This is a genomic window from Cryobacterium sp. PAMC25264, assembly GCF_019443325.1.
Classification (GTDB): Bacteria; Actinomycetota; Actinomycetes; order Actinomycetales; family Microbacteriaceae; genus Cryobacterium.
In genome coordinates, this window is record NZ_CP080383.1 from 687,474 (window position 1) to 744,774 (window position 57,301).

A 57,301-nucleotide genomic window follows, 5' to 3' on the forward strand; every position below is an offset into this window, starting at 1 on the left:
ATCGCGTTCATCGGCCTGGTCGACTCCGGTTTCGTGCGCGCAAGCGGCGTCGCCTCCCCGCCCGTTCAGCTCGGTGAGGCCGGCTCGGTCGCCAGCCTGCCGACCGCCGTGTTCGTGATCGGGCTGCTGCTCATCGGCGTGCTCGTGGCCCGCAAAGTCAAGGGTGCCCTGCTGATCGGCATCGTCGGCACCACGGTTCTCGCGGTCATCCTCGAGGCCATCTTCAAGGTCGGCCCGTCGCTCGGCACCAACCCCGCCGGCTGGAACCTCAACGCTCCCGTCCTTCCGACGAGCATCGTCGCGCTGCCCGATCTCTCCCTCGTCGGCGAGGTGAGCTTCGGCGCCTTCGAGCGCATCGGCGTGCTCGCGGCCGTGATGCTCGTCTTCACGCTCGTGTTCACCAACTTCTTCGACGCCATGGGCACGATGACCGGGCTCTCCAACGAGGCCGGCCTGGCCGACACGAACGGCAACTTCCCGCGCCTCAAGTCCGCCCTGATCGTCGAGGGTGTCGGCGCGGTCGTCGGCGGGGCCACCTCGTCCTCGTCCAACACGGTCTTCATCGAATCCGGTGCCGGCATCGGCGAGGGCGCCCGCACGGGCTTCGCCAACATCGTCACGGGGCTTTTGTTCCTCGCGGCGATGTTCTTCACCCCGCTCACCCAGATCGTGCCGCTCGAGGTGGCCGCTGCCGCCCTCGTCATCGTGGGCGCCATGATGGTCTCGCAGATCCGGTTCATCGACTTCTCCGAGTTCTCCATCGTGTTACCGGTGTTCCTCACCATCATCGTGATGCCGCTGAGCTACTCGATCGCCAATGGCATCGGCGCCGGTTTCATCAGCTGGGTCATCGTGCGTTCGCTCTCGGGCAAGGCCCGCGAGATCAGCCCGCTGCTCTGGATCGTCGCTGTCGGCTTCCTGGTCTTCTTCGTGCGCGGCCCCATCGAGGTGTTCTTCGGCGTCTAGCCGCACCTCTGGATGTGCTGCGTTTTCTTGCAACGAGCCGGGCAGGAGCAGCGCTTCGCTGCGCCTGGCGGGCGAAATGTGCGGCTGGGGTGTGGGGTGGTTGTGCCGCGATAGAGTGAATCGGTTATGAGCCACAAGCTCGTCCCCGACGGCAATGGAGCCAGCGTGCACACCACCCCCAGCAACCTGTCCACGATCACCGATTCAACACTCAGCCCGACACCTACCCACCCCGCTCGCCCCTCGTCGGCAGTGCCGCCGGCCTCTGAGCAGGACGCAGCACCGGAAGGCACCCCCCTCATCGACTCGAACAGCCCCGCCCCCGCTGTGACCGACAGCGCCGAAGCCACCCCCGGCTTCCGGATCGAACGCGACTCGCTCGGCCGGGTCGAGGTGCCCGCCGAGGCTTACTGGGGAGTGCACACCAAGCGTGCGCTGGAGAACTTCCCCATCGCCAAGCGCCCGATCTCGGTGTACCCGGACTTCGTGGTGGCCCTCGCCTCCGTGAAGCAGGCCTGCGCCCGCGCCAACGCGGAGGTCGGCGCCCTCAGCCAGGAACGGGCCGACTGGATCGACGCCGCCTGCCAGGAGATCATCGAGGGCAAGCACCACGACCAGTTCGTCGTGGGCGTCATGCAGGGTGGAGCCGGGACCTCCACCAACATGAACGCCAACGAGGTCATCTGCAATCTCGCCCTCGAGAACGCCGGCTACGGCCGCGGCCGGTACGACATCCTCAGCCCCATCGACCATGTCAACCGCAGCCAGTCGACGAACGACACCTACCCCACAGCGATCAAGATCGCACTGGCCTTCTTCCTCAAGCACCTGCTGCGTGAACTCAAGGCTCTGCAGGGCTCCTTCTCGGTCAAGGCCGAGGAGTTCGGCCAGATCCTCAAGGTGGGCCGCACCCAGATGCAGGACGCCGTGCCGATGACCCTCGGCCAGGAGTTCCACGGCTTCGCCACCACCCTCGGCGAGGACTACGACAGGCTCACGGAGACCATCTGGCTGCTCGCCGAGATCAACCTGGGCGCCACCGCGATCGGCACCGGGATCACGGCCGATCCCGGCTACGCCGCGGCCGCCATCCGGCACCTCAACGTGATCACCGGGCTCAACCTGGAGGCCGCACCGGACCTCATCGAGTCGACCAGCGACGCCGGAAGCTTCATGTCGTTCAGCGGCAACCTCAAGCGCAGCGCCATCAAGCTCTCCAAGATCTGTAACGACCTTCGCCTGCTCTCCTCGGGCCCGCAGGCCGGTTTCGGAGAGATCAACCTGCCGCCCAGGCAGGCCGGATCGAGCATCATGCCCGGCAAGGTCAACCCGGTGATCCCCGAGGTCGTCAACCAGGTGGCGTTCGCCGTCGCCGGGGCGGATGTGACGGTGACGATGGCCGCGGAGGGCGGGCAGCTGCAACTGAACGCTTTCGAACCCGTCATCGCGCACTACCTGTTCCAGAGCCTCACCTGGATGACCCAGGCGATGTGGACCCTGCGGGTGAACTGCATCGACGGCATCACCGCCAACGAGGACCGCCTGGCGGCCATGGTCGGTTCCAGCGTGGGCGTGATCACCGCGCTCATCCCGCACATCGGCTACGCCGCGGCTGCGGCGCTCGCACAGACCGCGCTGTTGACCGGGCGCAACGTCGCCGACCTCGTGGTGGAGGCCAACCTGATGACCAGGGAAGACGTGATGCGGGAACTCGAACCGGCGCGGCTCTCCGGCATGGAGCCCGACACCGGCACGTCCTCCATCCCCATCATCGAGTAGGCGGCAGTACCAACACGCAGGGGCACAGGGCGCCACTCGGGGTTACTCTGGTGCCGTGTCCTTGCGTGTGAGGCCGAACAACCGCCGGCACGAGCCGATCCATCGTGATGGGCTCGCGGCGCTGGACGCCGCCCTGCCGGACCTGGACTGGAGGGTCCTGCCGCCGGGCGCCGAACGGTACAGTTTCTCCGCACCCAGCGGGCGCCTGGCCGCGACGGCGCTGGGCCGACCGGGCGATCCGCGGGTGGTCCTCGTGCCGGGAGCCACCGGGTCGAAGGAGGATTTCCTGCTGCTAGCCCCGCTCCTGGCCGGCGCCGGGTACCGGGTGGAGAGCTTCGACCTGGCCGGCCAGTACGAGTCGGCCACGGCGGGCCCGGTGCCAGGCGGGGCCTACGACTACGGGCTCTTCGTCGACGACCTCATCGCCGTCCTGGAGTCGGGCCGCACACCCGTGCACGTGCTCGGCTATTCCTTCGCCGGGCTCGTCGCCGAGCTCACCCTGGCCCGCCGGCCCGACCTGTTCGCCTCGCTGGTGCTGCTCACCACCCCGCCGGACCCCGGCCAGACCTTCCGCGGGGTGCGATGGCTCGGTCCGGTGAGCAGCCTGGTGCCGCCGCACACCATCGCCTCCCTCATGGTCTGGGGGATCGTCACCAACCGCAACCACACCAGTCCGGGCCGCCTCGCCCTCGCCCGGATGCGGTTCCGCTACACCAGCCGAGCGAGCCTGGACGCGATCATCCGCCTGATGAAGCACACCCCGGACGTGCGCCGGGAACTGGCCGGCAGTGCGGTGCCCACGCTCATCGCCGTCGGCAACCGCGACCTGTGGAGATTGCGCCTGCACCGCCGCTTCGCCCGGCGCATCGGCGCGGAGCTACGCGTCTACCCGGCGGGACACAGCCCCTGCGAGACCACACCGAACCAGCTGGCCCAGCACATGCTCACCCTCTACGCGCGGGCTTCGTGACCACGTCGGTGAGCGCGTGCGCGGCTATCCGCTGCGCGCCGACGGATGTGCCAGGGCGAGTACTCCGGCCAGCCGGAGAAGAGGGTGCGCCCGGCCCACGTCACCCGGCGGCCGAGGCCGCCGGCGGTTTCGAACGGGCGGGATGAGATAGCCACCCGCAGGGTTCGATCCAGGGTGACCGTGTCGTCGGGTCCGAGATGCATGCTGAAGTCGAGATCGTCGTGGACATCGTTGCTGCGGCGCCGGACCCTGCCACGGTTGGTGGCCCAGACCTCGCGACGCATCGCGAAGTTCGACCCGAACAGGGGGTAGTGACCGAGCCACAGGCCCATCCAGATGAAGTAGCCGCCGATATAGACGTGATCGCCGAGCCAGGCCGTCACCGGGCCACAGCCGTAGAACTCGCCGGGCCCCGTGTACACGGCGGTCGCCGGTTGCCGGGAGAAGGTGGCCTCGATCCGCTCGAGCCAGTCCACCGGAGGCACGGAGTCGGAGTCAAGCCGAGCGATCACGTCGCCGATGGCCGCGTCGTATCCCGCCGAGGTTGCCGGCCAGATGCCCCGCAACGGTTCGGTGACCACGCGCACGCCGTAGGAGTGGGCGATCGTGGCCGTGGCATCCGTGCTGGCATTGTCCACCACGATGATCTCGTCGGCCTGTCGGCGCTGCTGGCTCAGGGCTCGGAGGCAGGTGCGCAGGAATTCGGCGTCGTTGTAGACGGGGATGACGACGGAGATCGTGATCGCTTCCGCGCCCTCAGCCCGGTCAGATTTCACGGCAGTGAGTTGTGAGCAGCCCGATGCGGTCGATGGAGACCGTGACCGTCGACCCGTCCTTGAGGAATACCTGCGGCTTGCGGCTGTAGCCGGCACCGCCGGGGCTGCCGGTGGAGATGAGGGTGCCGGGCAGCAGCGTGGACGTGAGGGACAGGTACGCGATGATCTCGGCCACGGTGCGCACCATATCTCCGCTCGACGCGTCCTGCAGGATGCGCCCGTCGACGTGGGTGGTCAGCCAGAGATTCTGCGGGTCGGCGATCTCATCGGCCGTGACGACGAGCGGGCCGGTGGGGGTGAAACCGTCGAAGGACTTGCACCTGGACCATTGCGCCTCGGAGAACTGCAGGTCGCGGGCCGTGATGTCGTTGACGACGGTGTACCCGAAGACATAGTCCAGCGCGTCGCGCACCGAGACGTTGCGGGCCGGACGGCCGATGATGACGCCAAGCTCGGCCTCGTAGTCGACCTGGCTGGTGAGGTCCGCTGGCCAGGAGATGACGGCCTCGTGGCCGGTGAGAGAGTTCGGCCAGAGCGAGAACACGGTGGCCGCGGTCTCGCTACGCAGCTTGAGCTCGGAGGAGTGCGCGGCGTAGTTGGCGCCGATCGCGATGATCTGCGGCGGGCGCAGAACGGCGGAGGAATGCCGCAAGTCGTCGACCGGGGTGAGGCTGGCGCCGTGCTGCAGCGCGTGAGCGGTGAGGGCACGCACCCGGTCGAATTCGGGTGCGCCCTTTTCGATCAGGTCTTGCAGATCGCGCGGGGCGTCGTCGATCACCTCGTCGAGGAAGAGCGCCTCGTCTTCCACCACGATGGCGAGACGGGGAATGGACTGGCCTTCGACTCTGAGGTGCGCAAACTTCACTTTCTCAGCGTAACGGGGCCGCGCCCATCTCGCTGGGACCCGGGGAACCGGCCGGTCGCGGCACCGCCCCAGCCGCACGCCACAGGTGCATGCCCGCGTAGCTGCGCCACGGCGCCCAGCGACCGCCGTGGCCGGCCAGGTCGCCGGCCCGGGCGGGCAGGCCGAGCCGCTCGGCGCCCTGACGCAGTGCGAGATCGCTCGTGAGCAGGATGTCGGGGCTGCCGAGCACCCGCATGGCCACGTATCCGGCCGTCCACGGTCCGATGCCGGGAAGGGCTATTAGCCGGGCTTGGAGGTCGTTGCGGCTCTCGCCGACGTCGAGTCTGAGCTCTCCGGAGGCCAGCGCCTCGGCGACGTGCACGATCGTATCGATCCGGGCGGCCGGTCCGCGCAGCACCTCGCGGCCGTGCTCCGCGATGCGGTCTGCGGTGGGGAACAGCAGGGCCGGAGCAAGGGTGGGATCGACGGGCGCCGGGTGCTCACGGGCCGCGCCGTCGGCTGCCGTGCTGTCGGGGGCGGTGCCGCCGGGTGCGGGATCTGCCGGCTCGCCGCCGCCCGGCAGCGGGTCGCCGAGTGCCGCGGTGAGCCGGCCGAGCGCCGTGCGAGCCGACGCCACCGATACCTGCTGGCCGAGCAGAGCCCGGAACAGCGTCTCGTCGGCGTCGAGGCTGCCCGGCACCCGGATGCCCGGCGTGCGGCGCACCGTCCCGGTCAGGGCCGGATCGGTGGCCAGGGCTCGGTCGATGGCCTGGGCATCCGCGTCGAGGTCGAAGAGCCGGCGCACCCGGCTCACCAAGGGTGCGAGGTCGGCGAGGCTGCTCAACCGGGCCGTGCAGGAGATGGCGGGAGAGTCGACGGTGCCGGCCAGTGCGAGCTGCAGGGTCGCCCAGCCGTGCGGGAGGCGCAGGGTGCGCTCGTACCCGTCCGCCGTGCGGCGCTCGACCCCGGCCACGGCGCGCACGCCCAGGAAGTCCAACAGGCCCTGTCCGTCGAAGGGGGCGCGGGCGGGCAGCAGCAGACTGATCCGGGAGCCGGCGTCCGTCTGGCCGGTCGCTCTGCCCGCCCTCTCGCCGACCCGCTCGTCGGCTCCGGCGGTGGCCGTGCCGCCGACGCGGGCGTTGGCGCTTGCCGTGCTGGAACCGGAGCCGGCCCGCCCGCCGGACGACCGCGCGCCGGCTCGCAGGGCCGACGGGGTGCGTTCATAGACGGCGGCGATGGTCTCGTTGAACTGGCGGATGCTGCCGAAGCCCGCCGCGAACGCCACATCGGTGATGGGCAGGTGCGTGCTCGTGAGCAGCACCCGGGCGGTCTGGGCTCGGTGGGCGCGGGCCAGGGCGAGCGGCCCCGCGCCCACCTCGGCCACGAGCACCCGGGTGAGGTGGCGTGGGGTGTAGCCGAGCCGGCCGGCCAGCCCGGGCACGCCCTCCCGTTCCACTGTGCCGTCGCCGATCAGCCGCATGGCCCGGGCGGCAAGGTCGTCGCGGACGTTCCACTCCGGAGAACCGGGAACGGCGTCGGGAAGGCAGCGCTTGCACGCGCGCAGTCCCGCCTCATGGGCGGCCGCGGCGGTGAGGTAGAACGAGACATTGCCCGGCTTGGGCGTCATGGCCGGACAGCTCGGTCGGCAGTAAATGCCCGTGGAGTGCACTCCGGTGATGAACTGGCCGTCGAAGCGGGCATCCCGCGACGACATGGCGCGGTACCGTTCGGCGAACACGGGGTCGTCGCCGTGCTGTCCGGGGATGAAGGTGGGTTCGGTCACCCCTCCAGACTGGCAGTGTCCCGGCGCGCACGGTAGCGGGAATCGGACACCACCGTGACGGTCCGGCGTCTCGGCTGGAAGCCCGGCCGGATCCCCGGCAGGAGTGCACCGGTCATCGTAAGCTGGCGTCATGACCCTCGACCCGGCCGGGCAGCCCTTCCCGGTGCCCGCTCAGAGCCCCGTGCCCGCCCAGAATCCCGTGCCCGCCCAGAGCGCGCCCATCCAGAGCGCGGTCTGGAGTTCCCCGGTGCGCCGCACCAACGTCAGCACGATCGTGTGGGCGACCATCGGCATCGTCCTGGCCGCCCTTGCCCTGATACTGGTAATGGTCTACCTCTCCACCTTCCTGGGCCCCGGCGCCCTGCTGGTCTGCCTGGTGCTCGCTCTGGTCCCGCTCACCCTGGTGATCCTGGCTGTGCGCTGGATCGACCGCTGGGAGCCGGAGCCGCGGCCGGCGCTGTGGTTCGCGTTCCTCTGGGGAGCCGGTGTGTCCATCGTGACGGCGCTGGTGTTCGATCTCGGCGTGCAGATCGTGGTCGCCACCAGCGGGGTGGCCCGGCCGGAAGGTGACTTCGTTGCGGCCGTCATCCAGGCCCCGCTCGTGGAGGAAGCCGCGAAGGGCTTCGGCATCCTGCTGCTGTTCTGGGTGATCAGGGGGCAGTTCAACGGGCCCATCGACGGGGTCGTCTACGCGGCCATGATCGCCGCCGGATTCGCCTTCTCGGAGAATATCCAGTACTTCGGTGTGGCGATGCTCGACGGCGGCCTGACCGACCTGGGCGTCACGTTCCTGCTGCGCGGGGTGATCTCCCCGTTCGCTCATGTGCTCTTCACGGCGTGCACGGGACTGGCCATCGGGTTCGCCGCCCGCCGGGCGAGTGGGTCGCGTTATCTGGCCCTGGTCTTCCTCGGCCTTGCCGCGGCCGTGCTGCTGCACGCGATCTGGAACGGCGCGTTCTACTTCCTCACCGACGATGCCTCCCTGGTGGGCTACTACTTCCTGGTGCAGGTTCCGCTGTTCATCGGCGCGATCCTGGTGGTGGCCATGCTGCGCCGCCAGGAGGAACGGCTCACCCTCCGGCGGCTCGGGGACTATGCCGCGGTCGGGTGGTTCACCGCGGCTGAGGTGGAGATGCTGGCCACCCCGCGGGGCCGTCGGCAGGCGCGCGCCTGGGCGGCCGCGCAGCCGCAGGCCCGCCGTCTCGCGATGAACCGCTTCATCGTGGATGCAGCCCGGCTGGCCTCGGTGCGCCAGCGCCTGGTGAGCGCCGAGACGCATCCGTCTCGGCGGCCCGCCGCGCCGGCCACGCGCCAGCGACCCGACACCGACACCGCCGAGGAAGCCCGGCTTCTCGGCCTGCTGATGCGGGACCGTGCCGAGGTGATCGGCTGACCTGGCGGCCGACGGCGGGAACGAGAAAACTCGCCGCCCGGTGGTGTGGCACTGCCGACAACTCTCCCGGTGCGACGAGTTTCTATGGGATAAGCATGCGCCCCGACATCGCGTTCGCGCAAGGGGGAATTTCTCGGTGTGCGTCTGGGCCCGGAATCCGATTGGATGGACTCATGACTGATCTGAACTCCAAGCCCGAACTCGACTTCCCGGAGGGCCCCGCGCCCGAACAGCTCGACATCGTTGACATCGTCGTCGGTGACGGCGCCGAGGCCGCCCCCGGCGCGACCGTCGACGTGCACTACCTCGGTGTCGAGTACGACACCGGCGAAGAATTCGACTCCTCCTGGAACCGGGGCCAGTCGATCAACTTCCCGCTCGGTTCCCTCATCGCCGGCTGGCAGCAGGGGATCCCCGGCATGAAGGTCGGCGGCCGGCGCAAGCTCACCGTTCCTGCGCACCTGGCCTACGGCCCCGCCGGCTCCGGTCACCGCCTCTCCGGCAAGACCCTGATCTTCGTGATCGACCTGCTCGGCGTGAGCTAAGACCTTTCCACACGCACCTGCTTGATTCGTCAGTGGTGGCCCCGGAGAATGCCGACGGCGCTCCGGGGCACCCCGACGCGATGCCCGTCCACGTGCACCGTCTGCGCGGATACCGCCATGACCTGCCATTCTGACGGAGCTGGCTGACCGGTGTGAGTACCGGCTCAGACGCTCGCGTTCCACGGTGCCGCGCGCCGATAATGGGTCATGATCACAATCGACTGCGCCCGGGCCTTGCAGCAGGCAGGGCTGCGCTGGCACCCGGCATCCGGCGACTCCTTCCGCATCGAGCGGCCCGGCTTCGACTCCGAGGTCTTCACGGTCAGCGAGATGACCATCGAGGCCCACGAATTCGACACCGGAACCATCCTGGGCTTCAACGGCACCACTGAGTGGGCGCTCGATTCCCTCGCTCTCGAGGATGCGCTCTGGCTGCCCCGCGAAGATCAGCTTCGTTCCCTGCTGCGCGGGACCTTCCGTTCCCTGCACCGGCTCGACGACGAACGCTACCGGGTCAGCGTGCACGTGCGCGGCGCCGACGAGGTGTTCGAGGCGCCAACGCCGGCGGATGCCTACGGCGACGCGGTGCTCATGCTCATCGGGCTGTCGGGCGCAGAACAGGCCACCCCGGCCGTGGCCGACGAGCCCGGCGACTCGGGCGACTGAGCCGGCGCGGGGGCTGGCCCAGCCGGCCGGGCAGGAGAGTCGGTCAGTAGCGCTCGGGCTCGGGCTCCAGCGCGAAGCGGCGTCCGGTGACCTCGGTGGGCGTGACCTCCACCCAGATGTATTTGAGGGTGGGCACCAGAGGGTGCAGCGGCAACGCGTTCGCGGCGTCGATCTCGGCCTGGGTGTCGAGCACCCGGGCGATGCCCTTCACCACGACGCTCCAGGCATCCGATCGGCCGATCGCGTCGGTCTCCAGGACCACCTTGTTATTCACGGTGAGGGCGAGCAACTTGGTGCCCTCCGCGGTGCGGAACAGCAGACGCTGATCGGCCGCGACGAAGTTGAGCGGAAAGATCTCGATGTCGTCGGCGACGGCCGCCGCGAGCCGGCCGAAGCTCGAGGAGAGCAGCAGCTCCCAGCACTCGTCGTCGCTGAGAACCTGAACCGGATCAAGGTCGTTGTTGTCCATGCTTCATAGTCCCACTTTGCGGTCCACTCGGCGAGTGCCGCCGAGTGGACCGCGGCGTGTTGCCCTAGCCGAGGGGCGTGGGGCGCTCTGCGAGGGTGTTACGGCCGTCGGACCGGTCTGAACGGCGGCCGAGCAGCATGATCGCGAGCAGGATGCCGCCGATCAGCAGGGCTCCACCGGCAACCAGGAAGACCGGCACGGCATCCGTGCCGGTGGCGGCCAGTTCACCGCCGTTGCCCGTGCCGCCGCCCGGGGGAACCGGCAGCAGCGGGCTCACCGGGCTGGTCGGGGTGGGCGTGGGGGGCGTACTGGTGGGCGGTGTGGTGGTCGCCGGCGGTGTGGTGGCCGGAGGCGTGGTTCCCGGCGGCGTCGTGCCGGGGGGTGTGGTGGCCGGCGGGGTGGTCGGGCCGGGTGTCGGCGTCGGCGTGGGGGTAGGTGTGCCGACCGGGGGAACAACCGTGCCCGCCGGGTACACAGTGTGGGTCAGCGAGGCAGAGCAGGTGACGAACGCGCCGCCGCCGTTGGCCGAACCGATGCACTGGTTGATCGAGACCGGCAGGGCCGTGCTGGCGGTGGACGGGGCCACGGTGCACGTCACACGGCCGGGCGTTCCGCCGCCGCGTCCCGAGGAGTTGCACTGGGTGATGGTGGCGCTGGTGGTCAGCTGCACGGGGGCGCAGTTGAGGGCCGGGTCGCCACCGCCGTCGCCGGCGCTGTCGCCGCACTGGTTGACCGTGGCGGTCGCCAGCGTCGTGTCGCCGATGATGTTGTTGACCACCGTGACCCGGCAGACCACGGTGCCGCCACCGCCGTTGCCGGAGCCGTTGCACTGGTCGACCACCGTCGTGGCGGTGGGGAAGCTCGTGGGGAGCACCGTGCACAGGACGGCGTCGTTCGCGGCGCCGATGCAGGTGCGCACGACGATGGTCGAGCTCGAGACGCCGGTTGACACGTCCAGTGTGTTGGTCACCGTGACATCGCACTCGATACCCTGACCGCCGACATTTTGGATGCCGTTGCACTGGGTGACCGAGCCGGGCACGGGTTCCGCGGACGCGGGTGCCGGGGTGGTGCCGAGGATCGCGGTCGCGGCGAGCACCAGGCCGAAGGCGATGGTGAGGCCCCGGCGGAGGACGGTGCCCGGTCAGCCGGGGTGCTGGCGGGCCGGTGCCGAGGAGACGCCGGCGTCGATCTCAGAAACGGATGAGCGAGGTGATGGTGACGCAGCCATGAGGGCCCCCTAGGAACGCGGGAAGTCAGCACCCCCCCGTTCAGGTGACTTTATCAGCGCGTTCGCCGGCGATAGCTGGCGATATGTTACGGAGTTCTGACGTCGACCCGGGCGGGTCCGTGATCCGCTCGGCTGTTCCCCCGCGACTGACCCGCCGGGATGCCGATGGTGCTGCGACGCTCAGTGGTCGCTGACGGCTCGAACGCGGTCCACCAGGTCCTTCCAGGCGCCCTGCACCTGGGGTTCGGCGAGCACGACCTCGTGTGGTGCGCAGCGGATGCGGTAGACGTAGCGGTCGGGCTCGGGGGCGGTGCCCTCGGTTTCGTCCCACGGCAGGGTGTCGAGGAACTGCATCCAGGCCGCCGCATCCGGCTGTTCGTCGACCTGCACGTCCCAGGTGACCCGGAGCCCGGCGATGCCCCCACTGCGTGAGACGACGACCTTCATGGCCCTATGGTACGTCCGGGAACGCCTTGGCAGGGGATATCGAGCCGATCGGGAGAGCCTTCCCAGCGGCGCCGCGGACGGTGGCCGCTCGATGCCGGCTCAGGAGGCGGCTCGCAGCGGACCGAGCGTGACGCCCACGCCGTCCCATCCGGCCAGCACGGCGTCGTGTTCGACCGATCCCTCGCCGTAACGGGCGGAGGCCGCCGTGGCCGTGGCGCGGGCGAACCCGGCGAAGTCGATCGTGGAGGTCAGGCCGGACCCGGTGAGGGTGTCGTACCAGATCTGGCCCGGGGCCTCCCAGGCTTTGCCGCCGAGCGCCTCGGCCACCAGGTAGAAGGCTCGGTTGGGGATGCCGGAGTTCAGGTGCACCCCGCCGTAGTCCTCCTCGGTCTCCACGTAGCCCGACATCGATGCCGGCTGCGGGTCGGCGCCCAGGACATCGTCGTCGTACGCCGTGCCCGGCGCCTTCATCGAGCGGAGCGCCTGGCCCTGCACCTGCTCCGTGAACAGGCCCGCGCCGATCAGCCAACTCGCCGACGCGGCATCCTGACCGGTGGCGAACTGCTCGACCAGGACGCCGAACACATCGGAGACCGACTCGTTGAGGGCGCCGGACTGGCCCTGGTAGGCCAGGTTCGCGCTGAACTGGGTGACACCGTGGGTGAGCTCGTGCGCGATCACGCTCAGAGAGATGGTGAACCGGTTGAAAACCTCACCGTCACCGTCGCCGAACACCATGCGCTCGCCATCCCAGAACGCGTTGTCGTATTCGCGTCCGTAGTGCACCGTGGCGTCGAGCGGCAGGCCGCGGCCGTCGATGGAATCGCGTTGGTACCGCCGCCAGAACAGGTCGTGGGTGTCACCGAGGCCGGCGAAGGCCTCGTTGACCGCCACATCGGCGACGGGCGGCTGACCCTCGGTGCGCACCACCCGGCCGGGCAGTGTCTGCAGGTGCAGCGCATCGCTGATGGTGCGGTGGGTGACACCGGGAACGGCCCTGGCCGACGGTCTGGGCAGGGCGGCGGTGCGGCGTTCTGTCGCGCGCAGGCCCCGGAGCGGGGCGTCCAGCCCGAGCGACCGCTTCGCCGCTTCGGACGCGGCGGAGAAGCGCGGGTCCTCGGCCTCGGCCAGCCGGGCGAGAATGTACGGCGGAACGATGCCGCAGCGCACCGGTTGGACGAACGGGACGGGGCTCTGAGTGTGGTCTGTGCCTGTCATGCGGAGAGTCTGGCAGCACGGACCGACATCCGCATCAGTCGGCGCGAGGGGATGGTCACATCGCCGCCCAGCCGCCGTCAGAGGTCAACACGATGCCGGTCACATTGGCCGAATCGGTGCTCGCGAGCCAGGTGATGGCCGCGGCGAGCTGTTCAGCAGTGGCCACCGGAGGCAGCACATGCTGGAAGACAGGACCGAGCACCGTGCCGGCCAGGGCCGAGAGCATCGGTGCCTCGATATTGGTCTGCACGCCGCCCGGCGCCACGGCGTTGCACCGGACGCCTTGTGCCGAATACATCACCGAGGTGTTGCGAGTGAGGCCGATCACGGCATGCTTGGACGCCGTGTAGGCCGCTCCGGCGGCGCCTCCCCGTAGGCCGGCCTCCGACGAGACGTTGACGATCGACCCACCGCCGCCCGCGACCATGACAGGCAAGGCCGCCCGGATCAGCCGCATGATCCCGGTGACGTTGATGCCGAACACGCGATCCCAGGTGGCGTCGTCGACTTCGCCGACGGGCAGGAAGCCGTCCATGATGCCTGCGACGTTCGCCACGACGTCGATGCGCCCGTTCGCCGCGTCGACCAGGCGGGTGGCCGTGTCCTCGTGGCTGATGTCGCCGTCGACCGTGACGATGTCGAGGTCTGGGTACTGGTCGATGAGCTCCTGGAGTCGCGAGGGAACGACGTCGCCGGCGATCACCCGGGCACCCTCGTGCGCGAGGCGCACGGCCGTGGCCTTGCCGATCCCGGAGCCGGCTCCGGTGACGATGGCGGTCTGGCCGGCGAACCGGTCCGGGGTCAGTGTGGAAACCATCGGGTGCTCCTTTGCAATCCGAAAACGGCCGCCTGCCGGCCGAGATATGGCGTGTGGTTGTACCGCGAACGCACCATTCATAGCACCGTCCGCCCGGCACGGCGCGGGGTGGGCGGATGCGGACGGCGCCGGTGTCAGGGCCCCTTTGTAGACTGCGGGTATGCGCCACGGAATCGTCATCCTGCCCCAGTACGACTGGCCGGAGGCTCGCCGCCGGTGGCAGGGCGCCGAAGAGTACGGGTTCCAGCACGCCTGGACCTACGACCACCTGTCCTGGCGCAGCCTCGCCGACCAACCGTGGCACGCCACGATCCCCACCCTCACGGCCGCGGCGGCCGTGACGGAACGCATCCGCCTCGGCACCTTTGTGGCGTCGCCTAATTTTCGGCACCCGGTGCCGTTCGCCAAGGAACTCGCCACCGTCGACGCGATCTCCGGCGGACGGCTCACCCTGGGCGTGGGGTCGGGCGGAACCGGTTTTGATGCCTTCGTCCTCGGCCAGGAGGCGTACACGCCACGGCAACGGCACGAGCGTTTCGCCGAGTTCGTGAGCGATCTCGATGTTCTGCTGCGCCACGAGGAGCCGGGCGCCGGCGGCATCAGCTTCACCGGCGAGTGGTACACGGCGGTCGATGCCCGCATGGTGGGTCGCCCGACGCAGACCCCGCGGCTGCCGTTCGTGATCGCGGCGAACGGGCCGAAGGGGCTCAGGCTCGTGGCCGAGCACGGCGCCGGCTGGGTCACCACGGGCGCCGACGGTGCGACCGGCGAGGAGTGGTGGAGCGCGGTCGGCGCTCTGGTGCACCGGCTCGATGACACTCTCGCCTCGGCTGGGCGCGACGCGACGACGGTGGATCGGTTCCTCTCGTTGGACAGCGGCGGCTCGTACTCGCTACAGAGCGTCGGCGCGTTCGACGATGCCGTCGGTCGCGCCGCCGAGCTCGGCTTCACCGACGTGATCAGCCACTGGCCTCGGTCAGAGGGCATTTACGCCGGCTCGGAGTCGGTCCTCGACGAGGTCGCCGCCCGCCTCGCCTAGCCCCGCAGCGGCGCATCCGTCGCATTCAGGCGCCGCCGACCTGCCGCGAAGCGCCCTCTTAGCCAGCGTAAGGTGCTTCCTCGGCAACTCGCGCTGGTCTGGCCGGCTTCCGGGGAGAGCTAGACGTCGATGCGGTATCCCCGCTTGATCACGGTGGCGACCAGGGTGGGCACCGGCAGCGCCTGGCGCAGTCGGCTGATTGCGACGTCGACGGCATGGTCGTCCTGGATCTCCGGCAGGGCGGCCGTGAGATCGGCACGGGAGAGCACCGACCCGCCGGCGGCGAGCAGGGCGCGCAGCAGGGTGAGTGAGGTCGGCGCCAGCAGGGCGGATGCGCCGGCGACGGAGACCCGCCGGCCGCGGAGCTCGACCAGGCCGTGCCTGCTCTGCAGGCGCAGCACGCGTTCGTCCTCGAGGTAATCGCAGACGAGCTTGATCAGCGCCCCCATCCGGAACCGCTCCGGCACAATCGGCGTGATGCCGGCCGCCACCAAGGGAGCCGCCGTGACGTGCCCGACCGCGGCGGCGACCACCGGTCCGCGCAGGGCCTCCTGCAGCGCCTCGAGGCGGCCCGCGCCATCTGCGGCACCGAACAGGGCCTCGACGGCGGGGGCGCTGGTGAAGGTCACGGCATCCAGCGAGCCCGTGCAGACAGCGTCGATGAGCTTCTGCACCCGGCTGGAATCCTCCGGCAGTAGCCACCGGTACGGGGCCACAGTGAGCACCGTGGCGCCGGCTTCGCGGAGCCTCTCGATCTGGGACTCGTCGGTGAACCCGTGCAGCTGCACCGCCACGGTGAGTCCGGTCGCGCCTTCGGCAAGGACCTTGTCCACCAGGGACCGGGTGGTCTCCTCGGCGCTCATGCCCGAGTCGTCCAGGTTGGCAGCCCGGATCGCCCCGCGTGCCTTGGGTCCGCGCACGAGGATGCGGCTGTGCTCGAGGGTTTCGGTGAGGTCGTGGCCGATACCAGCCGCATCCGCCGCCTCGAACCAGCGCCGCACGCCGTACGACGTGGTCGCCAGCAGGATGTCGGGACGGCCGGCGATGATCGCCGCGGTGTCCGCGGTGATGCGCGAATCGTCGGCAGCGGCTGCGATGCGGATGGCGGGGGCGTGCAGCACGTCAGCGCCGCGCCTCTCGAACGCGGCGATCAGGTCTTCGCTGCGGCGGTCGGAGGTGACGCCGATGCGGAACCCGTCGAGCTGGTCCGGGCGGAAGCCGGGCAGGCCTGCTTCTGTTCCGATGTCGTTAACTTGTGTCTCCGATGGTTCTGGGGGCTTTTCGTTACCTCTGGCCTGAGAGTGTAGCGGCGTTTGCGAGCACCGCAACGGCCGCCGCGTCATCGCAGCCGGCCAGCCGCACGACCTCGCCGATCACGAGGACGGCGGGGGAGCGGGCGCCGACTTCCCCGGCCACCCGCACGACGCTGTCGATGTCGGCCACCGTGGTGCGCTGCCGGTCCGAGAAGCCGCGCTCGATGATGGCGACGGGCATGTCGGCCGCCATGCCGTGGCGGGCCAGTCCGCTGGCCAGGTGCGGCAGGGTTCCCACACCCATGAGCACCACGATGGTGCCCCCCAGGCCCACCAGGTGGGCAAGTTCTTCTTCGCTGAGCGGCACGTGGCCGCTGAGCACCGTGAACAGACGGGACACCTCCCGGTGCGTGACCGGGATGCCCGCGAGCGCCGGCACGGCGATGGCGCTGGTGACCCCGGAGATCACGGTCACGGGCACGCCGGCGGCGCGGCAGGCGGCCATCTCCTCGCCGCCGCGGCCGAACACGAACGGGTCGCCGCCCTTGAGACGCACCACCGTGAGGCCGGAGTGGGCGCTGGCCACGAGCATCCGTTCGATCTCGACCTGGGGCACCGCGTGGTGGCCGGGGTGCTTGCCCACGTTCACTTGTTCCGCGCCGGGCGCCCAGTCATCGAGCGATTCGTGCGGGCCGAGCCGGTCGTAGTAGACGATGTCGGCGCCGGCAAGCGCCCGGCGGGCGGCGACGGTGAGCAGCTCGTCATCGCCCGGCCCGCCGCCGACGAGGGTGACGTGGCCCGTGCGGGCCACCGGCGCGGCAGTCTCCCGGGTGAGCCACACCGCGCGCTCGGCGCATGCGGCAGCGAGGAGTGGTTCGGCCGGGGCGGGCACATCGACGGCAACGACGAGGTCGACGGCCCCCACCAGGTCGCGCCAGTTGGCGGCAGACTGCGGCCAGGTCACCGCGCGGACGAGCGGGTTGGGCACCTCGTAAGTGTCGGCGGCGAGGTGGACCACCGCGCCGGCGGCCCGGTACCGTGCGATCACCCGACGCGCGGGCCGGCTGCCGCCGATGACGAGCACGCGGCGGCCCGTCACGTCGAGGCTGATGTCCAGGGACCTGTGCGGCATGGGCCTATTCTCCTTGTTCTGTCGCCGAGGCGGAATGTGCGTGACGCGGGGCGTCACCCGACGGGCGGAGCGGGATCCGCGGGCCGGACAGCATGACCGGCCCGGTGGTGGGGGCGTCGTCGTCCGACGGTTCGTTGACGCTGACGCCGACGTACCCGGCCGGGCGGGCTTCGCTCCGGGGCGAACCGGGGCCGTCAAGCGGGGCCGCGGCCGCGTCGCGTTCCGCCGGCCAGGCCGGCCGCGGCTGGCCACGCTCGAGCACCTGCACGATGGCCGGATCGGGGGTGGTCGGGGCGTTCACGAAGGAGCGGAACCGGCGCAGCCGCTCCGGGTCTTTGAGTGTGGCCGCCCACTCGTCCTCGTAGCTGCCCACGTGCGCGGACATGGCCAGTTCGAGTTCGGCGGCCAGGCCCAGGCTGTCGTTCACGACGACATCACGCACGTGGTCGAGTCCGCCGGGCAGTTCCTCCTGCCAGCGCGCGGTGCGCTGTAGCCGGTCGCCGGTGCGGATGTAGTACATCAGGTACCGGTCGATGTAGGCGATCAGGGTGTCGTCGTCGAGGTCCTGGGCGAGCAGTTGCGCGTGCGCAGGCTGGAAGCCGCCGTTGCCGCCCACGTACAGGTTCCAGCCCTGATCGGTGGCGATGATGCCCACGTCCTTACCGCGGGCCTCTGCACACTCGCGGGCGCAGCCGGAGACTCCGAGCTTGAACTTATGCGGCGACCGCAGCCCCCGGTAGCGCAGTTCGAGCTGGATGGCCATGGATACGGCGTCCTGCACGCCGAAGCGGCACCAGGTGCTGCCAACGCAGCTCTTCACGGTGCGTAGGCTCTTGCCGTAGGCCTGCCCGGACTCGAAACCCGCGTCGACGAGGATCGTCCAGATCTCGGGCAGTTGCTCGAGCCGGGCGCCGAACATGTCGATGCGCTGGCCGCCGGTGATCTTCGTGTAGAGGTTGTACTGCTCGGCGACCTCGGCGATCACCTTGAGCTTGGCCGGGGTGATCTCCCCGCCCGGGATGCGCGGCACGACCGAGTAGGTTCCGTCCTTCTGCATGTTGGCCAGGGCGCGGTCGTTGGTGTCCTGCAGGCCGCCGCGGCCGGCATCCAGCACGTAGCCGTTGGTCTGCGACGCCAGGATCGACGCGATGACCGGCTTGCAGATGTCGCAACCGAGGCCGCGGCCGAAACGCTCCATGATGTCGTCGAACGAGGTGAGCTGCAGGATGCGCACGCTCTCGAACAGTTCGCTGCGGCTGAATGCGATGTGCTCGCAGAGGGCCTGGGAGACTTCGATGCCGGCCTTTTTCAGCTCGGTCTCGAGGATCTTCTTCACCAGCGGAACGCAGGAGCCGCACTGGGTGCCGGCGCGGGTGCAGGCCTTGAGCGGGCCGAGCTCGGTGCACGCCTCCCCGTGGTCGCCGCGGACGGCCTCACGCACGGCGCCGACCGACACGTTGTTGCACGAGCAGAGCTGCACGTCGTCGGGCAGGTCGCTGTTGGCCGGCGGTTCCGCGCCCGCGGCGGAGAGGTAGGCGCCGGGTTCCGCGGGCAGCTCGCGGCCGAGCAACGGACGGAGCGAGGTGTACGGTGACGCGTCACCGACGAAGATACCGCCGAGCAGAATCTTGGCATCCCCCGTGACCACGATCTTCTGGTACAGACCGCGGGCGGGGTCGGCGTAGACCACCTCGAGGCAGTGCTCGGTGCGGCCGAGGGCATCACCGAAGCTGGCGACCTCCACGCCGGAGAGCTTGAGCTTGGTGGCGTCGTCGATGCCGGGGAAGAGCGCCTCACCGCCGTGCAGCCGGTCGGCGGCGACCTCGGCCATGGCGTTGGCCGGGGCGACCAGGCCCACGCAGACACCGTCGATGCTGGCGACCTCGCCGATCGCCCAGACATCGGCGGCCGAGGTGCGGCAGTCGTCGCCGATGGCGATGCCGCCGCGCGGGCCCAGTTCGAGGCCGGCGGCCCGCGCGAGTTCGTCGCGCGGCGTGATCCCGATGGAGAAGACCACGAGGTCGGCGTGCAGTTGGGTGCCGTTGGTGAGGGCGACGCCGAGCACCCGGCCGGTGGGGGAGCAGAGGATCTCGGTGGGCCGGGTGCCCAGCGCCAGCGTGATGCCCTGCGCGCCGATCAGCCGGCCGAGGGCCTGGCCGGCGCCCTCGTCGAGCTGGGCGCTCATCAGCCAGTCGCCCGAGTGTACGAGAGTGGATGCGGCGCCGAGCCGGGCGAGGCCGCCGGCGGCCTCCAGGCCGAGCAGTCCGCCGCCGACGACGACGACGTTGGCGGGTCGGCCCAGGCGTTGGCGCAGTCGGGCGACCTCGGCCACGAGGAAGTCGACGTCTTCGAGGGTGCGGTAAACGTGGCCGGCCTCGGCGCCGGGGATGGGCGGCACGGTGGCGGCGGAGCCGGTGGCGAAGACCAGGTCGTCGTAGGGCAGCCGTTCGCCGTCGGCCAGCGTGATGGCCTTCTCGCTGGTGTCGAGCCCGGTGACCGTGCTGCCGCCGCGGTAGCTGATCGTGTCGGAGGTCCACAGGGCGGTGTCGCCCAGGGTGAGGTCCTCGGAGTCGACCAGCCGGCGGGACAGGGCCACCCGGTCGTAGGGGAGGTGCGGCTCCTCGCCGAACACCGTGATGGTGTGGCCGACGCTGCCGGCCGCCGGGACGCGGGACGTGGCGCGGGCGGCCATGGCCTCGGTGAACCGGTGGGCGGCGGGGCCGCCGCCGATCACCAGGACGCGTCGGGGCGTGCCGGAGAAATCCGGGGCGGGAGTGACGTTGTCCATCGAATGGCCTTTCCGAGTCGTGAGCTGTTTCGTCAGCCTAAAAGTCGGCGATTTCTCTACCGTGTCCCCGACGTAACGGAGTGTGACGGGCGCCTCACGTCAGTGCGGGAGCGCTGAGAGGTCTTCGTTACGCGATCGTCACGGCCTCGCACGATGACCGACACGCGGGCTGCCTACCGTTGACACCAGGAACCGATTCCACCCCGTTCCCGCCCACCCGCTCTCGCTCGACCACTGCTCGCTCGACCACTGGAGGATCCCGTGCACACACCCACCGACTCGCACGACTCCGCCGGCCGTACGCTGGAGTGGACCAGCGTCTGCGCCCTCGAGCGGCTCGAGCCGCTGTGGGCCGAGGCCGCACTCATCGACGGCGTGCAGGTGGCACTGGTGCTGCTGCCCGACGGTAGCCTCTTCGCGGTGTCCAACCAGGACCCGGCGACAGGCTCGTTCGTGATGAGCCGCGGTATCGTGGGCTCCCGCGGCGCCCGCCCGACCTTGGCCTCACCGCTGCACAAGCAGGTCTACGACCTGGAGACCGGCGAGTGCTTCACGGCGGCCGAATACGCGCTGCGCACCTTCCCGGTGCGCGTCGACCACGGCACCGTGCAGATCTTGGTGCGCGACCAGGTGGGGTCGCGGCAGCAGGCCGAGAGCATCAACGCCCAGTTCGCGGCCGCGTGATCGGCGTCCCGATGCGGACGGCTCCGATCCGCACGGCCCCGATCGGCACGGCTCCGGTCGGCGCCGTCCCCTCCGGCGCGGCGCCGGCGCTGCTGGCGACGTCGCACGGCACCAGCGATCCCGCCGGGCAGCGCGCGGTGCTGGCCCTCGTCGCCGCGGTGGCCGCCGCGGCACCGGAACTCACCGTGCTGGGCGGGTACGTCGATGTGCAGAGCCCGGATGTGCCGACCTGCCTCACCGGCATCGCCGCCGAGACCGCCGGCCGGTCGGTCGTGATCGTGCCGTTGCTACTGTCGGCCGGCTATCACGTGCGCGTGGACCTGGCCGAGGCTGCCGCCGAGGCGAGCCAGCCGGTGCGGGTCACCGGTGCCCTCGGCCCCGACCCCCGACTCGCCCGCATCCTCGCCGACCGGCTGAAGGAGATCGGTCTGCTCCCCGACGACACCGTCGTGCTCGCCGCGGCCGGTTCCACCGATGCCAACGCCGTCGCCGACTGCCACAGCACGGCCGGCCAGCTGGCCACGGAGCTGGGTCGACCCGTCACGGTCGGGTTCATCTCCGCCGCCCAACCCCGGTTAGCCGACGCCGTGCTCACCGCCCGCGCCGGCTCACCGGGGCGGGTCGTGGTGGCCACCTACTTGATCGCGCCCGGCTACTTCGCCGGCCTGGCCGAGAACTGCGGTGCGGATGTCGTGAGCCGCCCCCTGCTCGTCGACGGTGAGGAGCCGCCGCGGCAGCTCGTCGACGTGGTGCTGGACCTCTATGCGTCCACCGCCCGGCTGGAGCAGGCGCTCGCCGGACTGCCCTGGTCGTTTAGCCCCCGCCCCTGACCAGTCGCGGCGACCCGGTCTGTGGGTCGCGCCCACTCGCTGGGTCTCCTAAGGAAGTGCGCTTCCGCCGACCACCCGGGCGCGAAGCGCCCCCACAGCTCGACAAGCTCGACCAGCGGATTCAAGCTCGACCGCCGGTGTGGTTGCGCCAGCGGATGGCCCGTAGGGAGGACCATCCGCGCTCATGTGTCCGACATGTAACAGCGGCCTATCAGTGGCGCTCGCCGCGGGTGACAACACGGTGACCAGAAGGTAACTAGGCCAGCGTTCCGCGGAAACACCGGCTGCGTAACGTCGAAGACAGAAGCCCCCGCAGCACTCCCGGCACCACATTCTTGAGGAGAAACTGATGACCCCGACGACGAGCGCCCCACCCGCCCCGGTCTCCGCGACCACCCCACCGGCCCCTCCGCCGACTTGGTGCACCGCCCGGGCCGCTGGATCGACAATTGGAACGCCGAGGACCCCCAGCAGTGGGCGGGCGGCGGCAAGGCCATCGCCTCGCGCAACCTCACGTGGTCGATCTTCGCCGAGTTCCTCGGCTTCGTGATCTGGCAGCTCTGGAGCATCGTGGTGGTGCAACTGCCGAACGCCGGCTTCACCTTCGACACCGGCCAGATCTTCTGGCTCATCTCGATCCCCAGCCTGGTCGGCGCCACCCTGCGCTTCCCGTACACGTTCCTGGTGCCCAAGTTCGGCGGCCGTAACTGGACCATCATCTCCGCGGGCCTGTTGCTCATCCCGTCAATCGCGCTGGGCTTCGCGGTGTGGAACCCCGAGACGCCATTCCCGGTGATGCTGCTCATCGCCGCGCTCGCCGGGCTCGGCGGCGGCAACTTCGCCAGTTCGATGTCGAACATCACCTACTTCTACCCGCAGAGCCAGAAGGGCTGGGCGCTCGGCCTCAACGCCGCCGGCGGCAACCTCGGCGCCGCCGTGGCCCAGCTAGTGGTTCCCATCGTGATCACCCTCGGCGCCCTCGGCACACTCAACCTGCCGTTGGCCGGGTTCTTCTGGGTGCCGTTCATCCTTCTGGCCATGTTCGGCGCCTGGAAATACATGGACAACCTCTCCAGCGCCAAGGCCGACTTCGCCGGTTCCATCGCCGCCGTCAAGGAACCTCACCTCTGGATCCTCGCGTTCCTCTACATCGGCACCTTCGGCTCGTTCATCGGCTTCGCCAGCGTGTTCCCCAAGCTCATCGCCGACCAGTTCCCCGAGTTCTCCAGCTTCCACGTGGTGTCGGCGTCGCTGTCGCTCGCCTTCCTCGGGGCTCTCACCGGTTCGCTGGCCCGGCCGTTCGGCGGCCGCCTGGCCGACCGCTTCGGCGGCGCCTTGGTCACTGTCGGTGCCTTCGCGGTGATGGCAGTCGGCGCCGTTCTGGTGAACGTGGTGCTGCCGCTCGGCAACTTCTGGCTGTTCCTGGTCACCTTCCTGCTGATCTTCGTGGCCACCGGCGTTGGCAACGGCTCCACCTACCGCATGATCCCCAGCGTCTTCGCCGCCAAGAGCGGCGTCGCGGACGCCCACAAGAACTCCGGCGACGTCAACACACAACGGAAGACCGCTGCGGCCCTCGGCCTCATCTCCGCGATCGGCGCGTACGGCGGGTTCATCATCCCGCAGGTGCTCGGCTTCTCGAAGACCTCCACGGGCGACTACTCCAGCGCGATCTTCGCCTTCGCCGGCGCCTATGTGGTGATGATGGCCGTCACCGCGTTCGTCTACCTCCGCCGCGGGTCCTCCGTGGCCGGCCACCGCATCTAACCAGTCTCGCTTCCAGCCAACCGCTGGTCGAGCCTGTCGACTTGTGCTGAGCTTGTCGAAGTGAACCTGGTGACCCGACGTGTGTGTCGCTCACCGGATCTCGACAGGCTCGATCAGCGGGTTTCCCGAAAGGCCTCACCGTGAACTCCGTCGACACGCACTGCCCGTACTGCGCCCTGCAGTGCGCGATGACGCTCACGCCCGCCGCCGCCGCGACGCCCGCCCGCCCCGCGGATGCGATCCGCCTCCCGGTCTCCATCAGCGGCCGGGCCTTCCCCACCAACCGGGGCGGCCTCTGCAAGAAGGGCTGGACCGCGGGCGAACTACTCGGCTCGGCCGAGCGCATCCGGGAACCCATGCAGCGCGCGGCCGACGGCAGCTTCGCCCCGGTCACCTGGACGGACGCGCTCGACCTGATCGCCGACAGGCTCCGCACCGGCCGTGCCGAGCACGGCGCCGACTCCGTGGGTGTGTTCGGCGGCGGCGGGCTGACCAATGAGAAGGCCTACCAGCTGGGCAAGTTCACCCGGCTGGCGCTCGGCTCCTCCCGCATCGACTACAACGGCCGGTTCTGCATGTCGAGCGCTGCGGCCGCCGGCAACCGGGCCTTCGGGCTCGACCGGGGCCTGCCATTCCGGGTGGAGGACCTCGATGAGGCCGATACCATCCTGATGCTCGGCTCCAACGTGGCCCAGACCATGCCGCCGTTCATCGGCCACCTCGACGGCGCCCGGCAGGCCGGCGGCCTCCTCGTGGTCGACCCGCGCCGCACGGCCACTGCCCGCCTCACCGACGATGGTGCCGGAATGCACCTGCAGCCGGCACCGGGCACCGACCTGGTGCTGCTGCTCGGCCTCACCCACCTGGTTCTGGCCGAACGCCTCGCCGACACCGACTACCTCGCCCGGCGCACCACAGGCTTCGACCAGCTGCGCTACAGCGTGGCCGGCTGGTATCCCCAACGGGTGCAGGAACACACCGGGGTTCCGGTCGGCCAGCTGCGCGACCTGGCCCGGCGGCTGGCCGCCGGCCGGGGCACCTACATCCTCACCGGGCGAGGGGTGGAGCAGCACGTCGACGGCACCGACACCGCCACCGCCGCCATCAACCTCGCGCTCGTGCTCGGCCTCGTCGGCACGACCCACTCCGGCTACGGCACCCTCACCGGCCAGGGCAACGGGCAGGGCGGCCGGGAGCACGGCCAGAAGTGCGACCAGCTGCCCGGCTACCGCAAGATCACCGATCCGGCCGCCCGCGCGCACGTCGCCGGCGTCTGGGGTGTCGAACCGCACAGCATTCCCGGCGCCGGCATCCCCGCCGTCGAGCTGCTGGGCGCGCTCGGCCGGCCGGGCGGCATCCGCACCCTGCTTGTGCACGGCGCCAACGTCGTGGTCTCCGCGCCCGATGCCGACAGTGTGCTGCGGGGCCTGAAGAACCTGGACTTCCTGGTGGTCTGCGACTTCTTTTTCTCCGAGACCGCCGCGCTGGCCGATGTGGTGCTGCCGGTCACCCAGTGGGCCGAGGAAGAGGGCACCATGACCTCGCTCGAGGGCCGGGTGCTGCGCCGCCGACGCGCCATCGATCCTCCCCCCGGCGTGCGCAGCGAACTGTGGATCTTCCAGGAGCTGGCCCGGCGCCTGAACGCACCCGGGGTGTACAGCGCCATCCCCGGCGAGGTCTTCGACGAACTCTGCCGGGCGTCGGAGGGCGGTACCGCCGACTACTCCGGGCTCGACTACGCGCTGCTGGATGCGGGGAGCCGGCCTACTGGCCCTACCCGGTCGGTTCCGCGGGAACGCCGCGGCTCTTCCTCGACCGGTTCGCGCACGACGATGGCCGCGCGCGCATCGTGGCCGTCAGGGCCCGACCCGTGATCGGGCCGGCCCAGGCGCACGGGGCACTCACGCTCATCACCGGCCGGCTGCTTGAGCACTACCAGTCCGGCGCCCAGACCCGCCGGGTGCCCGAGCTTGCCGACGCCCAGCCGGAGGCCCGGATGCAGGTGCACCCGGCGACGGCCGCCGGCTTGGGCGTGGCTGACGGCGCCTGGGTGGAGCTGGCCAACGAACGAGGCATCGTTCGCTGCCGCGCCCAGCTGAGCGCGGACATCCGCCCAGACACCGTGTTCCTGCCGTTCCACTTCCCCGCCGACCAGCGCGCCAATCTGCTGACAGCCGGAGCCACCGACCCCATCTCGGGCATGCCCGAGTTCAAACGAACCGCCGTGCGGGTGCGGGCGATCGACCAGCCCGACCCGCGGTCACCGACAACGAGAGGGTGATGGCGCGTGCCTGACGATATTTCTGCCGGCCGGCCCGGTTCCGCAGGCCTCCCCGGCGGCCCCGAGCGCGTCGTCGTGGTCGGTTACGGCCCGGTCGGCGCCCGTTTCGTCGACGAGATCCTGCCGCTGGTCGAGGCCGGCTTGGCCGAGCTCACCGTGGTCGGCGCCGAGCAGGAGCACGCCTACAACCGGGTGCTGCTGGCCGACTTCGCCGTGGGCCGCGCCGACCGCGACACCCTCGACCTCACCGACGGCGGCCGGGCCCGAGCCGCCGGCGCCACGATCCGTACCGGCACCAGCGTCACCTCCGTGAACCGCAGCATCCGCACGGTGTCGCTCGGCGACGGCAGCACCCTGCCCTACGACCGGCTGGTGCTCGCCACCGGCGCCCGCGCCAATGTGCCCACCCTCGACGGCGTGAAAAGGGTGCGACGCGGCCTGATGAAGCCCGGCCCGGATGCCGCCACTCTCGATACCCAAGACGCCCCGCTGCCGCGCGGGGTCAGCGCGCTCCGCGACCTCGCCGACGCCGCCACCGTGCTGGGCGCGGTGCGGGCCGGGCAGCGCATCGTGGTTCTCGGCGCCGGGGTACTCGGCATGGAGATCGCGCTCGCCGCGGCGGCGGCCGGAGCCCAGGTCTGCGTGGTCTATCACGGCGAGATCCCGATGAACCGCAACCTCGACCGTGGTGGAGGCTCGGTGCTCACCCGCGCCGCCCGGCACGCCGGTGTCGCCATGGTCAACCACGCCCGCGCGGAAAGTGTGCTGTTCCACCACGACGAGCACGGCGACGAACGGTTCGAGGCCCTCATCTGCGCCGACGGCAAGCAGATCAGCGGCGACCTGCTGCTGCTCTCCTGCGGTGTGGGTGCTCGCACCGAACTCTCCCACCTGGCCGGGCTGCCCGTGTCGACGGGTGTGCTGGTCGATGAGTCGCTGCAGAGCTGGGCGGATGCGTCCATCCACGCCATCGGGGACTGCGCGCACGTGGCCGCCCGCCCCGCCGATGCCGATCTCGGTGCCGCCTGGACCGGTGCCCGGATGGCGCCGGCCGGCGGACCGTCCGGCCTGATCGGACCGGGCTGGCGGCAGGCCGACCGCCTCGCGGCCCGGTTCACAGCCGAGATCACCGCACGCGCCGCTGCTGGGCTCAGCCCGGCGGCGGTCGAGTCTTCGCCGCTGGACGTGGCGCCGGTCCTCGTGGCCGAGCCCGGCGCCTCCGTCGTGATGCTCAAAGCCGAGGGCATCGACGTGGTCGCGGCGGGCGACACCACGGCCGACCCGTTCGACGTGGCACTGGCCGATGCCGACGCTCAGTCTCACGGCTGCGCGTCCGGTGACCCCGCACCGCTCGCCGTGGCACAGTGGGCCGACCCCGAGCACGGCCGCTACGTGAAGATGGTCACCCGCGGCGGCATCCTCACCGGCTTCGTGTGCGTGGGTATGCCCCGCACCGGAGCCGAGCTCACGCTGCTGTTTGAGCGCGGCAGCGAACTGCCGCCGATCGGTCGGTGCTGCTGCGGTTCGACGGCCCCGACTACGACCCGGCGAGCGCGGCCGACGCCTTCGCGCCGGAGTCGACCGTGTGCTGGTGCAACGGGGTGACGGTGGCGGCGATCACGGCCACGGCAGAGGCCGGCAACAACACCGTCGCCTGCGTGGGAACCTCCACCCGGCAGGCACCGGCTGCGGCGGCTGTAAGGGCCGCATCGGGGAGGTCCTCGAGCGCTACGCTACCCAGAGCCTCGCCTGAGCGCCGCGCCGCGCGAACCACTCCCAGCCGTGCCGAAGGCCCTCCGTCGACGTGCCGCTAAGCGCTCCTTCCGGGCATCCGAAAGGGTGATTTGGCGCAACTCGCGGGACACGCGCGTGTGTACAGGCCGATACGGCGCCTCGCAAGTTGCCGAAAAGTGCCCTGCGGCCAGTGCCGCGAGGGTAATTCGGCGCAACTCGCGGCACCCATTCCCGCACGGGCGAACTGTCGCCGCCCTGAGTGTGCCGTGAGAGCGGCCGGGTGCTTGCCGTCAGCGCCGGATGCTGATAGCTCTGAAGGGGTAACTGCAGTGTTTTCCGGGGACCGGGTGCGATGACGACGTGATCCCTGCCGGCGAAGGGATGCCCACCATGACGAAGAAAATCACCAATGCGGCGGGACACCTGAAGAGTTCGGCGCGTCTGGACGACACCGACGAGCGCGACGAGTCCACGATCGAGATCGGCTCGCCCAAGTCCTGGGCGGCCGGCGTCCCCGGGGTGCTGCACTCCACCATCCCGGCTGTGGAGCGGATGGGTCTGGCCCGCACGGGCAAGACGCTGCTGGCGATGAACCAGAAGGACGGCTTCGACTGCATGAGCTGCGCCTGGCCGGACCCCACCCACCGGAAGACCTTCGAGTTCTGCGAGAACGGCGCCAAGGCCGTCACGTGGGAGGCCACGCCGGTGACCATCGGCTCCGACTTCTGGGCGGAGCATCCGGTCAGCGACCTGCTCGGACGTACCGAATACTGGTTGGGTATGCAGGGGCGGCTGACCGAGCCCGTCTACAAAGCCGCTGGTGACGACCACTACCGGCCGGTGAGCTGGGACGAGGCTTTCAAGGTGATCGCCGGCAAGCTCAACAGCCTCGACTCGCCCGACCAGGCCGCCTTCTACACCAGCGGCCGTACGTCCAACGAGGCCGCCTTCGCCTACCAGTTGTTCGTGCGCGCTTTCGGCACCAACAACCTGCCGGATTGTTCCAACATGTGCCACGAATCGTCCGGCTGGGCGATGGGCCAGACCATTGGCATCGGTAAGGCCACCATCACCTACGACGACTTCGGCCAGGCCGACCTCATCATCGTGATGGGGCAGAACCCCGGTACCAACCACCCGCGGATGCTGACGGCGCTGGAAGAGGCCAAGGACAACGGCGCCGAGATCGTCGCCGTCAACCCCATGCCGGAGGCCGGCCTCAAACGATACAAGAACCCGCAACGGGCGCGGGGCATCATCGGCCGGGGGACGGGCATCGCCGACCAGTTCCTGCAGGTGCGGCTCGGCGGCGACATGGCCCTGCTCCAAGCCGTCTCGAAGCGCGTGCTCGCGGCCGAAGCAGCGGCCCCGGGAACAGTACTCGACCACGATTTCCTGCGTGAGCACACCCAGGGGCTCGCAGAGCTGACCGAGCACCTCGCGCAGGTCGACGAGGCTGCGGTCCTGGAGGCCAGTGGCCTGCGAACCGCCGACATCGACGAACTCGCCGCCCGGTATCTGCGGGCGGACAAGGTGATCATCACCTGGGCTATGGGCATCACCCAGCAGAAAAAGGGTGTCGCCACGATCAAGGAGATCATCAACCTGCTGCTGCTTCGCGGCAACATCGGCAAGCCCGGTGCGGGTGCCTCGCCGATTCGCGGGCACAGCAACGTACAGGGCGACCGCACTATGGGCATCTGGGAGCAGATGCCCCCGGCGTTCCTCGATGCCATCGAGACCGAGTTCGGTTTCGATCCGCCCCGAGAGCACGGCGTCGACGCTGTCGACACCATCCGGGGCCTGCGGGACGGCAAGATCAAGTTCTTCATGGCCGTTGGCGGCAACCTGGTCGGGGCGATCAGTGACAGTCAGGCCGCGGAGGCCGCGATGCACGGCGCCGAGATGACCGTGCAGGTCTCCACCAAGCTCAACCGTTCGCACGCCGTCGTCGGCGACGAAGCGCTGATCCTGCCGACCATGGGGCGCACCGAGATCGACCGTCAGGCCACCGGAGTGCAGTTCGTCTCGGTGGAGGACACGGTCTGTGCCGTGCATCCGTCGTGGGGCAAGGTGGCGCCGGTATCACCCGACCTCTTGTCGGAGGTGGCGATCGTGAGCCGACTGGCCCGGGCGACGCTGGGCACAACGGTGAACGTGGACTGGACGGGCTTCGAGCGGGACTACGACCTCATCAGGGAGCACATCTCCCGGGTCGTCGCCGGCTGCGAGGACTACAACACCAAGATCCGCCAGGACGGCGGCTTCCTGCTGCCGAACGGACCGCGGGACTCCCGCACATTCCCCACGCCGACGGGCAAAGCCATCCTCACGGTCAACGACCTCGAGCACCTGGAGCGCCCCGCCGGCACCCTGATCCTGCAGACCCTGCGTTCCCACGATCAGTTCAACACCACCATCTACGGCCACGACGACAGGTATCGCGGGATCAAGAAGGGGCGGCACGTCGTTTTCGTCAACCCCAACGACCTCGTCGAACTGGGTTTGAGCGACGAGCAGTTGGTGGATGTGCACGGCGTGCACGACGACGGGGTCGAGAGGGTGCTGCGCGGTTTCCGTGCAGTGTCGTACCCCACCGCGAGGGGATGCGCGGCGGCCTACTATCCGGAGGCGAACGTCCTGGTGCCCCTCGACCTCGTGGCGGAGGGCAGCAACACCCCGGTGTCGAAGGGTGTCATCGTGCGGCTGGAGCCGGCCCGTACAGTCGAGGAGACGCCGGTCGGCTAGGCGAACCTCCTCAGGAGCGTGGGCCTGCTCGACGAGCAGGCCTACTGGGCGGTGTGCGCCCAGCCGTCCTCGACGCCACCGTCGCCGGTCTTCTCGGTCGCCTGCTTGGCCACGCCGACGACGCGTTCAACGGCCTTGACAGCGGCCTGCTTGCTCGAGGTAGACGTCATTCCGGCCGCGTACCCCACCAGAAACGTGCTGATCGGTCCGGCATCGGTGCCGGCCGCGCGGGACGTCTGGGCCGCCAACCCGAGAAGCAGGGGATAGTCCACGTCCAAATCGAGAATCTGAAGCGCCTGGGTCAGGCGCCTGGTGACGTCGTCGAGGGAGCGGTGGTCGTTGTCGGGGTTGCTCATGGGTCTCCTTGAGAACGGGTGCGTCGATGAACTCGTGGTTCAGGAATAGCACCTCGGCGGCGTCCCGGCAATCGGTCGCGGGCCCCACGATCGCGAATCTGCCACCAGCGGGCCCGCCCATTCGGGGTGGGGCGACAAAGCTGCGGCCTTCCTCACCCGTAGCAGCGCCCGGCCTCGGCGAGGCGCCGGCTCTGCCGGGGCATGATGAGAGCATGCGCAGCATCGAGTTGACCTTCGATCCCACCGCCGAGTCCGCCTTCCGGGCGGAGTGGGCGGCTTTGCAGGAGGCGGGGTTGCCCAATCTGGGCCGGCACTCGGACTCGAGCAACCGCCCGCACCTCACCCTCGCCGCCGGTCCGGGTCTCGAGCTGACCGACGCCCTACGGGCGGTGTTCCAGACTCGTCCAGAGCCGCAACCGCAGTCGCAGCCTGCCCGGCGGCACACGCCGCTGCCGGTCGAACTCAGGGTCTCCGGCCTGGTGCTCTTCAGGGCCGGATCCGGCCGTTTCGTGCTCGCCCGGCCCGTGGTGATGACGCGGGCGCTGCTGGAGCTGCATCGCAGCGTACTGGAGCACGCGCCCGGGGCCGCTGAGCTGACCCAGCCCGACCGGTGGACGCCGCACGTCACGCTCGCCCGCCATATCAGCGGCGATCAGGTCGCCCGGGCACTCGAGATCCTCACGGACCTGCCACCGGCCGGAACGTGTGTCGAGGCACGGTACTGGAACGGCGAAACCAAGACCCTGACGCCACTGCTCTGAGGCTGAAGGACGCACCGTGCGACGGGCGCGGAGGGTGGGCTGAGCCTGGCCGACCCATCGGCCGGCTACCAGGGCAGCGGAAGTGTGGCGATCTGATTCGGCGCACACGCACCACCGGGCGGAACCACGGCCACGCCGTCGGCCTCCGCGAGCCCGCGCAGCATGCCGGAGCCCTGCCGTGCGGTCGGCACGGCCCCCTCGTCGGTGTTCCGGTACGCCACCAACCGGGTCGATCCGCTCAGATTGGCGATATCGTGCGCCAGGGCCACCTGGCCGAGTTCGTCCAACGGGCGGCCGAGCATCCCAGCGATCAGCGGCATGCCCAGGCTGACCAGCACGAGCATCGCGGCCAGCGGGTTGCCGGGCAGGCAGAGCATCAGGCGGCCGTCGACGAGCCTGGCGAGCATCACCGGGTGGCCGGGGCGCATCCGTACGCCGTCGATGAGTACCGTCGCGCGGAGGGCGGCGAGGGCGCCGCGCACATGGTCGGCCGGCCCGCGGGCGCTGCCACCCGTGCTGATCACCAGCGCCGCCGTGCTGCTCCGGATGGCTTCGACCGTCTGGCCGAGGTCGTCGGGCAGTCGCCGCAGCGCGCTCAGTCGCAGGCCCAGCCCCGTGAGCAGGGCCGGGAACTCGGGGGAGTAGGCGTCGCGCACCTGCCCGGGGCCTGGGATGCCGGACTCGATCACCTCGGTGCCGAGCAGCAGCAGCTCCACGTCAGGCAATGCCGTCACGGTGAGGGTGTCGTGGCCGGTCACGGCCGCCAGCGCCACCCGCGGCGCCGTGAGCAGGCAGCCGGGCTCGAGCATCCGTTCGTCGAGTCCGCACTCCTCGCCGCGGGCGCGCACGTGCTCCCCGGCTGCCGGTTCGCCGTCGCCGGCCTGCGGCGAACGGGTCAGGGTGGCGGGCCCGCCGGCCATCGACGGGCCGACGAGGCCGTGCTCCGAGCGCAGGATGCCGCGGGTTCCGACCGGCACGCAGCCTCCGGTGGCGATGGGGCGGGCGGTGCCGGGGGCCAGGGGTGTATCGGCCGGCGGGTCTCCCGCCAGGATCGGGGTGCCGAGAGCCCACGGCTCGTCGCCGTTCACCGCCCAGCCGTCCATGGCCGAGGACGCGAAGCTCGGCAGCGCGGTGAGGGAATGCACCGCGGCGGCGAGAGTGCGGCCCACGGCGTCGGCGAGCGGCAGCACCTCGGTGGTGCGAGGCATCCGGGCGCCGAGCGTGTGCACCGTCGACCGGGCCTCCAGCCACTCCATCAGCGGCACCCGCCCACGAGACGCCTCGCGCCGCCAGGGAACGAACGGCCGGTTGGGCTGCGGGACATGGCGGGCTCCTCGGGAATCGTCGACGGCGGTGCCGTCTGGGTCAAGGCTAGCCAGTCGTGCGGGCGGGCGTCGTCGAGGGGGCGCTAGGGACTGGCGCTGTCGTGCGCTGGGCCGAGGTCAGAGTCCGCTCTGTCGTGCGGAACCTCGATGCCGAGCCTGGCGGCATCGGCCGGGGTGTCGACATCGGCGCTCAGAGACTCGGGCAGGTGGAGTTCGTGCAGGGTGAGCGCACCGATCAGGCTCATCACGGACAGGTTCTCCGCTGACCCCGAGACGGTCGCTGCGGTCGCGAGGGCCGCGCGCCGGTAGACGGCGAGCAGGGGCTGACGGCGGCCTGCGCCGTCCACCCCGATCACCCCGTCGGCGATCGTGCTGCGCGCATCAATCGTGTCGTCGGCACCGGCCACGACCTCGAGTTCATGCAGGAGCGCCGCCACGGCCTCGCTCGGCCTCAGGAGATCGCCGGCCAGCACCACGATCCAGTCGGAGTCCGTGCCGGGGCCGGCCGCACCGTTGAGCGTCTCAAGACCGGCCACGATCGCCGCCGCGGGGCCGCCCCAGCGGGGCCGTTCCACGGTTCGCAACACGGATACCGGCAGGTTCGCCTCGGACCCGACCACGCAGATCCGCCGTGCCCTGGCGGCTGCAGCCAACACCCCGTCGAGCAGGCTGCGACCGTTCCAGACCAGCGCGGTCTTGTCGATGCCGCCGAGCCGTCTGGCTCGGCCGCCCGCGACGATGATCGCGTCCCAGTCCCAGGCCCAGGTCCGGGGCGACGGCGCTTCGGTGTGCATGGTGGGTCCTTGGGTCGGGTCAGGCTCCTACGGAGCGCTCGAACGTTGCGGCGGCGGGATCAGGCTACCCGGCGCAGCACACGACAAACCGGGACCGGGCCGCGTGACGCCGCCCGATCCCGATTGTGGTGTGCCGTCGAGCGGTCCCTATTGAGACCGCTCGATGCGACCGCCTCAGTCCTTGAGGTAGCCGTTCGGGTTGAGCACATACTTGGTCGCCGCACCCGCGTCGAACTCCGCGTAGCCGCGCGGGGCATCCTCGAGGCTGATCGGCTCCGCGTGCACGGCCTTGGCGATCTGCACCTTGTCGTGCAGGATCGCCATCATCAGCTGCCGGTTGTACTTCATCACCGGGCACTGGCCCGTGGTGAACGACAGCGACTTGGCCCAACCGGTACCCAGGCTGATCGAGAGCGAACCCACCTTGGCTTCCTCGGTGGCCGCCCCGGGGTCACCCGTGACGTAGAGCCCCGGAATGCCCAGCGCTCCGCCGGCCGCGGTGATCTTCATCAGGGAGTTCAGCACGGTTGCCGGCTTCTCAGTTCCGGCGTCCTTGCCGTGCCCGTGCGCCTCGAACCCGACGGCGTCCACCGCCGCATCCACTTCGGGCACACCGAGAATCTGTTCGATCTGATCCTGTGGTTCGCCCTTGGTGAGGTCGACGGTCTCGCAGCCGAAGCTGCGGGCCTGCGCCAGTCGTTCGGGGTTGAGGTCGCCGACGATCACCACGGCCGCGCCCAGCAGCTGGGCGGATACGGCTGCCGCCAGGCCCACGGGTCCGGCGCCGGCGATGTAGGCCGTTGAGCCCACGCCGATGCCTGCCGTGTACGCGCCGTGGAAGCCCGTGGGGAAGATGTCCGACAGCATGGTGAGGTCGAGGATCTTCTCCAGCGCCTGCTCCCGATCCGGGAACTTCAGCAGGTTCCAGTCCGCGTAGGGCACCAGCACGTACTGGGACTGCCCGCCGACCCAGCCACCCATGTCGACGTAGCCGTAGGCGCTGCCCGGACGGTCCGGGTTCACGTTGAGGCACACACCGGTCTTGCGCTCCTTGCAGTTGCGACAGCGACCGCAGGAGATGTTGAACGGAACCGACACGATGTCGCCGACCTTGATGAACTCGACATCACGTCCCACTTCGACGACCTCGCCGGTGATCTCGTGACCGAGCACCAGGCCCTCCGGCGCTGTCGTACGTCCGCGCACCATGTGCTGGTCAGAGCCACAGATGTTGGTGGTGATGGTCCTCAGGATGACACCGTGCTGGACCTGCCGACCGATGTTCGCCGGGTTGACGCCGGGTCCGTCCTTCAGCTCGAAGGTGGGGTAGTCGATGTCGATGACCTCGACCTTGCCCGGACCTTCGTAGGCAACTGCTCTGTTTCCTGCCATTTTTGTATCCTCCTTGATACCTGTTGTGACACCTGAACCGGTCGGTTCGCGCTTGTGGCGCTCGGCATCCTCAGTGGTGTTCCTCGGTGGTGTTCCTCGGTGGTGTTCCTCGGTGGTTCGGCCGCAGCCGACGCGCGGCTGGGACACCCTCCATGGCACTACACGAGACTGGGAATTTCACGGGTGTACGGAATCCAAAAGGTGTGTATCGTATGTGCGCCGACCGCACTCGTCCCGGGACCCGTTTGATCACCCAGCGGCGGGTTTTCGAGCTCTATCGTGTCGGGTTGTCTAGGGTTGATCCATGCGAATCCCAGACAACTCCGGTGCCCGATCGTCCGGGGCCGGATCAGACGGTCCCACAACGTTGCGCACCCTGCTCACCGACAAGCTGGGCTGGCTCGGCCTGCGCAGCGCACAGATCCTGCTGTTGCTGGCGCTGGTGGCCGTGGTCATCGTGGTGCTCGTGCAGGTGAAGCTCGTCGTGATCCCGGTGTTGATCGCGATCATCCTCGCCTCGGCCCTGAGCCCGGTCATCAAGTGGTTGCGCCGCCGGGGCCTCTCGCCCATCCTGGCCACCTGGGTCACCCTGCTCGGCGCCATCGTGGTGTTCGGCAGCATCGTGACCCTCATCGTCTTCGCCGTGGAAAACCAGTGGTCCGATCTGGCCTCGAGCGCCTCCGATGGCATCGACCAGCTGTCCACCTACCTCACCGAGGGTCCGTTGGCCATCGACGCGGCCCAGCTCGAGGACTTCCGCAACCAGGGCGTCGACTTCCTCACCAGCAGCCAGTTCGGGTCCGGTGCCCTGGCCGGAGCCAGCGCGGTCGGCGAATTCTTCACGGGTCTCGTGCTCGTCATCGTCATCCTGTTCTTCTTCCTCAAGGACGGCGACGTCATCTGGGCGTTCTTCCTCAAGCCCTTCCGGGGCGAGCGCCTGCAGCGCGGCCGCCGCATCGGCACCACCACGGTGCGAGTGCTGGGCGGCTACATTCGCGGCACCGCCATTGTGGCCTTCGTCGACGCCGCCGCGATCGGCATCGGGCTCGCCATCCTCGGCGTGCCGCTGGCTCTGCCGCTGGCCGTCATCGTCTTCCTCACGGCCTTCATCCCGCTGATCGGTGCCACCATCGCCGGCATCCTTGCGGCCCTGGTCGCGCTCGTGGCCAACGGCTGGGTTGTCGCCCTGATCGTCGTGGGCATCGTCGTGCTGGTCAACCAGTTGGAGGGCAACTTCCTGCAGCCCGTGGTGATGGCACAGTCGCTCAAGCTGCACCCTCTGGTCATCCTGGTCGCCCTGACCGCCGGAACCATCCTGGCCGGCATCATCGGCGCCGTGCTCGCCGTGCCGATCGCCGCGGTCGGCTGGGCCATCGCCAAGACCTGGAATGCACCGCCCGAGCTCAAGGCCCGGCCACAGCTCACCTAGCCACCCGGCGCGGCACCGGTGGCGTGGGTGCCGCGCCCACGTGCGTCCCGTCATCGCAGTCGCGGCGCAGCAAAATCTCGCGGCGCAGGTTGACGGGTCCGATAGTCTGCGCCGCGAGGTGAAAGCTGTGCCGCGAGATCGAACCTGCGCCGCGAGTACGGATGCTCGCCGCGACCGCCCGAGCACGTCGCGACCGCTAGACGGGTTGGCTCAGCTCTCGAGGCGTTTGGGGGAGCCGGCCTTGAGCGCGGTCTCCTCCACATCGATGAACGCGAGCGCCGAGCGGATAGCCGGCTCCTGGTAGCGCCCCTCCACCCGGGCGGCCAGCACGGCCTCGCGCTCCGCCTCGATCATCGCCCGGCGCAGGCGCGTGTACGCGGAGGGGAGCGGCTCGGCGTCGTCGGGCGCCGGGTTGTCGAGCGCATCGGCGAGAAAGCGGGCATTGGTGCGCAACCGGCCGATCACCCGCTCCTCGTCGGCGTCGGTCACCTCGGCGTCGAGCCGGGCCAGGCCGGCGGTCTGCGCCTCGGCCAGCAGCATCTGCGCCTCGATCCGCTCCTGCGACCGGTCGGGTGGCGGCAGCCGCAACCGGCGGATGATCCACGGCAGCGCCAGGCCCTCCAGCAGCGTGCCGACCACCACGATGAACGCCAAGAGCTGCAGGAACTCCCGCTGCGGGGTTTCCGGCGGCAACAGGAACACCGCCGCGAGGGTCACCACCCCGCGCATCCCCGCGAATGAGACCGCGATCCCGGTGCGCCAACTCCAGCCACGCTCCCGCAACCGGCGCGGACCGTGCCGATAGATCCACGTGGTGACCGCCATCCAGGCGAAGCGAGACACCAGCAGTGACGCCAGGATCGCCAGCGAGATTCCCACGGTGGCCCAGAACCCGGGCCCGTTCGTGATGGCACCCTCGAGAACCGTCTCCAGGTTGAGCCCGATGAAGAGGAACACGGCGTTCTCGAGCAAGAACTGGATGGTGCGCCAGTTGATCGACTCGGCGATCCTGGCCTCCGCCGACTGGATCACCGGGGCCCGGTAACCCAGGAACAGTCCGGCGACGACCACGGCCAGCACCCCGGACCCGTGCACGAGCTCACCCAGGATGAACGCCAGGTACGGGGTGATGAGCGACAGGCTGGTGTCCAGCACGGGTGCGTGCAGTTGCTTGCGGATCACCGACAGCAGCCACCCGACGGCCAACCCCACGCCCACACCGCCGACGACGGCGACCACGAAGTCGCCCGTCACCGACCACGGGTTCACGGTGCTCAGAATCGCCGCGATCGCCGCGTTGAGGGCCACCAGGGCGGTGGCATCGTTCAACAGGCTCTCGCCCTCGAGCACGGTCACCACCCGCCGCGGCAGGCCCAGCCGCCCGGAGATCGCGGTGATCGCGACCGCATCCGTCGGTGCCACGACAGCCCCGAACGCGAAGGCCGCCGCCAAGCTGATCGCGGGTACCACCAGCCAGGCCGTGAGCCCCACGGCCACCACGGTGAAAGCGACCAGCCCCACCGAGAGCAACAGGATGCCGTCACGTCGGGCACGCACGTCGACGATCGACGTGCGAATGGCCGCTGCGAACAGCAGCGGGGGCAGCAGCCCGTAGAGCACGAGCTCGGGGTCGATCTCGATGCGGGGCACCGACGGCAGGAAGGAGGCCAGCGCGCCGACGACGACGAGCACGAACGGCGCCGACCAGCCGATCCGCCGGGAGAACCCGGTCACGGTGACCGTGACCACGACGAAGGCGACAATCCACTCAATGGTGCTCACGGGATCCATAGCGACAATTATGCTCATGGCGGAGAGGCGCCGGCACACCGCCATTGCCGGTTGCCCCGTTCGCGCCTACGATCCCCAGCAATACGCCCCCGGCAACACGCCCCGGGAAAATGCTAGGAAGCGAGGCGCATCACATGGCCGTGAGCACTCTCAAGGAGATCGTCGATCGCGCCTTCGCGGAACGGTACGGTGTTCCGGCGATCAACGTCGTGAACGACCTCACGATGGAGGCGGTTCTGGCCGGCGCGGTGGAGGCCCGCTCGCCCGTGATCGTGCAGACCTCGGTGAAGACGGTCAAGTCGATCGGTTCCGAGGTGTTGTTCGCCATGTGGACGGCCATGACCGCCGGTATCGACGTGCCCGTGGCCCTGCACCTGGACCACTGCCCCGACCGGGCGGTGGTCACCGAGTGCCTGCGCCGCGGCTGGAACTCGGTCTTGTTCGACGCATCCACCCTGCCGGTGGAGGAGAACCAACGACAGACCATCGAGGTGGTGGCGGAGGCCCGCACGTTCGGCGCTCATGTGGAGGGCGAGATCGAATCGATCACCGGCGTCGAAGACGGCGTGGGCAGCGACACCGAGTCGGCCCGGCAGAGCCTCGCCGTGTCGCTGAAGTTTCTCGAGGAAACGGGCGTGGACGTGTTCGCGCCCGCGATCGGCAACGCCCACGGGGTCTACAAGCGGGAGCCGGTGCTCGATTTCCAACGGGTCAGCGACCTCGTCGCCGCCCACCCCATCCCGATCGCGCTGCACGGCGGCAGCGGTATGACGGATGCGCAGTTCACCGACCTCATCGCCAGGGGCTGCGCCAAGGTGAACATCTCCACGGCGCTCAAGATCACCTTCATGAAGTCGAGCCTGTCCTACCTCACGGATGCGCAGGCGCGCGACAAATGGGACCCGCCGTCGATGTTCGCCAAGGTGCGCACAGACATCGTGGACCTCACCCGCGGGCTGGCCGAGCAGTTCGGCAGCGCGGGAAAGGCCTGAGATGCCGGCGTTGATCTTCGACTGCGACGGGGTGCTCGCCGACACCGAACGGGACGGTCACCTGCCGGCGTTCAACCAGACCTTCGAGGAGTTCGGTGTGCCCGTGCACTGGAGCGACGCCGACTACGCCGAGAAGGTGCAGATCGGCGGCGGCAAGGAACGCATGCGGAGCATCCTCACCCCCGACCTCGCCCGAAGGCTCGGCCTGCCCGACGACCCGGCCGCCTGGGCGGAGACGGTGCAGTCCTGGCACCGGCGGAAGACCGCGATCTACACCGAACGGGTGGCCGCCGGCGTGCTGCCGGCTCGACCGGGGGTGCGCCGGATCACCGAGGAGGCGGTGGCCGCCGGCTGGACCCTCGCCGTGGCATCCACCTCGGCTGACGTGTCGGTTCGGGCGGTCCTCGAGCACGCCGTGGGGGAGGAACTGGCCCGGCGGTTCGCGGTCTTCGCCGGGGATATCGTGCCGGCCAAGAAACCCGCCCCCGACATCTACCTGCATGCCCTCCGGGAGCTGGGCGTGAACCCGGCCCAGGCGCTCGTGATCGAGGACAGCGCGAACGGGCTGCAGGCCGCGCTCGCCGCCGGCCTGACCACCGTGGTCACCGTGAGCAGTTACACGGTGAACGAGGACTTCGCCGGGGCGGCGCTCGTGGTCTCCTCGCTCGGCGACCCGGGCGGCCCGGCCGCGGAGGTGCTGAGCGACCCGGCGGGTGTCCGGCCCCAACCGTACGTGCGGCTCGAGAACCTGGCCGCGATCCTGCAGGCGGCCCCGGGCGCATCCGCTGCCGCCGCAGCCGACACAGAAAGCGAGACACCATGACCAGCCTGGCCGACACCGAATTCGTGGTGCGCAGCATCGCGCAGACCACGGTCGACAACGAGAAGGAATTCGGGGACCTCGACGCCGTGGTCGGTGACGGGGACTTCGGCTACTCACTCGCCCGCGGCTTCGAGATCGTGCTGGCGGACTGGGACAGCTTCGACCGCGCCAGCGCCAGCGTGTTCCTGCAGAAGGTCGGCATGGTCATCTCCGGGCGCATCGGCGGCACCTCGGGGCCGCTCTGGGGCACGGCGTTCCTGCGGGCGTCGATGGCCGTCAAGGGCACAGACCAGGTCAGCGGCGATGACGTGGTCACCATGCTGCGGTCGGCGATCGACGGCATCAAGTCGCGCGGCAATTCGGATGTGGGCGACAAGACCCTGCTCGACGCGCTGGTTCCGGTGACGGATGCGCTCGAGGAGGAGGTGCGGGCCGGCAGCCTGGCGCCCGCCACGCTGCACCGTCTGGCGGAGGTCGCCCGGCAGAGTTCCGACGCCACATCGATGATGCAGGCCCGGCGCGGCCGGGCCAGCTACACGGGGGAGCGCAGCATCGGTTCGCCCGATCCGGGGGCCGTGGCCATCGCCGTGATCCTGGAGCGACTCAGCACCGAGTGGGACGCCCGGTCGAAGTCGGGTGCCGGCACGTCGACGGGTGTATCGAGCAGCACCCCAGCCGGCACTGACCGGCCGTCCAGCCACACGGACTGAGCCACACCGACTGGCCACATCCGTTTCGCTGTCCGACCGACGTCGCACCGCCACAGACCGAGCACCGCATCCGACCGAGCACCGCCTGTCACGAGAGGGAGCCATGAAGAAATTCGTCAACGACCCGAAGCAGTACGTCCCGGAGATGCTCAAGGGCATCGCCCTGGCCAACCCGGACACGCTGAAGTACGTGCCCGCGTACAACCTGATCATGCGCTCCGACAGCCCGAGCCCTGACCGGGTCTCGATCATCCAGGGCTCAGGCTCAGGGCACGAGCCGGCCCACGTGATGACGGTGGGCCGCGGCATGCTCGACGCCGCGTGTCCCGGCGACGTGTTCTCGGCCCCGCCGATGGACTACGTCTACGAGACCACCAAGCTGCTGGCCTCGCCCAAGGGCGTGCTGCTGCTGGTCAACAACTACACCGGTGACCGGATGGCCTTCGAGATGGCCCAGGAGCTCAGTGCCGCCGACGGTGTGAACGTGAAGACCCTGTTCATCGACGACGACGTCGCCGTGCAGGACTCCACCTACACCGTGGGCCGGCGCGGAGTGGCCGGCAACTTCTTCGTGATGAAGGCCGTCGGCGCCGCCGCCGAGCAGGGCGCCGACCTCGACGAACTCGTGCGCATCGGCGAGAAGGTCGACAGCGTCACCCGCACCATGGGTATCGCCCTCACCTCCTGCACCCCGCCCGCCAAGGGCTCACCGCTGTTCGAGATCGGCGACGACGAGATCGAGGTGGGCGTGGGCATCCATGGCGAGCCCGGCCGGCGCCGCGCCAAGCTCACCACGGCCAACGAGATGACCGACGAGTTGCTGGATGCGGTGGTCAACGACCTGCCGTACGTGGCGGGCGACCGGGTAGCCCTGATGATCAACGGGCTGGGCGGCACGCCCATCAGCGAGCTGTACATCCTGTACGGGCACGCGCACGAACGGCTCACCGAGCTGGGCATCACGGTGGGGCGCAGCTATGTGGGGGAGTACTGCACCTCGCTGGACATGGCCGGTGCGTCGCTCACCCTGGTGCGGCTCGACGACGAGATCGAGGCCCTGCTGGAGGCACCCGCCGAGATCGCGGCGCGCATTTTCTGACCGCCGGCGCCGGCATGACGTTACTCTGTGGCCATGAGTGAGACACGCACAGACTGGTCAGAGACGCTTTTCGCCTTCGACGCCGCCACGAGATGGTTCGTGGCGGTGACCGCCGGCATCGCCGAACGCGCGGAGGGCGAGGAGGGGGTCTGGACTGAGGTCGGCCTGGGCGAGTGGAGTGTGCGCGACCTCGTCGGGCACACCAGCCGGGCGCTGTCCACCATCGAGACCTACCTCGACATCGCCGCAGAAGAGGATGCCGCGGGCGTGGCCGGAAGCATCACGGTCACGTCCCCGGCCGCCTACTACGAGCGCGCCCTCGCGGCCGGCACCCCCGAGGTGATCGCCCAGCGCGGACGCGAGACCGCCGCCACCCTCGGCGCGCGGCCGGCGGAGGCGGTGGCGGCGCTCGCCGCCCGGGTGCTGGCGCGGGTCGGCACACTCACCGGAGACGAGCCGGCCGACACCCCGGCCGGGCGCATCCGCATCGCCGAGTACCTGCCGTCCCGCACGGTGGAGCTCACGGTGCACACCAGCGACCTACTGCAGAGCCAGGGGGTGCCGGCCGCCGAGCAGACCGTGCCGGCGCCCGCCGCCGCCGCGACCCTGCACGTGCTCGCCGACCTCGCCGCCCAGAAGGGCGTCGCCGCGCCGCTGCTGCGTGCCGCCACCGGCCGGGCGCCGCTGGCCGCCGGCTTCACCGTGCTCTGAGCATCGGTTCGCTCTCGTAGCGCAGCTTCGGTGTCGTGGCGCAGGTTAGCTGGCCACTTTTCGTGCGCCGGGAGGCCAATCGTGCGCCACGAGGTTCTCCCTGCGCCGCGAGCGCACGCCGGGGCGTCGATCGCGACCGCCCCGGGACGACCGCGGCCGGACTACGCCGGGGCTGCCGATTCCCTCGCCTGGCGGGCGGCATCGAGGGCGGTCAGCTTCTCGTCCAAGCGGTCGAGCACCGCGTCCTGCTCGCCGAGCCACTCGGGCATCCACACGCGTTCCACCGCGGGCCAGCCCATCAGCCGGGAGAGCACCTCCACGGGCAGACCGTCGCGGTCGGAGACCGTGCGACGGGCGGCCCAGGTGGGGCCGTCGAGCAGCACGGCCATCACCGGGTGCCCGGGCGCCCCGGCCGTGGCCACGCTGAGGTCCACCCGGAAGTCGGACAGGCCCACATCCGTCTGCACGGCGAAGCCGCGCTCGCGCAGCGCCTCGGCGATCTGCTCCCGGTGCCGGTCAAGCGCGCCCGACTGGCGTAGCGGGCTCGCGAGCCCGTCGGAGCCGCCCGCCGCCAGGTCGAGGTAGGCGCGCAGGTCCTTCACCCCGGCCGAGATGGTCTCCTCGGCGCGCAGATCCTGGGGGTCGAAACTACTGAACACGATCACCTGGCGGCGGGCCCGGGTGATCGCCACGTTGAGCCGGCGCTCGCCGCCGGGCAGGTTGAGCGGGCCGAAGTTCAGCGGCAGCCGGCCGGACGCATCCGCGCTGAATGCGGTGGAGAACAGGATGGTGTCGCGTTCGTCGCCCTGCACATTCTCGAGATTCTTCACGAACAGGCCGTCGGTTTCGCTCTCGAGTGCCTGCACGATGCGGTCGTCGCCGCTGTCGCGCAGGCTCCCCTCGATGAGCGCGCGCTGCTGCACGTTGAACGTGATCACACCGATCGACGGGATGCTGTCGGGTTCGGCGGCGAACCGGGCCAGGATCTCGGCCACGATAGCCCCGGCCTCCACCGGGTTGGTGCGGAGGTCCTTGCCCGTGCCGCTGCGGAGGAAGGTTCCGTCGACCCGGCGAAGGCTCACGCCGTAGCCGGCCACGCCGGGGACCGGCTCGGTTGCGGTGTCAGGGGCAGCGGCCACCGGGCCCGCGCCGTGGTGCGGCGCCGGGAACGACGACAACCGGTCGCGGTAGTACGCCCGGTTGCTGAAGGCGATGAGCGATTCGTCCTGGCTGCGGTAGTGCCAGGACAGCCACTTGCCGGGCACCTGAGCCTGCACGCACTCCGAGAGGATCGACTCCTCGTCGCGCACGAACTCCAGGGTTTCGCTGTCGTGATCGCCGGAGCCGATCGCGGACTCGGCGAACGAGGTGGGCGGCATCTGCTTACTGTCGCCGACGACCACCACCGAGCGCGCTCGTCCCATGGCGCCGACCGCATCGGACACCCGCACCTGCGATGCCTCGTCGAAGACGACGATGTCGAAGAGCCCGGCCTGAGCGGGGAAGAATCGGGCCACCGATTCCGGGCTCATCAGCATGCACGGCAGGATGTCGGTGATCAGGTCGCCGAATTCGTGCATGAGTTCGCGCACTCCCATGCCGCCGCGCTGGCGGTCGAGCTGACGCTTGAGCAGGCCCAGCCTCGCGGCGGACTCGGCGGACTCGGCGGCCGACGCCGACGCGGCCGTGCCGGCGGCCTCGGCGGGCGAGCCCACCCCGCCGATGCTGCGCCGCCGCAGCACGCTGTACGGGATGAACGTGGGCAGGTGCCGGCGCACGGCGCCGGAGGCGGTGGTGAACCGGGTGATCGAACGGTTCTGGGCGGCGGCGTCGAACTGCTCGAGGGTGGTGGCCTGGCCGCGTTCGGCCACGGATGCGGCGGCGAGTCCCTTCTCGAACGCCAGCCCGGCGTCGTCGGCGTCGACCTCGCCGCGGAGCACCGCCGCGTGGCCCGCCGTGAGCCCCAGGGCGCGGAGCGGCTCGAGGTGCTCGAGCAGGGCGACCCACCGGGTGAGGGAGGGCAGCCCGGGGGCCTGCGCGTCCCGCTCCTCGGCGCCGCGGGACCAGACGGCCACCAGTCCGCCGCCCGCGGCCCAGGCGGCGACGGCGGCCGGACCGGCGCCCGTCGCGGTCATCACGGACTGCAGGGCAAGCAGGGCCCGGTTCAGCGCCGCGGCCAGGTCGGCATCAGGTGTCGGGGTGCTGTCGAGGTAGTCGCGCAGGGCCGCCACGAAGTCGGCGCCGAGCTCCCGGTGGCCCGGCGCGACGGCACCGCCGGCCCAGCGCAGCCAGGCCAGTCGGGCGCTGAGCTCGTCGCGGCCGGTGTGCCCTGCGGAGCCGGCCAGCGGGTTCCAGTCGTCGGAGATGGTGACGCCGTCCACCAGGCGCACCCGCGCGCGTAGGGCCTGCAGCTGGCTCTGGCTGTCGGCCAGCTGGCCGGTGACGGTCGAGAGCGTTCCGAGGGGCACGGTGCTCCCGGGGATCAGCTCCGCGGACAGGCGCGCGAGCACGGCCTTCCGCCGGCCGCGGCGGCCGAAGAGGCTCGAGGCATCCGCTGCTTGCGCGTCGCGGTGCAGGGCCGCGGTGTCGAGCCGCAGGGCGTCCGGCTTGAGAACGGCCAGCGCCGGATGCGTCGCCTGCGCGAACGCGACGGTCGCCGCTTCGGCGTCGGCGGCGGTGGCCACCCACGCGGGGGAGCGGGTTCCGTCGAGGGTGGCCAGGGGCACCCGCTCGGCGGCGGCGAGGCTGCTCAGGGTGACGAACTCGGTGGGGCTGGCCGCGCTGGACACGGCGGCGGCGGCTCGGTGACCGGCCGTGGCGGGGTCGTCGGCAGCGGCAGCGTCCGTGGACCCGGCCGTGGCCGGAGAGGTGGACCCGGCGACAGGCAGCGCCGCCAACGCCTCGTCGAGCGCGGCGGCGGCTCGGGCCACCGCCGGCAGGTCCAGCGGCGCGGCCGGCGGCGCGGTCACGAACGCCCACGGATGCTGCGGCCGCGGCCGCACCGGATCGGTCACGTCGGGCAGGTCGCGCAGCATCCGGCGCAGCTGGTCCAGCTCGTCGGCGGTGATACGCGCAGGCAGATCGGCCGGCACCGGCAGGGCCCGAACGTCGTCGCCGGCGGTGAGCTGCGCGGTGCGGGCGGAGTAGAACGACAGCCCCGCGTTGTTCTGCTCGTGCAGCCGGTCGGTGTACCGGGCCAGGCTGCGCCGGGCGGTGCCGAGCACGTCGAGGTCGTTCTTGAGGCCCTGCCCGTCCACGGTCACCTCGTGCTCGAGGGCCTGCCGGATCTGCGCGCGCACGGCTGCCGGTTTGGTGGCCAAGGCATGCAGGTCGAGCGCGAACGGCCCCATGCCCACCTCGTTCAGCCTGGCCTGCACCACCTGCAGGGCAGCGCGCTTCTCGGCCACGAAGAGCACCTTCTTGCCCTCGTACACGGCGCGGGTGAGCAGATTGGTGATGGTCTGAGACTTCCCGGTTCCGGGAGGGCCCTCGAGCACGAAGGTGCGCTCGGCGATGGCCTCGGCCACGGCGGCGAGCTGCGACGAGTCGCCCGGCACCGGGCATTCGGCGCCGAGAGCGTCCAGATCGGCCGGCTCCGGCAGCGGCACTGGGTCGACGAACGGCTGGGTGGGCGTGTGCACGAGGTGGTTCACGAGCGAGTTCTGCGCCAGGGTTTCCCAGTTCTCGTCGAGGTCTTTCCACAGCCGGAACTTCGCGAACTGCAGGATCGACAGGTCGAGGGTTTCTTCCACCCGGAACGGCAGCCCGGCGGCCAGGAGGGCTTCGCGGGTGGCGCGGAAGGCGCCGACCAGGTCGATGCCTGAGGTGTCGGTGCGGGACGCGTCGTCCTGCGGGTTCTCCAGCCCGGGGATGCTGAGCCCGTGCAGCTGGCGCAGCTTCTCGAGCAGGCAGTAGTTGGGTGTGGACGCGCCGGCCTCGTCGAGCCGCACCCGGTAGTCGCCGCCCCGGCCGGCCGGTTCGAGCACCACGGGCACGAGCACGAGGGGGCTGCGCAGTTCCCGGTCGTTGGCGGTCCAGACCAACGATCCGAAGGCCAGGTAGAGGTTGTTGGCACCGGTCTCCTGCACCACGGTGCGTGCCTTGTATGCCAGCGCGCGCAGCTTCGTGGCGTAGGCGGCGTCGGTGACGTCGGCATAGACGGCCTTCTTGCCGGCCAGCAGGGCGGCAAGTTGGTCGGTGGGCAGGTCACGACCGAAACGGATGCCGCGCTCCTTGTCGGTCGAGGACATCCGGTCCGCCGGCAGCAGGGTCAGCCCGGTTCCGCCGGTGACGAGGTCCTCAAGGTCGGCGAGGTGCCGGTCGGGCACCGTGAGGGCCAGGGCGCCTCGCTTGGTGAAGTTGATCAGCCGGTTGCGCAGGCTGAGGTCGAGCAGGGCGTTCTTCCACTGTGTGATGCGGGGCGGGGCGAGACGGGTCGGTGTATTCGACTCCGCGGCCGCCGCGTCGGCGGACGGCGCATCCGTCAAGATCGCAGCCGGCACGCCTGACCCCGGCGAACCCGGCCGGTACTCGGTGACGAGCACCGTGCCGTCGCCGGTCACGGTGTGGGCGGGCAGCGGCAGGATATGCGTGCGCCGCGCCTGCACCACGTCGACGACGCCGATCACATTGCTCAGGTCGGTGAGGCGTTCCAGGTAGGGGGAGCGCTGCGCCTCGGCGAAGCTGGCCGGGCGGCCGGCGCCCTGATCGGTGACCTGGGTGGTCTCCACGAGCCGGATCAGGTCGAGGTCGATGAGGTTGATCACCTCGGCCACATCGGTGAGGGCCGGAGCCCCCAGGGTTTCCTCCTCCCGCCAGTAGCCCAGGAATGCGTGCCCGGTGACGATCCAGAGCAGCGGGTGCAGGCCGGCCTGTTCGAGGGCCGCGGCCATCACGACGACGGTGTCCAGGCAGGTGCCGACCCCACCCGTCGTGCTGATCGAGCCGGTCGCGCCGGCAGCGCTCTCGGCGTCGATCCCGCCGGAGCCGAGCACCTCGCCGGGGGTGCGTACCTTCTGGCCGTCGTCGGCCCAGCTGGCCGGCGGTGTGGCGTAGCGGATGCCCCGGGCGCGCATGGCTTCGAAGACTGCTTCCACCACCTGGTCGACCCGCTCCGGTCCGGCCTGGTAGCCGGGCATCGAGGCAGATCCAGTGCTGTCCTCGAGCAGCACGGCGGCCTCACCGAGCAGGGTGGCGACGGCCGGATGGTTGGGCAGTACGTGCGCCGAGAGCATCTCCAGAGCCAGGTCCACCGGCCGGGCGACCCACTGCTGGGCGGCCAGCAGCTGGATCGGCTCGTCGGCGTGCGCGGCGACGACGCCGTCGATCAGCAGGCTGGCCCGGATCGTGGCGGGCCGCTGCTCCTCGACGAGCAGCATCGCGGCGGGATCGACGGTGAGGGAGACATCCGTGAAGGTCGCGGTGCGGGCGGCAGCGAGGTCGACGAGCAGGTCGCGCGCGCTCCCGAGGGTGTCGCCGGCGCTGACCACCTCGAGCCGCAGCACGGCTTCACGCACGGCCGCGCCGCGGTTGTCGACCTCGACCCGCCCCACGACGTTGATGCGGTTGTGGGCCAGGGCGTAGCTCAGAACGGGCGTCACGGAGAGGGCGATGGTGAGGTCATGGGCAGTGCGGACGCCGGGCTGGGGGATGCTCGAGTCCTGTTCGGTCGATTCCACGTGATTCTCCTCGTCGTGCCGGATGCTGCTGTGCGTGACCCTCTCAGAGGGGCATCCAGTCAATCATCGGTGACGAGAGGAACCCTCTCGACCCGCCAGCGGCGAGCGAACTCTGCTAGTCTCTTGAGGTTGCCGTTCAACGGCCGCGGATAAAGAGAGCTCAGGCATTCTGCCCCGAGCACCGCGCAGTGAGAGAAAGGGGATCCCATCTATGGCACTCGAAGCTAATGCTAAGAAGGCGATCATCGAAAAGTACGCTACCCACCCGGGCGACACGGGTTCCCCCGAAGTCCAGATTGCCATGCTCACGCAGCGCATTCTCGACCTCACGGAGCACCTCAAAGAGCACAAGCACGACCACCACTCGCGTCGTGGCCTGCTCCTCCTGGTTGGTCAGCGTCGCCGTCTGCTCGGCTACCTGTCCGACGTGGACATCAACCGTTACCGCTCGCTCATCGAGCGTCTCGGCCTGCGCCGCTAGGTAGTAGCCGAAAGATTCGCTGATAACGCGATCTTCTTCGAAACGGGCCGTCACCTTCGGGTGTCGGCCCGTTTTGTGTACCCGTGTCCTGTCCCGCGAACTGTGAGCAAAGCCCCACTTTTGCGCTTCGGGACGTGCTTATCTCACAGTTCGCGGGGTGCTGCGGGTCAGATCGGGTCGGCCGGAGACTCCAGCTCGCGGGTGTAGTAGCCCCAGGGGAATGTGGTGTCCTTCACCAGTCGCCAGCCATCGGCCTCGAGGTGGCGCCTGGCCGCGTTCCCCGGTGTCCACGGCATCCGGCGGTGTTCCCACTGCCGGTCGGAGGCCTGAAGCACATGGGACAGCGTGCCGTAGTCCACGACGTGCCAGCCTCGACGGCCCTCGTCGGCGAGAACGGCCATTTCATCGAACGCGGTGACCGGGCTGATCACCTTGCGGGGCGGATGCCCCGGCTCGGCTCCCGCGCCCGGCACCTGCGCCGGCGCTGAGAAGCGCTGTTGGGCGGCCTGCCGGCTCACGCCGAGGAGCCGGCCAAGGGTGTCCCAGCTGTGCCCGGCGGCACGGGCTCCGTTGATGGAATCGCGCAGCAGCCGGCTGGTCTCCTCGGCAGCGGTGCGACTGGCGCTGACCAGCCGGAGGTAGGCGTCCGGGTCGGTCTCCAGGTCGGCCCGCAGGCCGTCCGGCGTGCCGAGCACGCCCTCGGCTACCGCATCCCGCACGGCGTTCGCTTCGGCAGGGGTGAGGGCATCGCGCAGGCGATCACCGGCACCGGCCATCATCGTTCGTCGCCGTGGTCGGATTCGGTGGCCGCCCGCAACGGTTCGAGATCGTCGAGCGCCGCCGTATCGCGCCGTCTCGCCACGATGTGTCGGACGAGCTCGGTCCAGGCCACCAGGGCGACCAGGAGCATGGCTATGGCTCCGGTGAAGAAACCCAGAACGGAGTCGGCGGCATCGTCCACGACGACGAAGGCGCCCACCGACAGCGCGGCGATCGACAGGACGGCGGCCCCGATGGCGGGAGCGTACCAACGGGGGCGGGGCGGTGCGGTGGTGGTGCGCGTGATCGTGTTCATGTGTCAAGAATGTCTTGACGCCAGAGAGATGTCAAGAAAATATTGACATTCGCGGTTTCGCCGGTGCTGTCCACAGGTCGTCCACCCCATACCTGCGGGAGGCGCACAGGCTGCTCAGAGCGAGCGCATGGTTACCGGTCGCAGAGTGGAGTCATCGAGAGCGGCGGCCGAGACCCGGAACGTCGCCCACCCTGACCTGCGGAAGGCGGCACGGAAGATGAACCTGCACGAGCGAGGCAAGAGACTGGCCGCCATCGTCACGAGCACGGCAGGCCTGGTGGCCGTGATCGCCGCGTCGGCGCTCGGCCTGCATGAGTGGGCGGACACCGAAGCCACCAGCGTGTCGGGAACCACCTCGAGCACGACCACCACGACGACGGATGCCGAGAGCGGCGACTTGTCGGATTCGTCCGGCACTGATTCGTCCACCACAGATTCCTCGGCGGACACCACGAACAGCACCGATTCCGGTAGGACTGACTCGTCCAGCACGGGCACCGGCTCGTCCAGCACGGATTCGACGAGCACGGATCCATCGAGCACCGGCTCCAGCTCGGCGGTCAGCCCCGCCACCGGCACCACCTCCGACGCGACCTCGAGCGGATCCTGACATGACGAACCCACCCACCCCACTGACCCCGGTGTTCGAGCTCACTCCTGACCCGGTGCCGACCGGCCCGGCCCGCCCGGCGTCGCGCGACTGGACGCTCTGGAGCACCAGCGCACGCCTGGTCGTGACCGACCCCGACCAGATCGGGTTGGCCGCCACCCTGGCCGACGCCCTGCTTGCCGACGTCGACCGAGCCGCGAGCCGGTTCAGGGCCGACTCAGAGCTCCAGCTGGCCGCGGGCCGGTTGCACGCGGGCGTCGGGGTTAGCAACACCCTGGCCGACCTCGTGCGCCAGGCCCTCGCTTCGGCGGCGCTCACCGACGGTGACGTCGACCCCACCCTCGGTACGCGCTCGACGCCGTCGGCTATGACCGTGACATCCGCCTCGTCGAAGACCACGGCGTGCCCGTGCGGGCCGTCGTGTCCCACCGTCCGGGCTGGAAAAGCGTGTCGCTGGTCGGCAACCGGCTGCGCGTGCCGGCACACCTGGCACTCGACCTCGGCGCCACCGCCAAGGCCGTCGCGGCCGATTGGACCGCCACGGTGATCAGCGCCGCGCTCGGCTGCGGCGTTCTCCTCAGCCTCGGCGGCGACATCGCCACGGCCGGCCCGGCGCCTGCGGGCGGCTGGCAGGTGCGAGTACAGGACACCCCGGCAGACCCCGCAGCCACAATCACCCTGGTGCCGGGCATGGCCCTGGCCACCTCGAGCACCCAACACCGGCGGTGGACCATGGCCGGTCAGGCGCAGCACCACATCCTGAACCCGCGCACCGGGCGCCCCGCCGAGCCGGTCTGGCGCAGCGTCACCGTGGCGGCGTCGAGCTGCCACCGGGCCAACACCCTGAGCACGGCCGCGATCGTGCGTGGCACGGCCGCGCTGCCGTGGCTCCGCCAACTCGGGGCGGCCGCCAGGCTCGTCGACGTCAACGGCTCCGTCACGGTGCTCGGCGGCTGGCCGGCCGACCCGGAGCCGGTGCCGACCCGCAGCGAACGGGCATCCGCCGACACCCTCGAGGTGCGCCGACCCAGCGACCGGCCGGCGCGCTACCAGGACGGCACCCCCGTCGGGCACGAACGCGGACGGGTCGTGGCCTGATGGACGAGGCATTCTGGGCTCTCGGCCGCGGCACCGGCGTCGTGGCTCTCGTGCTGTTCACCGTGTCGGTGCTGCTGGGCATCCTGACCCGCAGCGGCCGGCCGCTGTTCACGCTGCCTCGCTTCTCCATCACGCTCATCCACCGCAACGTGTCGCTGCTGGCGACGGTGTTCATCGTCATCCACCTGCTCTCGCTTCTCGCCGACTCCTACGCCCAGCTCACCCTGGTGGACCTCGTGTTCCCGTTCCTCGGCGCCTACCGGCCGTTCTGGCTGGGCCTGGGCACCCTCGCGGTCGACCTGCTCCTCGCCGTCGTGGCCACCAGCCTGCTCCGTCGGTACGTCGGCCAACGCGTCTTCCGTCTGGTGCACTGGTCGACCTACCTGATGTGGCCCATCGCCCTCGCACACTCCCTGGGCACCGGCACGGATGCGGGCGAGGGCTGGTTCCTGGCTCTCGCGGTAGCCTGCACCGCCGCAGTGCTCGCCGCCGTGATCTGGCGCATCACCGCCGGGTTCGTCGAATACCGCGGTGTGCGTCGCGCCGAGCGGTTCGTCGGCGAGCTGCCGGTCCTCGCCGCCCGCAGCGGCCAGTCCCTCGACGCGTCGTCGCCGACCCGACCGGCCGGTTCCGCCGACCCCACCGTGAGGTTCACTGCCGGGTCCGTCGTGCGGTCCCGCCCCACGACGGCGGTCCCGCTCGATGTTCACGGTTCGCCGCACCAGTTGAGTTCCCCAGTGGGGAGACGACCATGAGCAGCGCCAGAAGCGCGGCCGCCCAGGTGGTCGGCGACCCGACCTACGACGCCCGGCGCCCCGGTGCGGCAGACCACGTTCCGGCCCCGCTCGGCACCGCCCGGCTCACCCAGGCACCCGGGCCCGACCACGCCCGGCATCTGATCGAGTTCGGGGTCCTCCCGTCCGCGCCCGCGTCGGGCACCCTGCTGGCCACCCTGCGCGCCGCCGGTCTCGAGGGCCGCGGCGGTGCCGGCTTCCCGGCCTGGCGCAAGCTCGCCGCGATCCCGGAGAGATCCGCGACCGGCAGGCTCGGCAGTCGCCGGCCCGTCGTGATCGGCAACGCCGCTGAGGGCGAACCGCTGTCGGTGAAGGATGCCACCCTGCTCGGCACGGCCCCACATCTGGTGATCGACGGGCTCCTCACGGTGGCCGCCGCCGTCAACGCGGCTGAGGTCTACCTCTACGCGCCGGCCGCGCTGCTGCCGACCGTGGCGTACGCCCTGGCCGAGCGCACGGATGCCGGTGGCGTGGCCGTGCGAGCCTGTGCTGAGAGCTTCATCTCCGGTGAGGCGTCCGCCGTGGTCAACGCCCTGGCCGGGCGTCCGGCGCTGCCCGCCGACCGCAACATCCGCCTCACAACCTCGGGGCTGGGTAAACGGCCCACCCTGCTGCACAACATCGAAACCCTGGCGCACATCGCCCTCATCGTGCGGTTCGGCGCGGACTGGTTCCGCTCGCTCGGCACGGAGACCGATCCGGGCACGCGCCTCGTGACGGTGAGCCGGGGCCTATGGGCCGCCGGCGTCGCAGCCGGGGTCTCCGCCGGCGCCACCGGCGGCGGGCCTGCCGGTGCGTCAGGTGCTGCCCCCGCCCGAGCCACCGCGACCGTGCTCGAGGTCATCGGCGGCAGCCGTATCGACGAACTCCTGCGCTTCGGCGGGATCGACCCGGCCTCGCTGCAAGCCGTGCTCGTCGGCGGCTACCACGGCGCCTGGCTTCCGGACTCGGCCCTGCACACCGGCCTGGACCGGGTGAGCCTGGCGCCCTTCGGCGCCAGCCCGGGCGCGGGCATCCTGCTGGTCCTGGAGACCGGACGCTGCCCGCTCACGCTGTCCGCGTCGATCGTCGACTATCTGGCCGGTCAGAGTGCCCGCCAGTGCGGGCCGTGTGTCAACGGCCTGCCGGCCATGGCAGCGGTGCTCGGCCGCCTCGCCGCGGGGGAGCGCCACCCGGGCCTGCCCGGCGAGGTGGCGCGTCTGGCCGCCCTGGTCACCGGGCGCGGCTCCTGCCACCATCCCGACGGCACCGCCCGGTTCGTGCTGAGTACCCTCACGGTGTTCGCGGCCGACGTCGACGCCCACCTGCACGGCACCTGCGTCAAGGTGCACGCATGAGCGCCCGGATGCTCACCCCCATCGGCCGGCCCGCGGCCGCTGCAGCCCACCCGGCCGGCCGGTCGGCGCTCGACGCATCCACCGCGGGCGCCGCTCCAGACGCCCGCACGGTGCTGCACATCGACTGGACGGCCTGCGACGGCCGGGGCCTGTGCACCGAACTGCTGCCCGAGCTGCTGCAGCGCGACGAATGGGGGTACCCGCTGGCGCTCGGCTACGGATCGGATGTTCCGGTGCCCGGCCAACTGCTCGCCGCGGCCACCGACGCGGTGTCCCTCTGCCGCCGCCAGGCACTCGCCCTCTCCCGCCAACCGTGAGTTAAGCCCCGCTTTCGGGCCCGGACGCGTGCCTTTCTCACAGGTCGCGGCGGTTGCCGCGCGTCCCGTAGCGCCCAGCCGCGCAAACGGTCAGAGTGGAGGGATGAGCGACTTCGTCAATTCACCCGGCGGCGACCCTCGGGGGTTCGACAAGAGGCGGCACGGCGCACCGTCCGGGTTCTTCGAGGCCGAGGCGGCCGGGCTGGTCTGGCTCGCGGTGCCCGGGGGAGTGCGCACCGCGCAGGTGCTCGACCTGGAGCCCGGCCATATCGTGCTCGAGACCATCGACGAGGTGCCGCCCAGCGCCGCTGCGGCCCGGGCGTTCGGCGCTCAACTCTCGGTGACGCACTCGGCCGGTGCCGCGGCCTTCGGCGCACCGCCCGACAACTGGAGTGGCTCGCTGTTCATCGGCAACCGCAGCCTGCCGGCCGCCTACGAAGACACCTGGGGTGCCTTCTACGCCCGGTACCGGGTGCTGCCGTACCTCGACATCGCCCTGGACGTAGGTGGCATCACCGCACGCCAGTCGGAGGCGGTGCACGCGGCCTGCGCCCGCATCGAGGCCGGCGACTTCGACGACGGGGCGCCGCCCGCCCGGCTGCACGGCGACCTCTGGACCGGCAATGTGCTCTGGTCGGCCGACGGGGTGGTGCTCATCGACCCGGCCGCGCACGGCGGCCACCGCGAAACCGACCTGGCGATGCTCGCGCTGTTCGGCTGCCCCTACCTGGACGAGATCACCGCCGGCTACGAGTCGGCATCGCCCCTGCGGGCTGGCTGGCGGGCGCGGACGCCGCTGCACCAGCTACATCCGCTCGCCGTGCACGCTGCCGGTCACGGTGCCGCCTACGGCCGGGCGCTCGAGCAGGCCGCCGAGGCCGTGCTCGAGCTGCCCAGGGCACGGTGACCGCGACGGGTCAGGTGGTCTGCCCGTCGTGCGCGCCCTCGGCCACCTCTTCGATGACCTTGGCGTTGAACGCCGGCAGGTCGTCGGGGGTGCGGCTGGATACGAGCCCGTTGTCCACCACGACCTCCTCGTCGACCCAGGTGGCGCCGGCGTTCTGCAGGTCGGTCTTCAGGCTGGGGTAGGAGGTGAGGGTGCGGCCCTCGATCACGCCGGCCTCGATGAGGATCCAGGCGGCGTGGCAGATGGCCGACACGGGCTTGTGCGCGCTGAAAAAGTCACGGGTGAACGCGATCGCGTCCTGGTCCATCCGCAGGTGGTCGGCGTTCACGACGCCTCCCGGCAACACCAGCGCGTCGAAGTCGTCGGCGCGGGCGTCAGCGACGGCCAGGTCGACATACTGCGAGTGGCCCTTCTTGCCGGTGATGCTCTCGGTGGCGGGGGACACCAACACGGCAGTGGCGCCGGCATCCGTCACCGCCTGCCAGGGGCTCGACAGTTCGCTGTCTTCGTATCCGTCGGTGAGCAGGAAGGCGATGCGCTTGCCGGAAAGTTCTGTGGTCGTCATGATGTTCTCCTTCTCCTAGGTCGGAACAGGGTGGGTCGAATAACGCTGATGCCGGGGAGGTCGCACGGTGTGTGGCCTCCCCGATCAACGCTAGTCACGGTCGCGGGTGCGGGCGTCGATACCCACCAAACGCTGAGGTTCTCCCAGCGTGCATGGGTCAGCGTGCGAGGTAACCGCCGTCGACGGGCAGGGTGTGCCCGGTGATCCACTTGGCTTCGTTCGACGCCAGGAACAGCACCGCGTCGGCGACGTCGTCGGGAGTGGGCATGCCCGGGATCGGGTTGAAGTTCTCCATCAGCTCGCGCATGGCGGTCGGGTCGTCGGCGCTGTCGATGAAGTGCTCCACGAGCGGGGTGCGCACCGCGGTGGGGGCGACGGCGTTGATACGGATGTTGTCCTTGGCGTACTCCACGGCGGCCGAGCGGGTGAGGTTCACCAGCCCGCCCTTGGTGAAGGAGTACGGCGAGATGTTCTCCTGCGCGGCGAGGCCGACGGTGGAGGCGGTGCTCACGACGTTGCCGCCGCCGGAGGCCAGGAGTGCGGTGATGCCGTACTTGAGCACGAAGAAGGCGCCGTCACCGTTGATGCGGGAGACGAGGTCCCAGTTCTTCACGTCCATCTCGTGCAGGCGCTGCTGCTTGCCGTCGATGCCGGCGTTGTTGAAGATGACGTTGACCTTGCCGAGCTTGTCCATGGCCGTCTCGAACGCGGCCTCGACCTGTTCAGGCTTGGACACGTCGACGGTGATGGCGATCGCGCCGGGGAATTCGGCGGCGGCCGTCTCGGCGGCCTCGGTGTTCAGGTCGGCGATGGCGATCGTGGCGCCCTCTGCCGCGAACCGGCGAGCCGCGGCCAAACCGAGTCCGGAGGCTCCTCCGGTGATGAAGACGACCTGGTCCTGGAATCTGCGGGAGTTCATATGCACGCTTTCTGTGTTCTGATCCGGTGGGGATACACGAAAGCAAACACGGTTCCCAGCGGGGCGAATTCCCTGTTCGGGGGGTTTATCACGCACCTCACAGGAAGGGCCGGTAGGTCGGGAGGGACCGTCGGGCTGCCGCTGACTGCCCGCCACCCATAAACTTGAGCTTTACACGATCGGATACACCATGAGTCTCTGGCGCACCAAGAGCATCGAATCGTCGATGGCTGATTCCCTGGAGAAGGGGCACAGTCTCAAACGCACCCTCGGCACGTGGGACCTGATGGTCATGGGAGTGGCCGTCGCCGTCGGCGCCGGCATCTTCTCGGTGGGCGCCAAGGCCGCCGGCAGCTACGCCGGCCCGTCGGTCACCCTCGCCTTCGTGCTCGCCGCCGTCACCTGTGCCCTGGCGATCATGTGTTACGCCGAGTTCGCCTCCGCGGTGCCCGTGGCCGGCTCCGCGTACACGTTCACCTACGCCACGCTGGGCGAGCTGCTCGCCTGGATCATCGGCTGGGACCTGATCCTCGAGATGCTCACCGCCGCCGCCGTGATCGCGAAGTACTGGGGCATCTACCTCAGCAACGTGTTCGCGCTGTGGAACTGGGATATCCCGTCTACGATCGACGTGCTCGGGCTGCAGGTGAGCTGGGGTGCGTTCGTGATCGTGGCGATCTTCACCACCCTGCTGGTGCTGGGCACCCAGCTCTCCGCCCGGGTCGCCAGCGTGTTCACCATCGTCAAGGTGGCGATCGTGCTCTTCGTGATCGTCGTGGGCGCGTTCTTCATCAACCCGGCCAACTACTCCCCGTTCATCCCCGAGTCCGTGCCCACCACGGATGGTGTGGGAAGCGACGTGTGGACCCAGTCGCTGTTCTCCTTCATGACCGGTGCCGCCCCCGCCCAGTACGGCATTTTCGGCCTGCTCGCCGGTGCCTCGCTGGTGTTCTTCGCGTTCATCGGCTTCGACGTGGTGGCCACGAGCGCCGAAGAGGTCAAGAATCCGCAGAAGACCCTGCCGCGCGGCATCTTCGCGGGCCTGGCCATCGTCACGGTGCTCTACGTGGGTGTCAGCCTGGTGCTCACCGGCATGGTGCCGTACACCGTTCTCGCGGACGCGAAGGACGCCTCCCTGGCCACGGCGTTCATCGCCGTCGGCGCCGGCTGGGCCGCC

General features: G+C 70.2%; 49 protein-coding genes and 1 pseudogene (2 of these 50 only partly in view). 28 read left to right on the forward strand and 22 right to left on the reverse strand.

Annotation, left to right across the window (positions count from 1 at the left end):
• From KY500_RS03135 to KY500_RS03145, 3 genes are all read left to right on the forward strand, one after another.
• Positions 1–966, forward strand: the 3' portion of a protein-coding gene (locus KY500_RS03135; RefSeq protein WP_219902297.1) for an NCS2 family permease. 462 nt of this gene lie to the left of the window's left edge; only the last 966 of its 1,428 coding nucleotides appear in the window; its start codon lies off the left edge, out of view; its stop codon occupies positions 964–966.
• Positions 967–1,092: 126 nt separating this feature from the next.
• Positions 1,093–2,745 (forward strand): aspartate ammonia-lyase, encoded by a 1,653-nt coding sequence (locus KY500_RS03140; protein WP_255579766.1) that lies wholly within the window; start codon positions 1,093–1,095, stop codon positions 2,743–2,745.
• A 55-nt stretch (positions 2,746–2,800) separates the two neighbouring features.
• The gene (locus KY500_RS03145) at positions 2,801–3,715 is read left to right on the forward strand and encodes an alpha/beta fold hydrolase (RefSeq protein WP_255579767.1); all 915 of its coding nucleotides are present in this window, start codon (positions 2,801–2,803) and stop codon (positions 3,713–3,715) included.
• Here KY500_RS03145 and KY500_RS03150 read toward each other — a convergent pair.
• Genes KY500_RS03150 through KY500_RS03160 form a run of 3 tightly spaced genes read right to left on the reverse strand, consistent with a single transcriptional unit; the run spans position 3,697 to position 7,118 of the window.
• The gene (locus tag KY500_RS03150; RefSeq protein WP_255579768.1) at positions 3,697–4,491 is read right to left on the reverse strand and encodes a glycosyltransferase family A protein; all 795 of its coding nucleotides are present in this window, start codon (positions 4,489–4,491) and stop codon (positions 3,697–3,699) included. The genes KY500_RS03145 and KY500_RS03150 overlap by 19 nt on opposite strands.
• Entirely contained in the window at positions 4,481–5,356 is an 876-nt protein-coding gene (locus KY500_RS03155) for a fumarylacetoacetate hydrolase family protein (RefSeq protein ID WP_219902298.1), read from the reverse strand. The genes KY500_RS03150 and KY500_RS03155 overlap by 11 nt, the downstream gene beginning before the upstream one ends.
• A 4-nt stretch (positions 5,357–5,360) precedes the next feature.
• Positions 5,361–7,118, reverse strand: coding sequence for a DNA-3-methyladenine glycosylase 2 family protein (locus KY500_RS03160; RefSeq protein WP_304505691.1), 1,758 nt, complete (start codon positions 7,116–7,118; stop codon positions 5,361–5,363).
• Positions 7,119–7,248: 130 nt separating this feature from the next.
• On the opposite strand from KY500_RS03160, the gene KY500_RS03165 reads away from it, so the two are divergent.
• From KY500_RS03165 to KY500_RS03175, 3 genes are all read left to right on the forward strand, one after another.
• On the forward strand, positions 7,249–8,511 hold the full coding sequence (locus KY500_RS03165; protein WP_219902299.1) for a PrsW family intramembrane metalloprotease: 1,263 nt from the start codon (positions 7,249–7,251) through the stop codon (positions 8,509–8,511).
• Between the two features lie 173 nt (positions 8,512–8,684).
• Positions 8,685–9,056: an FKBP-type peptidyl-prolyl cis-trans isomerase gene (locus tag KY500_RS03170; protein ID WP_066594231.1), complete on the forward strand. Its 372-nt coding sequence runs from the start codon at positions 8,685–8,687 to the stop codon at positions 9,054–9,056.
• A gap of 207 nt (positions 9,057–9,263) precedes the next feature.
• Complete coding sequence (locus tag KY500_RS03175; protein WP_219902300.1) at positions 9,264–9,722, forward strand: hypothetical protein; 459 nt, start codon at positions 9,264–9,266, stop codon at positions 9,720–9,722.
• Positions 9,723–9,765: 43 nt separating this feature from the next.
• Here the strand turns inward: KY500_RS03175 and KY500_RS03180 are convergent, their stop codons facing one another.
• The 5 genes from KY500_RS03180 to KY500_RS03200 form a co-directional block, all read right to left on the reverse strand.
• Positions 9,766–10,191 carry a pyridoxamine 5'-phosphate oxidase family protein gene (locus KY500_RS03180; protein ID WP_219902301.1) on the reverse strand — a complete coding sequence of 142 codons (426 nt, stop codon included), beginning with the start codon at positions 10,189–10,191 and terminating at the stop codon, positions 9,766–9,768.
• A gap of 64 nt (positions 10,192–10,255) precedes the next feature.
• Complete coding sequence (locus KY500_RS03185; RefSeq protein ID WP_219902302.1) at positions 10,256–11,290, reverse strand: hypothetical protein; 1,035 nt, start codon at positions 11,288–11,290, stop codon at positions 10,256–10,258.
• Between the two features lie 312 nt (positions 11,291–11,602).
• Positions 11,603–11,869: a protealysin inhibitor emfourin gene (locus KY500_RS03190; RefSeq protein ID WP_219902303.1), complete on the reverse strand. Its 267-nt coding sequence runs from the start codon at positions 11,867–11,869 to the stop codon at positions 11,603–11,605.
• Positions 11,870–11,968: 99 nt separating this feature from the next.
• Positions 11,969–13,087 carry a M4 family metallopeptidase gene (locus KY500_RS03195; protein ID WP_219902304.1) on the reverse strand — a complete coding sequence of 373 codons (1,119 nt, stop codon included), beginning with the start codon at positions 13,085–13,087 and terminating at the stop codon, positions 11,969–11,971.
• 55 nt (positions 13,088–13,142) lie between these two features.
• A complete protein-coding gene (locus tag KY500_RS03200; RefSeq protein ID WP_219902305.1) occupies positions 13,143–13,904 on the reverse strand; it encodes an SDR family NAD(P)-dependent oxidoreductase in 762 nt (253 codons plus the stop codon).
• A 160-nt stretch (positions 13,905–14,064) separates the two neighbouring features.
• Between KY500_RS03200 and KY500_RS03205 the strand changes: the two genes are divergently transcribed.
• Complete coding sequence (locus tag KY500_RS03205) at positions 14,065–14,943, forward strand: LLM class flavin-dependent oxidoreductase (RefSeq protein WP_219902306.1); 879 nt, start codon at positions 14,065–14,067, stop codon at positions 14,941–14,943.
• A gap of 119 nt (positions 14,944–15,062) precedes the next feature.
• Here KY500_RS03205 and KY500_RS03210 read toward each other — a convergent pair whose 3' ends face one another.
• The 3 genes from KY500_RS03210 to nirB are packed head-to-tail and all read right to left on the reverse strand — an operon-like array spanning position 15,063 to position 20,116.
• Complete coding sequence (locus KY500_RS03210; RefSeq protein ID WP_219902307.1) at positions 15,063–16,286, reverse strand: uroporphyrinogen-III synthase; 1,224 nt, start codon at positions 16,284–16,286, stop codon at positions 15,063–15,065.
• Positions 16,228–17,328, reverse strand: a complete 1,101-nt coding sequence (gene cobA, locus KY500_RS03215; protein ID WP_370626869.1) for a uroporphyrinogen-III C-methyltransferase — start codon at positions 17,326–17,328, stop codon at positions 16,228–16,230. The genes KY500_RS03210 and cobA overlap by 59 nt, the downstream gene beginning before the upstream one ends.
• Before the next feature lie 4 nt (positions 17,329–17,332).
• Positions 17,333–20,116: a nitrite reductase large subunit NirB gene (nirB, locus tag KY500_RS03220; RefSeq protein WP_219902308.1), complete on the reverse strand. Its 2,784-nt coding sequence runs from the start codon at positions 20,114–20,116 to the stop codon at positions 17,333–17,335.
• Between the two features lie 261 nt (positions 20,117–20,377).
• Between nirB and nirD the strand changes: the two genes are divergently transcribed.
• From nirD to KY500_RS03250, 6 genes and pseudogenes are all read left to right on the forward strand, one after another.
• On the forward strand, positions 20,378–20,800 hold the full coding sequence (gene nirD / locus KY500_RS03225; RefSeq protein ID WP_219902309.1) for a nitrite reductase small subunit NirD: 423 nt from the start codon (positions 20,378–20,380) through the stop codon (positions 20,798–20,800).
• Between the two features lie 11 nt (positions 20,801–20,811).
• Positions 20,812–21,630 (forward strand): sirohydrochlorin chelatase, encoded by an 819-nt coding sequence (locus tag KY500_RS03230; RefSeq protein ID WP_219902310.1) that lies wholly within the window; start codon positions 20,812–20,814, stop codon positions 21,628–21,630.
• Positions 21,631–22,047: 417 nt separating this feature from the next.
• Positions 22,048–23,397: an MFS transporter gene (locus KY500_RS03235; RefSeq protein WP_219902311.1), complete on the forward strand. Its 1,350-nt coding sequence runs from the start codon at positions 22,048–22,050 to the stop codon at positions 23,395–23,397.
• Between the two features lie 188 nt (positions 23,398–23,585).
• A pseudogene (locus KY500_RS03240) lies at positions 23,586–25,678 on the forward strand (molybdopterin oxidoreductase family protein).
• Positions 25,679–25,684: 6 nt separating this feature from the next.
• Entirely contained in the window at positions 25,685–27,283 is a 1,599-nt protein-coding gene (locus KY500_RS03245; RefSeq protein ID WP_370626870.1) for an NAD(P)/FAD-dependent oxidoreductase, read from the forward strand.
• 519 nt (positions 27,284–27,802) lie between these two features.
• A complete protein-coding gene (locus KY500_RS03250; protein ID WP_219902312.1) occupies positions 27,803–30,160 on the forward strand; it encodes an FdhF/YdeP family oxidoreductase in 2,358 nt (785 codons plus the stop codon).
• A gap of 41 nt (positions 30,161–30,201) precedes the next feature.
• Here KY500_RS03250 and KY500_RS03255 read toward each other — a convergent pair whose 3' ends face one another.
• On the reverse strand, positions 30,202–30,516 hold the full coding sequence (locus KY500_RS03255) for a DUF6457 domain-containing protein (RefSeq protein WP_219902313.1): 315 nt from the start codon (positions 30,514–30,516) through the stop codon (positions 30,202–30,204).
• 212 nt (positions 30,517–30,728) lie between these two features.
• On the opposite strand from KY500_RS03255, the gene KY500_RS03260 reads away from it, so the two are divergent.
• Positions 30,729–31,277, forward strand: coding sequence for a 2'-5' RNA ligase family protein (locus KY500_RS03260; protein WP_219902314.1), 549 nt, complete (start codon positions 30,729–30,731; stop codon positions 31,275–31,277).
• Between the two features lie 65 nt (positions 31,278–31,342).
• Here KY500_RS03260 and KY500_RS03265 read toward each other — a convergent pair whose 3' ends face one another.
• The 3 genes from KY500_RS03265 to fdhA all read right to left on the reverse strand — a co-directional run bounded on the left by KY500_RS03265 (position 31,343) and on the right by fdhA (position 34,788).
• Complete coding sequence (locus KY500_RS03265; protein ID WP_219902315.1) at positions 31,343–32,533, reverse strand: molybdopterin molybdotransferase MoeA; 1,191 nt, start codon at positions 32,531–32,533, stop codon at positions 31,343–31,345.
• A gap of 152 nt (positions 32,534–32,685) precedes the next feature.
• Positions 32,686–33,396, reverse strand: a complete 711-nt coding sequence (locus KY500_RS03270) for a molybdenum cofactor guanylyltransferase (protein WP_219902316.1) — start codon at positions 33,394–33,396, stop codon at positions 32,686–32,688.
• A gap of 174 nt (positions 33,397–33,570) precedes the next feature.
• Positions 33,571–34,788 (reverse strand): formaldehyde dehydrogenase, glutathione-independent, encoded by a 1,218-nt coding sequence (gene fdhA / locus KY500_RS03275; protein ID WP_219902317.1) that lies wholly within the window; start codon positions 34,786–34,788, stop codon positions 33,571–33,573.
• Positions 34,789–35,092: 304 nt separating this feature from the next.
• Between fdhA and KY500_RS03280 the strand changes: the two genes are divergently transcribed.
• The gene (locus KY500_RS03280; RefSeq protein ID WP_219902318.1) at positions 35,093–36,217 is read left to right on the forward strand and encodes an AI-2E family transporter; all 1,125 of its coding nucleotides are present in this window, start codon (positions 35,093–35,095) and stop codon (positions 36,215–36,217) included.
• Between the two features lie 210 nt (positions 36,218–36,427).
• Here the strand turns inward: KY500_RS03280 and KY500_RS03285 are convergent, their stop codons facing one another.
• Complete coding sequence (locus tag KY500_RS03285) at positions 36,428–38,008, reverse strand: Na+/H+ antiporter (protein ID WP_255579769.1); 1,581 nt, start codon at positions 38,006–38,008, stop codon at positions 36,428–36,430.
• A gap of 134 nt (positions 38,009–38,142) precedes the next feature.
• Here KY500_RS03285 and KY500_RS03290 point away from each other — a divergent pair, with 134 nt between their 5' ends.
• The 5 genes from KY500_RS03290 (at position 38,143) to KY500_RS03310 (ending at position 42,343) form a co-directional block, all read left to right on the forward strand.
• Positions 38,143–39,000, forward strand: a complete 858-nt coding sequence (locus KY500_RS03290; protein WP_219902319.1) for a class II fructose-bisphosphate aldolase — start codon at positions 38,143–38,145, stop codon at positions 38,998–39,000.
• Between the two features lies 1 nt (position 39,001).
• A complete protein-coding gene (locus KY500_RS03295; protein WP_219902320.1) occupies positions 39,002–39,823 on the forward strand; it encodes an HAD-IA family hydrolase in 822 nt (273 codons plus the stop codon).
• Positions 39,820–40,533: a dihydroxyacetone kinase subunit DhaL gene (dhaL, locus tag KY500_RS03300; protein WP_219902321.1), complete on the forward strand. Its 714-nt coding sequence runs from the start codon at positions 39,820–39,822 to the stop codon at positions 40,531–40,533. Before KY500_RS03295 ends, dhaL begins: the two co-directional genes overlap by 4 nt.
• Positions 40,534–40,636: 103 nt before the next feature.
• Positions 40,637–41,632: a dihydroxyacetone kinase subunit DhaK gene (dhaK, locus tag KY500_RS03305; RefSeq protein WP_120337561.1), complete on the forward strand. Its 996-nt coding sequence runs from the start codon at positions 40,637–40,639 to the stop codon at positions 41,630–41,632.
• Between the two features lie 33 nt (positions 41,633–41,665).
• Entirely contained in the window at positions 41,666–42,343 is a 678-nt protein-coding gene (locus tag KY500_RS03310) for a maleylpyruvate isomerase N-terminal domain-containing protein (protein WP_219902322.1), read from the forward strand.
• Between the two features lie 161 nt (positions 42,344–42,504).
• Here the strand turns inward: KY500_RS03310 and KY500_RS03315 are convergent, their stop codons facing one another.
• The gene (locus KY500_RS03315; RefSeq protein ID WP_219902323.1) at positions 42,505–48,021 is read right to left on the reverse strand and encodes a DUF4011 domain-containing protein; all 5,517 of its coding nucleotides are present in this window, start codon (positions 48,019–48,021) and stop codon (positions 42,505–42,507) included.
• A gap of 211 nt (positions 48,022–48,232) precedes the next feature.
• On the opposite strand from KY500_RS03315, the gene rpsO reads away from it, so the two are divergent.
• A complete protein-coding gene (rpsO, locus tag KY500_RS03320; protein ID WP_066594293.1) occupies positions 48,233–48,502 on the forward strand; it encodes a 30S ribosomal protein S15 in 270 nt (89 codons plus the stop codon).
• Between the two features lie 167 nt (positions 48,503–48,669).
• Here the strand turns inward: rpsO and KY500_RS03325 are convergent, their stop codons facing one another.
• From KY500_RS03325 to KY500_RS03335, 3 genes are all read right to left on the reverse strand, one after another.
• Positions 48,670–49,281: a hypothetical protein gene (locus KY500_RS03325; RefSeq protein ID WP_219902324.1), complete on the reverse strand. Its 612-nt coding sequence runs from the start codon at positions 49,279–49,281 to the stop codon at positions 48,670–48,672.
• Positions 49,278–49,577 (reverse strand): hypothetical protein, encoded by a 300-nt coding sequence (locus KY500_RS03330; RefSeq protein WP_219902325.1) that lies wholly within the window; start codon positions 49,575–49,577, stop codon positions 49,278–49,280. The genes KY500_RS03325 and KY500_RS03330 overlap by 4 nt, the downstream gene beginning before the upstream one ends.
• Positions 49,578–49,691: 114 nt before the next feature.
• Positions 49,692–50,150: a hypothetical protein gene (locus tag KY500_RS03335; protein WP_219902326.1), complete on the reverse strand. Its 459-nt coding sequence runs from the start codon at positions 50,148–50,150 to the stop codon at positions 49,692–49,694.
• A gap of 38 nt (positions 50,151–50,188) precedes the next feature.
• Here KY500_RS03335 and KY500_RS03340 point away from each other — a divergent pair, with 38 nt between their 5' ends.
• The 6 genes from KY500_RS03340 (at position 50,189) to KY500_RS03365 (ending at position 54,640) form a co-directional block, all read left to right on the forward strand.
• Entirely contained in the window at positions 50,189–50,734 is a 546-nt protein-coding gene (locus tag KY500_RS03340; protein WP_219902327.1) for an FAD:protein FMN transferase, read from the forward strand.
• The gene (locus KY500_RS03345) at positions 50,635–51,285 is read left to right on the forward strand and encodes an FAD:protein FMN transferase (RefSeq protein ID WP_219902328.1); all 651 of its coding nucleotides are present in this window, start codon (positions 50,635–50,637) and stop codon (positions 51,283–51,285) included. Before KY500_RS03340 ends, KY500_RS03345 begins: the two co-directional genes overlap by 100 nt.
• Entirely contained in the window at positions 51,285–52,040 is a 756-nt protein-coding gene (locus KY500_RS03350) for a ferric reductase-like transmembrane domain-containing protein (protein ID WP_219902329.1), read from the forward strand. The genes KY500_RS03345 and KY500_RS03350 overlap by 1 nt, the downstream gene beginning before the upstream one ends.
• Positions 52,037–53,416: an NADH-ubiquinone oxidoreductase-F iron-sulfur binding region domain-containing protein gene (locus tag KY500_RS03355; protein WP_219902330.1), complete on the forward strand. Its 1,380-nt coding sequence runs from the start codon at positions 52,037–52,039 to the stop codon at positions 53,414–53,416. Before KY500_RS03350 ends, KY500_RS03355 begins: the two co-directional genes overlap by 4 nt.
• Positions 53,413–53,733 (forward strand): ferredoxin, encoded by a 321-nt coding sequence (locus KY500_RS03360; protein ID WP_255579770.1) that lies wholly within the window; start codon positions 53,413–53,415, stop codon positions 53,731–53,733. The genes KY500_RS03355 and KY500_RS03360 overlap by 4 nt, the downstream gene beginning before the upstream one ends.
• Before the next feature lie 103 nt (positions 53,734–53,836).
• On the forward strand, positions 53,837–54,640 hold the full coding sequence (locus KY500_RS03365) for a fructosamine kinase family protein (protein WP_219902331.1): 804 nt from the start codon (positions 53,837–53,839) through the stop codon (positions 54,638–54,640).
• Between the two features lie 10 nt (positions 54,641–54,650).
• On the opposite strand, the gene KY500_RS03370 is transcribed toward KY500_RS03365, so the two are convergent.
• Together KY500_RS03370 and KY500_RS03375 are read right to left on the reverse strand one after the other, a co-directional pair.
• A complete protein-coding gene (locus tag KY500_RS03370; protein WP_219902332.1) occupies positions 54,651–55,205 on the reverse strand; it encodes a type 1 glutamine amidotransferase domain-containing protein in 555 nt (184 codons plus the stop codon).
• Between the two features lie 157 nt (positions 55,206–55,362).
• Entirely contained in the window at positions 55,363–56,124 is a 762-nt protein-coding gene (locus KY500_RS03375; protein ID WP_219902333.1) for an SDR family NAD(P)-dependent oxidoreductase, read from the reverse strand.
• Positions 56,125–56,314: 190 nt separating this feature from the next.
• On the opposite strand from KY500_RS03375, the gene KY500_RS03380 reads away from it, so the two are divergent.
• Positions 56,315–57,301 carry the 5' portion of an amino acid permease gene (locus KY500_RS03380; protein ID WP_219902334.1) on the forward strand. 552 nt of this gene lie beyond the right edge of the window, so the window shows 987 of its 1,539 coding nt (coding positions 1–987); it begins with the start codon at positions 56,315–56,317; the stop codon falls past the right edge of the window.

Excerpts from the sequence above, each read along its gene's own strand:
- KY500_RS03195 (WP_219902304.1), bottom strand. The coding sequence starts at position 13,087 with ATGACAGGCACAGACCACACTCAGAGCCCCGTCCCGTTCGTCCAACCG.
- KY500_RS03340 (WP_219902327.1), top strand. The coding sequence starts at position 50,189 with ATGACGAACCCACCCACCCCACTGACCCCGGTGTTCGAGCTCACTCCT.
- KY500_RS03295 (WP_219902320.1), top strand. The coding sequence starts at position 39,002 with ATGCCGGCGTTGATCTTCGACTGCGACGGGGTGCTCGCCGACACCGAA.
- KY500_RS03365 (WP_219902331.1), top strand. The coding sequence starts at position 53,837 with ATGAGCGACTTCGTCAATTCACCCGGCGGCGACCCTCGGGGGTTCGAC.
- KY500_RS03285 (WP_255579769.1), bottom strand. The coding sequence starts at position 38,008 with ATGGATCCCGTGAGCACCATTGAGTGGATTGTCGCCTTCGTCGTGGTC.
- dhaK (WP_120337561.1), top strand. The coding sequence starts at position 40,637 with ATGAAGAAATTCGTCAACGACCCGAAGCAGTACGTCCCGGAGATGCTC.
- KY500_RS03210 (WP_219902307.1), bottom strand. The coding sequence starts at position 16,286 with ATGACGCGGCGGCCGTTGCGGTGCTCGCAAACGCCGCTACACTCTCAG.
- KY500_RS03355 (WP_219902330.1), top strand. The coding sequence starts at position 52,037 with ATGAGCAGCGCCAGAAGCGCGGCCGCCCAGGTGGTCGGCGACCCGACC.
- KY500_RS03140 (WP_255579766.1), top strand. The coding sequence starts at position 1,093 with ATGAGCCACAAGCTCGTCCCCGACGGCAATGGAGCCAGCGTGCACACC.
- KY500_RS03205 (WP_219902306.1), top strand. The coding sequence starts at position 14,065 with ATGCGCCACGGAATCGTCATCCTGCCCCAGTACGACTGGCCGGAGGCT.
- KY500_RS03280 (WP_219902318.1), top strand. The coding sequence starts at position 35,093 with ATGCGAATCCCAGACAACTCCGGTGCCCGATCGTCCGGGGCCGGATCA.
- nirB (WP_219902308.1), bottom strand. The coding sequence starts at position 20,116 with ATGGACAACGTCACTCCCGCCCCGGATTTCTCCGGCACGCCCCGACGC.
- KY500_RS03350 (WP_219902329.1), top strand. The coding sequence starts at position 51,285 with ATGGACGAGGCATTCTGGGCTCTCGGCCGCGGCACCGGCGTCGTGGCT.
- dhaL (WP_219902321.1), top strand. The coding sequence starts at position 39,820 with ATGACCAGCCTGGCCGACACCGAATTCGTGGTGCGCAGCATCGCGCAG.
- KY500_RS03200 (WP_219902305.1), bottom strand. The coding sequence starts at position 13,904 with ATGGTTTCCACACTGACCCCGGACCGGTTCGCCGGCCAGACCGCCATC.
- KY500_RS03190 (WP_219902303.1), bottom strand. The coding sequence starts at position 11,869 with ATGAAGGTCGTCGTCTCACGCAGTGGGGGCATCGCCGGGCTCCGGGTC.
- KY500_RS03270 (WP_219902316.1), bottom strand. The coding sequence starts at position 33,396 with ATGCACACCGAAGCGCCGTCGCCCCGGACCTGGGCCTGGGACTGGGAC.
- KY500_RS03310 (WP_219902322.1), top strand. The coding sequence starts at position 41,666 with ATGAGTGAGACACGCACAGACTGGTCAGAGACGCTTTTCGCCTTCGAC.
- KY500_RS03230 (WP_219902310.1), top strand. The coding sequence starts at position 20,812 with ATGCGGACGGCTCCGATCCGCACGGCCCCGATCGGCACGGCTCCGGTC.
- KY500_RS03375 (WP_219902333.1), bottom strand. The coding sequence starts at position 56,124 with ATGAACTCCCGCAGATTCCAGGACCAGGTCGTCTTCATCACCGGAGGA.
- KY500_RS03180 (WP_219902301.1), bottom strand. The coding sequence starts at position 10,191 with ATGGACAACAACGACCTTGATCCGGTTCAGGTTCTCAGCGACGACGAG.
- KY500_RS03370 (WP_219902332.1), bottom strand. The coding sequence starts at position 55,205 with ATGACGACCACAGAACTTTCCGGCAAGCGCATCGCCTTCCTGCTCACC.
- KY500_RS03360 (WP_255579770.1), top strand. The coding sequence starts at position 53,413 with ATGAGCGCCCGGATGCTCACCCCCATCGGCCGGCCCGCGGCCGCTGCA.
- rpsO (WP_066594293.1), top strand. The coding sequence starts at position 48,233 with ATGGCACTCGAAGCTAATGCTAAGAAGGCGATCATCGAAAAGTACGCT.
- KY500_RS03290 (WP_219902319.1), top strand. The coding sequence starts at position 38,143 with ATGGCCGTGAGCACTCTCAAGGAGATCGTCGATCGCGCCTTCGCGGAA.
- cobA (WP_370626869.1), bottom strand. The coding sequence starts at position 17,328 with ATGCCGCACAGGTCCCTGGACATCAGCCTCGACGTGACGGGCCGCCGC.
- KY500_RS03250 (WP_219902312.1), top strand. The coding sequence starts at position 27,803 with ATGACGAAGAAAATCACCAATGCGGCGGGACACCTGAAGAGTTCGGCG.
- KY500_RS03330 (WP_219902325.1), bottom strand. The coding sequence starts at position 49,577 with ATGAACACGATCACGCGCACCACCACCGCACCGCCCCGCCCCCGTTGG.
- KY500_RS03170 (WP_066594231.1), top strand. The coding sequence starts at position 8,685 with ATGACTGATCTGAACTCCAAGCCCGAACTCGACTTCCCGGAGGGCCCC.
- KY500_RS03325 (WP_219902324.1), bottom strand. The coding sequence starts at position 49,281 with ATGATGGCCGGTGCCGGTGATCGCCTGCGCGATGCCCTCACCCCTGCC.
- KY500_RS03260 (WP_219902314.1), top strand. The coding sequence starts at position 30,729 with ATGCGCAGCATCGAGTTGACCTTCGATCCCACCGCCGAGTCCGCCTTC.
- fdhA (WP_219902317.1), bottom strand. The coding sequence starts at position 34,788 with ATGGCAGGAAACAGAGCAGTTGCCTACGAAGGTCCGGGCAAGGTCGAG.
- KY500_RS03175 (WP_219902300.1), top strand. The coding sequence starts at position 9,264 with ATGATCACAATCGACTGCGCCCGGGCCTTGCAGCAGGCAGGGCTGCGC.
- KY500_RS03255 (WP_219902313.1), bottom strand. The coding sequence starts at position 30,516 with ATGAGCAACCCCGACAACGACCACCGCTCCCTCGACGACGTCACCAGG.
- KY500_RS03165 (WP_219902299.1), top strand. The coding sequence starts at position 7,249 with ATGACCCTCGACCCGGCCGGGCAGCCCTTCCCGGTGCCCGCTCAGAGC.
- KY500_RS03265 (WP_219902315.1), bottom strand. The coding sequence starts at position 32,533 with ATGGAGTGGCTGGAGGCCCGGTCGACGGTGCACACGCTCGGCGCCCGG.